Here is a 50,780-nt window from a genome sequence, read left to right as displayed (position 1 = left end):
TCATCCCGATCATTCCGCCAGTGCCCGACACCGATCTCAACGAGTACTTCGACCTGATCGAGCGCCGCTTTCTCAACCCGAAGATCGGCGACACCATTCCGCGTCTGGCGCAGGACGGCTCCAACCGCCAACCGAAGTTCATCCTACCCTCGACCGCCGACCGTCTGGCGCAAGGCCTCGACATCGTTGGTCTGTCGCTGGTTTCCGCTCTGTGGTGCCGCTACTTCTACGGAACCTCGGACAGCGGCAAGCAGATCGTCTTCAACGACGCCAGCGCCGAACGCCTGCAGGCGGCAGCGATAAAGGCCAAGGACGATCCGATGGCGTTTCTCGCACTCAGCGATATTTTCGGCGACGTCGCAAACTCAGACCTCTTCCGCACCCGCTTCGCCCATGCTCTAAACACATTATGGGAAAAGGGTACCGCAAAGACGCTCGAACTCTATCTGGACGATAAACTTATCGAAAGCTGACATCATGCCTACCGAAACCGGCCCCTTGGTGATTTTCGACTGCGATGGCGTGCTTGTCGACAGCGAGCCGGTTTCTGTCGCAGTGCTGATCGACATGCTGGCACATCTCGGTGTCCAGATGACCGAGGAAGAGGCCTATCAGCGATTTCTCGGTCGCAGCCTTGCCAATATGACGGCAACACTTTGGGAGGAGTACGGTATCGAGACCGATATCGATTTTCTCGAACACATGCGAAGCGCGCTCTTCGAACGCTTTCGCCTGGAATTGAAGGCGATTGACGGCATTGCCGAAACGTTGGACCGTCTCAACGTGCCGCGCTGCGTGGCCTCGTCCAGTCAGCCGGAACGCATCCGCTATTCTCTGGGCCTTACGGGTCTTATCGAGAAATTCGAGCCACATATTTTCAGCGCCACCATGGTGAAGAACGGCAAACCGGCGCCAGATCTCTTCCTGCACGCCGCGCAAGAGATGGGTGCGGAGCCGGCCAGTTGCATCGTTATCGAAGACAGCCCGGCGGGCATTGCCGCGGCAAAGGCGGCGGGTATGTGCGTTTTTGCTTTTACAGGGGGCTCTCACGCACGCTTCCCCGCGTTCCGTCAACAGATCGCAGCACTTGAGCCCGATCTCGTGTTTGACGCCATGCCGGATTTGGTTCACCTTGTGCGCGACCGAAAGGGCCGCCAGGGCTCAAGAGCAGAGGCTGGTTGACGTGCAGATAACGACACGGAACGGTTCTCTCCCGGTTTTCGGTAAAACAGGGATGGGAAACTAGCTTTATGCGCCAATATCTCGTTGCGGTCGATGTCGGAACAGGCAGCGCGCGCGCCGGGGTGTTCGATCGTCATGGCGCGATGCTGTCCCGTGCGACCCATCCCATCCTAATGCAGAGACCGAAGGAAAACCACGCCGAGCACGATTCCGAGGACATATGGAGGGCCGTGTGTCTTTCGGTGCGGTCTTCCATGGCTGAGGCAGCGATTGGCCCTGCAAGTGTGGCCGGCATTGGTTTTGATGCAACATGTTCGCTTGTTGCGCGCGGCAAATTCGGCGAGCAAGTGTCGGTCTCAACCACGAGCGAGGACCGCTTCGATACCGTGGTCTGGCTCGATCATCGCGCCATTGCCGAGGCGGATTTTCTGACAGCATCGGGTCACCCGGTTCTGGATTTCGTCGGAGGATCGATATCCCCCGAAATGCAGATGCCGAAACTGATGTGGCTGAAGAAACACCTGCCTGAAAGCTGGTCGAAAGCAGCCTATTTCTTCGATCTTGCCGACTTCCTTACTTGGAGGGCAAGCGGCAGTGCGGCGCGCTCCAACTGCACACTGACGGCAAAGTGGAATTTCCTAGCGCATGAGCAAGAAGGCTGGTGTCAGGATTATCTTGACTTTGCAGGTCTCGGGGATCTGAAAGAGCGGGCTTCGCTCCCTTCAAGCCCCGTCGCGCCTGGTCAAGCCGTTGGTGTTCTGTCGGCCAGGGCTGCCGATGAATTGGGGTTGGATACTGAGTGCCAGGTCGCAACCGGCATGATCGACGCCTATGCGGGCGCCCTGGGTGCGCTCGGCGGTAGTCTCGGCAACCATGTGGAAAACAATGTTGCGCTAATAGCCGGCACATCGAGCTGTCTCGTCGCTCTCACGCCCAATCGCAAACATGGTCGCAGTCTGTGGGGACCCTACTGGCAGGCCGTTCTGCCCGATCACTGGCTGGTCGAGGGCGGGCAGTCGGCAACGGGTGCTTTGCTCGACCATATCGTGCGCATGCATGCTGCGGGCGGCGAGCCGGATGCGGCGCTTCACCGTCGCATCGTCGACCGAGTCATGGCGTTACGGGCCATAGAGGGCGACGGGTTTGCCAACCGTCTGCATGTCCTGCCGGATTTTCATGGCAACAGATCGCCTTTCGCCGATCCACATGCTCGGGGCGTGATCAGTGGCCTCACTCTCGATACTTCTTTCGATAGCCTCTGCGCTCTTTACTGGCGTACCGCCGTGTCGATTGCGCTCGGGACGCGCCACGTTCTGGAGGCGCTGGAGAGTTTTGGATATCGCATCGCGACGCTTCACCTCGCGGGCGGGCATGTTCATAATCCACTGTTGATGGAGCTCTATGCTGACACGACGGGTAAGCACGTCGTGGTGCCGCAGACCAGCGATGCCGTGCTTCTGGGAACCGCCATGACCGCCGCGGTAGCGGGTGGCGTGTATACGAGTTTGTCTGAAGCTGGCGCTGCCATGTATCCCGGTTATGAGGAGCGCCACCCGGATGGGACGCGCGCATCCGGCTACGAGCGCGATTACAGAAAATTCCTCGCAATGCATCGGCATCGCGAGGAACTGGATCGTCTCTGAGCGGCGCTTCAGATCACGGGATAGAGCGACCAGAAAAACAGATCATGTTCCTGATCGCGATCACGCTGTTCAGCCTCGTCACGAACGGGGTGATCTTTTCTCGATCCGCTCTCGCTTTTGAGCTTTTCTTCCTGCGCCCGACGGCCGAGGCCGAAGAGATCGAAGGAAAGCATGTTGTAGCCTGCAACCATTTTCATTCCTCCAGTCATCGAACTTAACAATGTGTAAAGTTTCGCGTTTTGCCACGATTTCGTCAAGATTGCTGGAGGGATTCCTATATTAGAGCTGTGGACGGGAGAGAAAGATCCTTCCATTTGCAGCGTTACAGCTAGGGATTTTTTCTCGGGAGCATCAGCCGCCCCGCAGAGTCGGACCGCGTTATACGCCGATGAACGCGGCTTTTTGCTTGTCCATCGGGCCGCCCGGGCTCTATTGCTTGGCGGCAGAAGAGTAGGTCTCATCTACCACCTCGATTGCCTTATCCACTTTGTTTGAATGTCCGTGGTGGCGCAGTGCGTGGGCGAGGGCTTTGATATTGGCCAGCACGGGCTCTTTGTTGGCGCGCAGTCCCGTATGGTTGAGGCGGATCAGATAGTCTGTTCCGGGGCCGACAGCGGCTGAGATATCGGACCCATCGATTTTTGCCTGAGAGACGAGATCGGCGCGCTGGACAGCTACCGGGAGCTTGACTGCTGTGACGAGTGCAGAGGCTTCTTCGTCCGGCACCCAGAGCTCAACGCCGAGTGCGGTGAGAGCTCTTCGCGTTGCCGTTGCAGCCAGCCGATGTCGCTTCTGGCTGAAGTCTATGCTTTCCGCCTCCACACGATCCAATGCAGCTTCGAGCGCAAAAAATTCAAGCGGTGCGGGCGTACCAGGCAAAATCCCTCTGCCGGTATCGAGCCATTGTTCTTTTTGATCGAGAAGCGAGAGCATCGAACCGCGTGGCGCGTTGCCATGGTTCAGCATGGCCCAGGCGCGTTTGCTGACTGAAATTGCCGAAAGGCCTACCGGCCCAGCCAACGATTTTTGCGGACCGATCACGGCGATGTCGATGTGATCCTTGTCCACATCGAGACTATGCCCGCCAATCGATGCAACTGCGTCCACGACGGTGAGCACGCCTTTTTCCCTGGAGAGCCGGACAATCTCTTCCAATGGGTTGAGAATGCCGCTGGCGGATTCGGCGTGAACGAGAGACAGTACGGCAATATCGGGGTGTTGATTAAGCTCCCTCCTGACAGCGTCTACCGTGATGGGACGCCCAGCTTCGGCCACGAGATTGACGACCTCACAGCCGCCGCGCTTCAGCCAGTCGCCGAACCATGCGCCGTAGGGGCTGGTAATGATGTTGAGCGCTTTCAGTCGCGGCTGGGCCAGGCTGGTCGCCACCGCTTCCAGCGCGAGAACTGCTTCGGCCTGAATGAGGAGCACGTCGTTTTGCGTCTTCATCAATGCGGCCAGCCTGTCCGCGAGCTTTGCATAACGCTCTTGTGGGAAAGCTGGGACATCGAGCAGGTGGCTCCAATTGCGGTCAGACATGGTTCTTGTCCTGAAGTCGAAGTGTGGGAACGGCGGCAATCAATCGCTTGGCAGTGTCCGATTGCGGGCTGGAGATGATGCGGCCTGTCTGGCCATATTCGACAATCCGTCCGCTCTCCATGATCGCGACGCGATGGCATACGGCGCGAATGACGGCCAGATCGTGCGAAACGAAAAGGCAGGAGAGACCGGTCTCGGACTGGAGCGACACAAGTAGCTCCAGAATTTGAGCGCGAATGGAGATATCCAGCGCCGAAACCGCCTCGTCCATCACGAGCAAGGACGGGCGGCAGGCGATCGCACGCGCAATCGCAACACGTTGCCGCTGGCCCCCCGAAAGATGAAGTACGGGACGTTTGGCCACGTCCGGGCTGAGACCGACGCGTTCCAGCAGCCGGGTGATTTCGTAAGGTCTTTGACCGCTCGCCACAATGCGGTGGATGCGCAGCGGATCGCCAATTGCATCTTCCACCGTGGCGCGCGGATTGAAGGCGCCATGGGTATCTTGAAACACCATCTGCAGGCGGCGGCGAGCGGCTCTCAGTTCACGGCCTCTCAGGTTCAGCCAGTCCTGGTCCTCAAAGCGCACTTGGCCACTATCCGCCGGAGAGAGCCGCATGATGATCCGTGCGAGAGTAGATTTTCCGCAGCCTGATGGACCCGCAAGTCCAAGTGTTTCGCCCCGTTCCAGCGTGAAGGAAACATCGGCCAGCGCCTGCACTGCTCGGCCTTCCCATTCATATCGCTTCGAAAGATGGCTGACTGAGAAGAACGGGGTCATCAGCCTGCAGTCCCGATGAGCGGCGGAGTGGTGAGGTCAAGATGAGAAGACAATAGACGTCTGGTGTAGACGCTTCCCGGATTGGGAAGCACGTTATATACTTTGCCGGCTTCCACCAAGTGGCCCGATTTGAACACGGTGATATCATCTGCGAGGTTGGAGGCGAGCGCAATGTCATGCGTTATGAAGATCAGCGTCATACCGTTGGTTTGAACCAGTCTGTCCAGCAGACTTGCGATGGCCGCCTGGGTTATCGTGTCGAGCGCGCTTGTGGCTTCATCCGCAATCAGGATTTTGGGGTTAGCGGAAATGGCAGCGGCGATGGCAACTCGTTGCCGCTGACCTCCGGAAATCTGATGCGGGTAGGTCGAGAGCAGCTCTTCCGCACGGGTCAGTTGTACCTCTGCGAGCAGATCGCGTGCATGATTTAGCGCCTGTCTGCGTGTCAGGCCGAGATGGCGTATGGCCGCTTCACACACCTGCTCGCCAATCGTCAGGACAGGATTGAGGCTAGCGCCGGGATCCTGAAATACATAGGCGATATCGCGTCCAGGTGCCGGAAAAGACCCGTGTTTCGTCCTCACCTTCGCATCATTCCAGATCAATTCGCCGGTCGTTCTGGCGCCAGATGGCAGCAGCCCTGCAATGCAGCGTGCCAGCGTGCTTTTGCCCGAGCCGCTTTCGCCGATGATGGCGAGCCGGCGTTTTTCTTCAAGGGTAAGCGACACATCGCTCAAGGCGGGTCCGGACGCGCCACGATAGGTGACGCCCAAGCCCTTGATCGTAAGAAGTGGCAATGGGCTCATTGCACACCTTTTTGGAATGCGAGCGCCTTGTTGATGCCCTCGCCAAGCAGATAGACCCCGAGAACCGTGGCAAGCAGAGCGATACCCGGAATAATTGAGAGGTAAGCAGCAGAGCGAAGCACGTTTCTTCCTTCCGCGATCATTCCACCCCAGGTGACGATATTCGGATCGCCAAGACCAAGGAAGGAAAGCGCTGCTTCCGTCAGAATGGCTGCTGCAACGATGATCGCGGCAAGTGCCATGACGGGCGGCACTGCATTTGGCAGGATTTGTCGAAAGGCGATTTCCATTGGATGCATGCCGATGGTCCGAGCGGCTGCGATATAATCCCTCTCGCGAATTGAGAGAACCTGCGCGCGCGTCAACCGCGCGGGATCGGCCCAAGCGCCGAGTGCAATGGCCATCACGACAATCGGCAGGGACGGGCCCACGGTGCTGACAAAGGCAAGCGCGAGAAGAAAACTCGGAACGATCTGGAAGGCATCGGCGATCCGCATCAGTGCTTCGTCGACAATGCCTCCGGCAAAGCCCGCTATCGTGCCCATGAACGTGCCGATCAGAAGCGCCGCTGCTGCAGCGGAAAGACCGACGAGAAACGAACTGCGCACGGCATGGAAGAGACAGGCAAGAACATCGCGGCCGAGCGTATCGGTGCCGAGCGGCAGGGCACGGTCGGTAAAGGGCGGGATCAGTGGTGCCGCGACGATGGAAAGCGGATCGTTGGGGAAGACAAAAGGCGCCGAAATGCCAGCGAACGTCACTGTGAGAAGGATCACGAGGCCGGCCACACCTTCTGGACTGCGAGATACCCGGCGAAGAATGGTCACGCCGCTTTCTCCCCCGCACCGATACGCGGATCGAGAAATGCGTAAAGCAAATCGACGATCAGGTTGACGAGGATGACGAAAACGGCGCTGACAAGGATGATGCCCATCAACAATGGGGTGTCACGCCCTGCGACCGCCTCTTGCGCCAGTCTCCCGAAGCCAGGGATTGCAAAGACGCTCTCGATGACGACGGAACCACCGAGCACGGTAGCCGATTGGAGACCGAGCACGGTGAGAAGAGGAAGTGCGGCATTGCGCGCAACGTGGCGCAGCACCACCCGGCAACGTGACAGCCCTTTCGACTGAGCGAAGGCGACGAAATCCGTATGCCAGAGGTCCCCCATGGCGCTACGCATCACGCGCAGGAAGAGGGCTAGGTAGATAAGGCCAAGGCTTGCAACTGGAAGGACGAGATGGCGCATGATGTCGAGTGCCCGCGCAAAACCCTCTTTGCCAGAGGCTATGGTTTCCAGACCCGAGGTCGGGAGCCAGCGGAGCTTGACGGCGAAAACGAGCACGAGAACGAGGCCGAGCCAGAAGCCCGGAACGGCGTAAAGCGCCAGCGATACAGATGACAGCACCCGATCCAGGAGGCTTCCAGGCCTTGAGCCAGCGACAATCCCCAGTGACGTGCCGAGGATGAACGACAGGAGCGTCGCGCTACCCATCAACAGCAGAGTGTTCGGTAGACGCTCTAAGATCAGCGAAAGGACGGGCCGATCAAAGGCGACCGACCAGCCGAAGTCCAGCCGGACGATCGATGTGACGTAGAGCCACAGCCGCCAGAGGACCGATTGGTCCAACCCGTATTGTGTACGCAGAGCATCGCGAAGGCTTGCATCCCCGCCGCCGATGGAGACGAGATAGGCGTCAACGGCATCACCCGACGCATTCTCCAAAAGCAGAAACGTAAAGATCAGCACGATGACCAGCACTGGTACGGCGCTGATCATTCTGCGACGGAGAATGCGGCCTGCAACTGCCACTCTATTCCTCGATGGCGGTATCCGCCCAGTTCGAAACCGCCCATCTTGGGTTACTGGCAACGTTTTTCACCGTGTCGCGGGCAACGGTAATGAAGCCCCACTCTGCCACGTTAATCAACGGCAGATCCTGTTTCACCTTCTGCTGAAATTCCTTGTAGAGCGCAGTACGCTGCTTTTCGTCGACAGTTTCCGCCGCCTTGTCGATCAGAGCGTCCAATTCCTTGTTTTGATATCCGCCCTGATTGGAGAAGGGAACACCGGCAGGTGTTCCCGATTTCACCAGAATGGTTGTGGAAATGGCGGGATCGCCGCGAAAGACGGTCGGTGCTACGGCGAGGTCGAAGTCGTGGTCAGTGTAGACCGCCTTCTGATGAGCGGCAGCATCGTTGTTTACCTGTTGCGCATCGATACCGATGGCAGACAAAGCCTGGCGCAGATAGGCGCCGAACTGTTTGGTCTCATTGAAATAAGGCGCAGGCAGCAACTTCAGGGAGAAACGGTTCCCATCCCGACCGCGTGGATAGCCAGCCTCATCGAGAAGAGCGTTCGCCTTGTCGATGTTGAAGTCGTACAACGTGACGTCGGACGTGTAGAATTGCGACGCGTTCTTCGGCACAGGACCGGTGGAATTGGTCGCGTAGCCAAGAAACACCGTGTCGACCACGAGCTTCTTGTCGATTGCGTGAGCGATGGCTTGTCGCACCTTGAGGTCGGCAAGCTCTTTCCGGCGGTGATTGATTTCGACGACGAGTTGATAGGTCAAAGCCTCATAGCCATCGGCAATCACCTTGATGCCGGGTTCCTTGGAGATACGCGCAAGATCGGAAAGAGGAACGGCAGAAAAAGCGGCAAGCTGTATCTCCTCCGCTTCCAGCGCGGTTGCTGCGCCAGCGCGATCGGGAAGCACCCGATAGATGATTTCGCTGAGCTTTGGCCGATCCTTGCCCCAATATGTCTCGTTGCGCGTCAGGCGATAATATTCGCCGGGCTTGTACTCGGCAAAAACGAAAGGTCCGGTGCCGACCGGTTTGTTGTTCAGCGGGTTGGTGGCGATATCGGTGCCGTCGTACAGATGTTTCGGCAGAACGCTGGTGACTACCGGCAGGGCATTGCGAATGAGCTGGAAGGGTGTAGGCTTTGAGAAGCGGAAAATTGCGGTGTGCTCGTCGGGCGTGTCTACGCTCTCAAGGTTGGCAAAGACCAGCCGTCCGAGGTTCTGCAGCGGTTTCCAGACGGACAGAGCAGAGAAGGCCACATCCGCCGAAGTGAAGGGTTTGCCGTCGTGCCACGTCACGCCTTCACGCAACTTGAAGGTTGCACTCAGGCCATCCTGCGAGCCTTCCCAAGCGGTTGCAAGCCGAGGCTCAAGCCCATCTTTCCCGTTGTAGGACGCTTCCGCCAGCGGTTCGACAATCTTGCTGGAAATATAGAAGACGCCGTTGGAAGCGACGATTGCAGGGTTGAGATTTTTAGGCTCGGAGTCTGCCGCGACGACGAGGCGCTCGCCGCTCTCCTGCGCCCAGGCACGGTCGATCCGCATCAATGCTGTGGATGCGGTGAGCAGTGCCAGGGTCTTGAGGAGGGATCGGCGCGAAATCGGGGACGGCATGAAGGGCTCCGGATTGAGACGGTGGTTCTCGTTCGCATTTACGACCATGACCACTTCAGTGTCCATGGGAAGCCGCCACATGGACAGCAATGTTTTCATCCTGCTTGAAACGAGGAGGATATTTCTTTTCCTCGCCCGCGGTAACGAAGCGAAATCATTCGCATTCATGCGAATGTCTGTCTGTTTCTGAAATATCGAAGAAACTGATAGACCTATCGCGGTTCCGCGGTCTTTGACTTCAATGCCTTCAATACTGCGTCGGCTTCGTAGATGGCGCAGACGATATGATAGAAAGTGCTTGCAGGCGCTGGCTCCTCGATGATTGGTGCATCGTCGGGCCATTTGTCGAACCACAGGCCGCGGATCTGTGTGTCGAGGAAGGGTTGAATTGCCACGACTGCCCGCAAGGCGGAGGTCAGATATCGATGCCGCTCCTCTCCTTCCGTCGCACTCGCCAGTCGAATTGCCGCCTTGAGCCATTCCGTTTGCGGCCAGAAGCGGGCGAGCCGGTCATGCGGCGAGAAATCGTCGAGCAAGCTCATGACGGCGACTTTTCGCCGTGGGCAAATACCGTGACTTTCGGCGATCTCGAACAAGCGCTTGGCCGCTTTCACCGCATCGAAACTGTTGCGCAGAAGCCCCCAACGGGTGAGAAGCCACGCCCATTCGAATTGGTGGCCGGGCTCCATGATACGGCCGTCCTCACCAGAAGCCGGCATCCAGTCCTTATCGAAAAACTCTCGCAAGCCACCATTGCCCTGATCGATGAAGCGGCTCATGGCCAGATCGGCAATCTCATCGGCAACGGCTGTCCACGGGCCGGATGGGTCGACTTTTTCCCAAGCCAGCATCGCCTCGAAAAGGTGCATATGCGGGTTGGAGCATAGAGGATAACGGGGGGGATTATCTTCCTCGAACCCCTGAACCGGATGGGCGTACTGCGCTTTCAATATTGACAGGATCAAAAGCGCTCGCTCGCGCATCTCGCCCTTTCTTTCGGGCAGCACTTTCGCGGTCTGGGCCGCTGCGAAAAGGGCAAAGGCCTGATTGTACAGATCGAACGACGGATCGATGAGTTTCCCGGATGCGTTCGCCAGGTTGCCGTATAGCCCGCTTTCCAAACGGTAGACCCTGTCAAACCACGAGAGGCCATGATCTAGGGCGGGTTTCCAGTCGCCGCCCCAGTCGTTTTCGCCCGCCGCCGCATAACAATAGGCCTGGCGCGGTTGAACGCGGGCGCGGCGATCATCTCCAAGGATAGGCCTGCCGTCCTGACCGACCCGTTCATGAAATCCACCATCCGGCTTTGCCGCTCCGGCCTCCCACCACAGAGGCAGGGCAGCCTCCTCCAGCCATCTGCGCAGTGCGGTAATTTCCTCTGTCAGTCGTGCTGTCGTGCTTAACGGTTGGTCAGTCATCCTGCTACGCTATTTGATCATTCATTTCATCATGCCGCACGATAGGCCATCATGGCGACGTTCAACAATTCCAAATCCTTCTGCACCTGCAAAGTTCCCGCAGGCTGTCTTAAAGCGTAGACTACAACCGCAGGCATCAGTCTCAACCCCCCATATTTAGGATTGCTAAATCGTAGGGCTCACGTATTTCGAAACGATGAACTGGTCACACGTGATTCGTTATGCTCGAACCTCGTTAAGGGGATATGGTGCAGGGGCGGAAAAGGCCGCTGCCATTGCATCATTGTGTGGTATGGCGCTTGCGCTTTCGGGCTGCAATACTCCAGCGGGCGTGCAGCAATCAGGCGCACCGAAAATGGCATCCCCGGAAGAGGCGTTGATCTTTCCACCACCTGGTGGTCCAGAGATCCTTACGGTTATCAATCGCAATTATTCCAATGCGGTCCAGCAGGATGTGATCCTGCGCTCGGACGCAACGACGCCTGGCCAGAATTACTTGAAAGTCCAGATTTTCGGGCCGCAAAAAGCCGAGGATACGGGAAAAGATGGGCTTTCGGAAAGCAGTCTGCGCGCTTCCTCGATCTCGCGCGAAATTCGGAGCGCATTCCCCGGTGTGGCCATGTCGATGTCCGCGGAATATCTCCAGAACAATTACGGCGCCTTTTCCTACGCCTCAGGCAAAGGTTATGGCGGTGACGCCTGCATATACGGTTGGCAGCAGATCCGCTCTGCGGAAAGCATGCGCCAGGGCTTCAAAAATCTGGGCCGCATCAACGTCACGTTGCGCCTCTGCCAATCTGGCGTCACCACCCGCGATCTTCTGGCTGTAATGTACAATTACACCATTACCGGCAATTATCTGTCCAGCAATTGGAACCCCTACGGTACGGCGCAGGGTCCTGACAGTGGACTAGGCCGCGCCGGCAATCCTGTCTACCCCGTGTCGGGTAGCGCTCCGATGTCGCCTGGAACGCAAACGCCCGCGGCGGCGCCAGTCCGCGCGGTGGCAAGACCTGCCCCTATTTCGGTGCCTGCGTCCAATTCGCGCCCAAGCCCGCCTCAGCCTCAGCCAGCACCTGCCGTGGTGATTCCCTCTCCCGCACGACCCATGGCAACCAGTGGCCGACCGGCGGATGTGGCTCCGCCAGCGCGACGTATTGAAACGAAACGGATTGCCATCCCGTCGCCCGGCTGTGTTGCTGGTCAGACGAGCGGGCAAACCTGCAATTAACTGTTTTGGGTGTAACTGCTCCACAATGGTTTTTCGACATGCCGTCGGATGGCCGGTGGCATGAGGCCAAAGGAGCGACCTGCTTCTTATCGACTTGATGTAAAGGTTTGCGGATGAGCAAGGCCATCACTTTCATCCTTTGGCTGTTCGTGTCGGCCTGTGTGCTGCTGATCATCACTCTGCCCGTCAGCCTGCAGACACACCTCATCGCAACCGCAATCTCGCTCGGTCTTCTCGCGACGATCAAAACCCTGAACGGCAAGGGAGCATGGCGGCTGATCGGCCTGGGCTTCGGAACCGCCATCGTTCTGCGCTATGTCTATTGGCGCACGACAAGTACCCTGCCGCCCGTCAATCAACTCGAAAACTTCATTCCCGGCTTTCTGCTCTATCTCGCCGAGATGTACAGCGTGATGATGCTGGCGCTCAGCCTCGTCATTGTCTCCATGCCTTTGCCCTCGCGCAAGACACGCCCCGGTTCTGCCGGTTATGTGCCGACGGTGGATGTCTTCGTTCCGACTTATAATGAGGACGCCGAACTTCTCGCCAATACGCTGGCTGCGGCAAAAAACATGGATTACCCGGCGGACAGGTTCACGGTCTGGCTGCTGGATGATGGTGGGACGCTACAGAAACGCAATGCGCCGAACATTCTGGAAGCGCAGGCGGCCGCCAGACGGCATGCGGAATTGCAGAGGCTCTGCGCCGATCTCGGCGTCAACTACCTGACGCGTGAGCGTAACGTCCACGCCAAGGCCGGCAATCTGAACAACGGTCTTGAGCATTCTACCGGCGAACTGGTGACAGTTTTCGATGCAGACCATGCCCCGGCTCGTGACTTTCTCCTCGAAACTGTCGGCTATTTCGAAGAAGATCCGAAGCTCTTCCTCGTGCAGACGCCGCATTTCTTTCTCAATCCAGATCCCATCGAGCGCAATCTGCGCACCTTTGAAACGATGCCGAGCGAGAACGAAATGTTCTACGGCATCATTCAGCGCGGACTGGACAAGTGGAACGGTGCCTTCTTCTGCGGTTCGGCGGCGGTTCTGCGCCGGACGGCATTGAAGGAAACCGAGGGATTCAGCGGGGTCAGCATCACTGAAGACTGCGAGACCGCGCTTGCACTTCATTCGCGCGGCTGGAATAGCCTTTATGTCGACAAGCCACTGATTGCAGGTTTGCAGCCAGCAACTTTCACCAGCTTCATCGGCCAAAGAAGCCGTTGGGCGCAGGGCATGATGCAGATCCTGATCTTCCGTCAACCGCTGTTTCGCCGAGGACTCTCCTTCACCCAACGGCTTTGCTACATGTCGTCCACGCTGTTCTGGCTGTTTCCGTTCCCGCGTACCATCTTCCTCTTCGCGCCTCTGTTCTATCTCTTTTTCGATCTGCAGATCTTCGTGGCCTCGGGTGGCGAATTCCTGGCCTACACGGCCGCGTATATGCTGGTGAACCTCATGATGCAGAACTTCCTCTATGGAAGTTTCCGCTGGCCCTGGATTTCCGAACTCTACGAATATGTGCAGACGGTGCATCTTCTGCCGGCCGTGGTCTCGGTCCTGTTCAATCCCAGCAAGCCGACCTTCAAGGTCACCGCCAAGGACGAATCTATCAGCGAAGCCAGACTGTCGGAAATCAGCCGTCCGTTCTTCGTCATCTTTTTCGTGCTGGTCATCGCCATGGTCTTTGCGATCTATCGCATCTACGCGGAGCCCTATAAGGCGGATGTGACGCTGGTCGTGGGCGGATGGAACCTGCTCAATATCATCTTTGCCGGCTGCGCACTCGGCGTCGTGTCCGAACGCGGCGAAAGGTCTGCTTCACGGCGCATCACCGTCAAGCGTCGCTGCGAGTTGCAATTCCAGGAAGACGGCCCGTGGTTGCCGGCGACCGTTCAGAACGTTTCGGTTCACGGCATGCTGATCAATGTTTTCGAAGACGATCTCGATCGTATCGAGAAAGGCAGCTCGGCTCGCATCAAGGTAGAACCCTACAGCCCAGGGTCTCCGTCCACGATGACGATTGATATTGTTAGAACCGTCAAGCAACAGGGTTTCATGTCCATCGGCTGCACTTTCGCGCCTAAGGAAAATATCGAACGCCGACTGATCGTAGATTTGATTTTCGCCAATTCAGAGCAATGGACGGAATTCCAGCGCGCTCGCAGACGAAATCCCGGTTTGATCCGAGGAACAGCCTCTTTTCTGGCGATTGCGCTCTTCCAGACGCAGCGAGGCCTCTTTTACTTCATGCGGTCTTTCCAATCCAAGGCAAAGCAGAAGGTTCCCGCGGGAGTGGCAAAATGATGAAAAAGCCGCTTGCTGTTCTGGCCTTTTACGCTGCCTTCGCGGCGACAGCTTTTGCTCAGTCCGCACCTTTCGATATGTCACCGGAGCGGCCAGCCGGTTCGCCGCCAGCAACGACGGGTCCAGTGCCACCGTTCGCACCGTCAGCGCCCACGACAGCGTTACCACCGACCCCTCAAGTTCCTGTCAGGCCGCCACCTGCGGCTTCGCCCGCGGGTGCGCCACCAACGCAGCAAATCGCTCCATCGTCTGTTCCATCCGTCACGCCCAGCGCCTCGACGCCGCCAATGGCGGCACCGCGGTCGGCGCAGGCAGCCCCTAAGCCCATCACCACATCCGTCGATCAGCGCCGCCGCTACATCCTGCCGTTCACCGAACTCAGCCTGTCTGGCGAAATGGACCAGCGGCAATGGACGATCTACATGACGCCACAACAGGCTGATGCGGCCAAGGCTTTGACCGTCGCCTATCAGAACGCCGTGGTGGTTGCGCCGGAAAGCTCAAGCCTCGAGATCGCGATCAACAATGTCCCGCTGGAGCAAAGAAGCATTGCCTCTCCCGACGCGGAGGGCAATCTTTCCATCACCATTCCGCCCGGTCTACTTCAGGGTGGCGCCAATGTGGTGACACTTGGCGTCAAGCAACGGCACCGAACTGACTGCACGATCGAATCCACATACGATCTGTGGACCGACATCAATCCGTCCGGTACCTTCATCACTCTCAATGCCGATGTGGCAAGCCGTTTCGAGACAATCGAGGACATACAGGCTATCGGGGCCGGTTCCGACGGGCTGACCACCATCGACATCGTCGCGCCCGGCATGTCCAACCCTGTGATGGCTGCGTCTCTGCTGAAACTCTCGCAGGCATTGGCGTTGCGCACGCAAATGCCCAATCAGGAGATCGTCTTTCACGCAAACGTTCCGCAGGCAAGAAAGGCGGGTTCGCTTCTCGTGCTGGCTGGCACTTCGCGTGAGATTGCAGCGGTTACAAACGCAGTCCCCGCAGAAGTCCTTGCAGGCCCCTATGCTGGCTTCGAAAGCAATCTGATCAATGGTGCGTCGGCTCTGATTGTCGGAGGCCCGACATCGCAAGCCACGCAAGCGGCGATCGCCAGCCTGGTTGCGTCGGTCGAACCTCCCGACCAGTCGTCTCGTTCCTTTTTGTCGACCAGGAACTGGCACACGCCAGATGCGCCTCTTGTCCTTGGCGACCGCCGTCTCTCGCTGTCGTCGCTTGGTGTGACGAGCACCGAATTTTCAGGAAGGCGCTTTCGCACCGATTTCACTATCGGCGTCCCCGCAAATTTTTACGCCGCAGCCTATGGCGAAGCCACTCTTCTTCTGGATGCCGCCTATGCCGCAGAGGTGCTTCCCGGAAGTCATATCGACGTCTACGTGAACGGAAACATCGCATCCACCGTGCCGATTTCCAACCGGGGCGGAGGCATCTTCCGGCACCTGCCTATCAACGTCACGTTGAGGCACTTCGTGCCTGGCGCAAATACAGTGACAATAGAAGCTGTTTTGCAAACTCAGGCGGACGAGACCTGCCTGCCCGGCACCACGGCGAGCGCGACACCGCGTTTCGCTCTCTTCGATACGTCTGAGTTTCACATGCCGAACTTCGCCAGGATCGGGCGCGCACCGGACCTTGCCGCTACCAGTGGGGTTGCGCAGCCATATCGTTCCGCAAAACAGCCCGTGGCTATATTTCTGGAGCGGATCGATCCCGATCTCTTGTCGTCTGCCGCCACCCTTATGGGGCGTCTGGCCGTTGCGGCGGGGCAGCCCGTCGACGTGGATATGGTAGGATCTATCGCAGGCGTCGGAGACAGGGATGCGATCTTCATCGGCACACTTCCGCAGATCCAGCCGGCGCTTGCCGCCCAGTTCAACATAGCGTCCGCCAGTCAGACCGCTTGGGGCGAAGGAAGGCAGTCGGCTCCAGCCGCCGAGCAGACAGACCAACTCTTCGAAGACTGGCGTCAGCGTGTGGATGGTGGGCTCTGGCAGGGCCAGATATCCTCCTTCGAGGAGTGGATGCGGCGCAATTTCGATATCAGCGCCGACACGTTGCGGTTTCTGCCTGGAGCGGAGGAGATCTACGCACCGCCCGCAAATGTTAGTTTCATGCTGGCGCAAGGCCTCAGCCCAGGAGGAGAAGGCGTCTGGACCCTTGCGACCGCACCGGCGACAGACACCCTGCGCTCCGGCATGAAGGCGATGACGGAAATGAAGCGATGGTCTGGCCTTTCCGGGCGGATCGCGACCTACGATGCGGGCGCCGACAAGGTCGAGTCGATTGTCGCAAAGCAGCAGACGTTCTTTACCACCGGCCCCTTTACATTTTCGAACTGGCGACTGATCGCGGCCAACTGGCTGTCCAGCAACACCTTATCCTATTCGCTGTTTTTCATCGGCTTTCTGTCGCTTCTGGGGTTTGTGACTTTCCTGCTTCTGCGGGGGCTGGGTCGCAAACCATGACGAGATTTGTCCTAAAATTCCTCCAAACGATAGTGCTGCTGGGGATCGCGATGGTTCCGTTAAGCGGCAGGGCCGCATCTATCGATGCAGCGGATTGGCAGAGCTATCGCGCAGCCTTTCTGGATGCCTCGGGACGGATTGTCGATACCGGCAATAACGGCATCAGCCATAGCGAGGGACAAGGCTATGGCATGTGGCTTGCGGTTCTTGCGGACGATCCCGCCACGTTCGAGTTGATCTGGTCTTTCACAAGGACGGAACTTCTCATTCGGGATGATGGCCTCGCCGCCTGGAAATGGGATCCGCAATCCAAGCCGCATGTCTCCGATATCAACAACGCAACGGACGGCGATATTCTCATTGCACAGGCGCTTGCCCTTGCCGCTCGGCAATGGGGACGCCAGGATTTTGCAGAGGCCGGTCGCGTTATTGCAAAGGCGCTGCTTGACAAGGCGGTTATCGAGCGGGGCGGAAGGACGTTGCTGCTTCCGGCGGTGTCGGGCTTCGCAGACCGCGACAGACAGGACGGGCCGGTCACCAACCCATCCTACTATATCTTCGAGGCGTTTCCGCTGCTGAACGAACTTGCGCCTTCGCCCGTCTGGGACAGGCTTTCGGCAGACGGTTTGAGCGCTCTTAACGGTTTTGCATTTGGCCCGCGCAAATTGCCTGCCGACTGGGTGTCAGTCCGGACCAAACCCCGCCCTGCCGATGGGTTCCCGAGCGAGTTCGGTTACAATTCCGTTCGTATTCCACTTTATCTCGTGAGAGGCGGTGTCGGCTCGCCCGATCTTTACATCCGTATGGCAGCAGGCATGTCGCTGGAGGGTGGAGATATCGCGACCTTCGACCTGAAATCAGGAGCGGCCAAGGATGTGCTTTCGGATGCGGGCTACCGGATCATGCCTGCTCTTCTGGCCTGCAAGGCCGCGAAAAAGCCCATTCCGGCAGAACTTCTAAACTACACGTCAACACTTTATTATCCATCTACGTTGCATCTCTTGGCTTTGTCTTTCGTAGCGCAAGCGAATCAGGAATGCCTATGAACAAGAAGCCACTTCTGCTTTCCGCTGCCGTGCTGTCTCTGTGCGCCGTCGCACTGTATCAGTCGCGCGACGAGCTTCTTGGTCAGGTGAAGAGCGTTCATTCAACCTCGGAACATAAAACAGGGGCTTTCGCCGCCGAACTCGGCAATGGAAATGCGCAAAAGAGTACCGCCCCGCTGACCTCGGGTCAGAGGCCGGCGGAATCCTCCACCACTCTCTCCGCGCCGCCGGCGTCATCTGTAGATGTCTCACAGGCGCCACACAATGCGCCATCGCCGCCGCGCACCAGCCCAGGCACTGTCCAGTCCGGACAGCCTGTCGCTAGCGAAACCGTACCGGTGGTGGATGAAAGTGCGCTTCGTTACTTTGCCGCGCGCGGCGATACGGCACGTCTGCAAGCGGAAATTGCCCGCTTGAAAGCCCTTTATCCAAACTGGACGCCGCCCACCGATCCTGCGGCAGCCGCTCCGACCGGCGACCCGCAGTTGGAGGCGATGTGGCAGCTTTACGCCAGTGGCCGCTACTCCGAAGCGCGAAAGGCGATTGCCGATCGTCAGGCTGCCGAAGCCGGATGGCAGCCGCCGGATAATCTCAAGCAGATGCTGGACCTTGCCGAGGCCCGCCAGCGCCTCGTCAACGCATCGGATCTCAAGCAATATAATGCGGTGATCGGGGTCGCTGCTGAAAATCCCGGTCTGTTGACCTGCAGCGAGGTCGATGTGCTCTGGCGCGTGGCGGAGGCTTTTGTCCGCGTCGAAAAGCCGGAGCGTGCGCGTGACGCCTATAATTACGTGCTCAGCAACTGCCAAAATCCGGCTGAACGTCTCGCGACGGTCCAAAAGGCCTCGGAACTGCTGCCGATTTCAATGACCCAAGATCTTCTGTCTCGTGAGAAGCCTGGGCCTGACGGCCAGCTCGAATTCGAGCCGTTAAAGGACGACCTCGCACGCCAGTTCGTTGCGAAGGCTGGTGAAGATCCCAAGGTGACTGTGCCGCCTGCCTATCTGTCCCGTCTGGAAAGGTTGGCGGAAACCAACAAGCTTGCAAGCGATGCGCTTCTGCTTGGGTGGTACAATGTCGAGCGTGAGAAGATGGACGATGCGGAAAAGTGGTTCCGCCGTGCAAGAGAGGTTGACGATTCCGCTTCGGCTTCGGAAGGACTCGCGCTGGCATTGGTGGCGCGCGGAGAGCCGCGAGAGGCTGAGGAGATCATGTTTAAATGGCGCGACTCTTCGGATGGCGCGCGTGCGACCTATCTGGCGGCGGCTGCGAACCTTCTGGCGCTCGATCCACCAGTCGTTCTGGCGCCGGATGTGTTGCAGCGTATCGCTGCAGAAACGGTGGCGCAGAAAGACGCGGCAGTCGCACAGGAATTTGGCTGGTACTCTCGCGCCTTCCAGCAGCCGCAACTGGCGCAGCAGTGGTTTTCAACGGCGTTACAATGGAAGCCGGATGATGAGCCTTCGGCTTATGGTCTTGCGCTGACGTATCAAGAGCTCAATGATATCGCAGAGGTTCGCCGTCTTCAGCAGCAATGGGGGTCCAAATCCCAGCGCATCCTCGATGTCGGCCGCCCTGTGGCCCAGACGGGCGTTATTGCGTCCAACCCGGCGGTAACGGCGCCCGCACCTGTCCAGGCATCCTCACGGGCAGTCGCCGAAGGGTCGCGCCTCGTATCACCACCCACCGGTCCGGTCGCCTACGAACCGGCAATGCCGCGTCAGGCACAGAACGTTCGGACTGGGCGCAGGCCGGGACGATGTTCAACCCATCCCAATCCGGAAACATTGTCCGCGCAAGGCGCGCTGCAACAGGGCTGGTGTTTGATGGAGGTGAACAGACCAGCCGAAGCGGCACAGGCTTTCTCCGTCGCCATCAAACGTGGGGAGCCCACAACCCGCAGCGATGCCGCCTATGGCCAGAGCCTTGCCTATCTTCGCATGGGGCTGACCGACAATGCAGCGGTGTCGGCCACGAAATCATCGATGGACCGGCAAAAGGCAACGGAGCTGCAGGTCGCGATCCTCACCGACCGTGCGCTCGCAGCCTATCGTAACAAACATTACGAGGAAGCGCTCATCCTTCTCGATCAGCGGGCGAGGTACGCCAGCGAGCGCATCGATCTGATGGTCATTCGTGGTTATGCCTATCTCAATATGAACCGGTATGGCGAGGCAGTCCAGGTTTTCGAGGCAACTGCAGCAACCGGAAATCCCGATGCCATTCGAGGTCTGGCTGCAGCGCGCGACGCGCGTCCGAGCCGCGGCCCACAAGGCGGATAAGCCAGCGTCCACCTATTCGACTATTTTCATGGAATTCATTGAAAGTTCATGTCGGGAACAGTATGTGGTTTTTAAAGTCAGCTGGAAGAGCGTTGCGATCTTTCATCGTGTGAAACACACTTCGGATTTTCTGTTTCGGCGTGAATCTCGTGACCGCAGGCTGGCTGGACAGGGTTATTTCGTACGAACGTTCGAACGCGTTTTTGACCGTCAATGCGTGAATGACCAGTACGAGCGATGGGGTCAGCCGATTTGCAAGCAACAACTTTTGATGAAAGACCGCAATGCTGACAAAAAAGGGAAAATACGGCCTGAAAGCGATGATCGATCTTGCCGGTCTCGACAAGGGCCAGACCGCCTTTGTCAGCGATATTGCCTCCCGTAACAATATACCGAAGAAATTCCTTGATGCGATTTTGCTTGAGCTTCGCAACGAAGGCATGTTGCGGTCCAAGAAGGGGCCGGGCGGCGGCTATGCGCTGTCGAAGCCAGCCTCTGAAATCTACATAGGCCAGGTTATTCGTGCGCTTGATGGACCGCTTGCCCCCATCCGTTGCGCCAGCCGTACGGCCTTCGAAGCTTGCGAAGACTGTTCCGACCCGGAGATCTGTCAGGTCCGGCGCTCGATGACGGATGTCAGGGACGCCATGGCTTCGGTTCTCGACACCATGACGCTCGAGCAGTTCGTACTGAACACCGGCGACAAATCGGTGAACAAGACGGCTTGAGGCAATACGATCTCGACAGCATCGGCCCGAAAATCGAAGCCAATTTTTCTAAAGCACAGTGTGCCGATTAAAGGCGACTGAGCGTCCCATGTGCGTTTAGGAGGATACCGGCGCTCTGAGCGTTAGCACCTAACCGACAGGAAAATATTGACCCGCGCGGTAGACGAGCGCTTGTCCTTCGCTATGGGTGATGGACAGCACCCGACCGATGACGATGGCGTGGGTGTGGCGCTCCACCACATCTTCGACGGCGCAATCGATCACCGCAAGCGCGCCGCGCAAACCAGACGCTCCGCTTTCAAGCTCGAACCAGTCCGCCCCCTCATAGCGTTCAGCACCCTTAAAACCACCCAAGCCCGCAAAGCGCGACGCAATCGCTTCCTGATCGCTGCACAGGATATTGACGCAGAAGTGGTTGAAGCGGGCGATGACCGGCCATGTGGAAGAAGATCGGTTGATGTTGACGATCATCGTCGGCGGTTCCGTCGACAGCGCCGTTGCTGAGGTGACGGTTGCGCCCGTACGATAGCTGCCATGACCTGCCGTGATGATACTGACGCCCGACGCAACCTGGCGCATGGCGGTTTTCAGGTCTGCCGCTTCGCGAGCGATATTCTCTCGCTCCTCATGTATGTAAGTCACTGTCGCTGTCATCGTCTCCACCTTTCAGCGTCCGTCCTTGAACAGCTTAAAGCTAGCAACGTCGCTGCGCGGGCCACAGCCAAAGGATTTCTTTGTTGATCGATTTTGTAGAATGATCTGTGTGCGACTGGCTCCTACCGTAGCGCTTGCATATCGAAGCGTGCTCGGAATCCCATCCACCTGAGGACCAAGGTCGCACGTCAACTCACCTTGATGTCTCTCTACTTGAATCGAAAATTCACGCGCCCCGACTCGACAAGAAGGCTTGTTTCGAATAACGTGATTAAACGTTTAAGCAAGAGTTAGCAGGGGCGACGAGTGATGGCTTCGCAAAAGCCTGCCGCAAATCTGACCGGGATTGCCGCCGCCCTCGGCGTTTCGAGCGCCACTGTGTCCAACGCGCTCTCCGGCAAGGGCAGGGTATCATCGGAGCTGACGGACCGGATACGTCGCATGGCGGCTGAACTCGGCTACGTGCCAAGCCCGGCTGCGCGGGCGCTACGTACCGGACGAAGCGGCGTTCTGGGCCTCGTTCTTCCCGATATTGGCAATCCTCTCTTTCCTCAGATCGCTCAAGCTATCGAAAAGGCTGCGGCAAATGCCGGTTATGGCGTTCTGATTGCGGACTCCCACGGTGAGGTCGCCAAGCAGACAGAAGCGATCAACCGGCTGATTGAGCGCGGTGTCGAAGCCATGGTCGTCATTCCACGCCGCGGCACCAGGATTGCAAATGTCGATTGCCCGGTAGCGGTGATCGATTCTCCCTCCACGCCTGGCAACACCGTTGCCGCCGATCACTGGGACGGCGGCGTGCAAATCGGCCGCCACCTTGCCGGGTTCGGCCACCGGGATGTCGTGATCATTGCCCGAAATCCGGATTCCAACGTGCAGAACGATCGCGTTGGAGGAATTCGCGCCGGTCTTTCCGCATCGGCCCGTAGCGAAACGCTCTGGATCGCACCGCTCGAACACCAAAGGGGTGAGGGCTGTCGGCTCGGTGTTGCCGATAAGGTGCAGGAAGGTTTTACCGCTTTTGCCGCTGCGTCGGATTTGCATGCGCTGCGTGTCCTGACCGAACTTCAGGACGAAGGGATTGCGGTGCCGGAGCAGGCAAGCGTCACCGGTTTCGATGATCTTATCTTTGCGCCGGTCGTCACGCCGTCGCTCACGACTGTACGCATGGATATGACGCGCATTGCCGATGCTGCGATCGCAGCGCTCGTTCGCGCCATCGACACCGAAGACCCTACGCTCCGGCCCGAGACGGGGGGCGTGATCGCCGATATTTCCAAAGTGGCCATGGAGCTCGTCATTCGCCGTTCCTCCTCCGCCGCCAATAACAAGAAGCAGACTGAAGACAGACCCCTCACAGCTGGAGAACACACATGAAGAAGATCATTTTGACATCGGGAACGGCCCTGATGCTGTCCCTCGGTGTCGCTCAGGCGCAGGATAAGACATTGACGATTTCCGTCTATGCCTTCGCGCAGGACGAGTTCAAGGAACTGGTTTACACGCCCTTCGAAAAGAAGTGCGGCTGCAAACTCGTCGTCGAAACCGGCAACAGCGTCGAGCGCTTGGCCAAGATGGAGGCCAACAAGGCAAATCCGGTCGTCGATCTCGCCATCGTCTCGATGGCGGATGCATTGTCCGCTGCACGCAAGGATTTGATCCAAAAGATCGACACGGCCAAGGTGCCGAACATCGACAAGCTCTACGACATTGCCAAAGATCCGAATGGCGATGGCATGAGCGTCGGCGTCAATCTTTATGCGACCTCCATCGTCTACCGGACGGACAAGATGAAGATCGATAGCTGGGCCGATCTTCTCAAGGATGGTGTGGTCGATCACATCGCTTTCCCGAATGTCACCACCAATCAGGGTCCGCCGGCACTCTATATGCTTGGTAAGGCCCTGGATAAGGATATGCCGGATCTCGGCGGACCGATCGAGGCCGTCGGCGCCAAGAAGGATGATATCGTTACTTTCTACGTAAAGTCGTCGCAGTTGGTGCAGCTGATGCAGCAGGAAGAAATCTGGGCAGCACCCATCGGTCGTTTCTCCTGGGCGCCTTTCACAAAGCTCGATCTGCCGCTCGCCTGGGCGACGCCCAAGGAAGGCCAGACAGGCGGCATGAACGTGCTCGTCGTGCCGAAGGGTACGAAGAACGAGGATCTGGCGCTGCAATTCATGGATTTCTGGCTCTCGACCGAAACGCAGAAGGCGCTGGCAGACAAGTTGGTGGATAGCCCGACCAACAAGGAGGTCAAGGTTTCCGAAGAGGTGGCGAACAATCTGACCTATGGTGAGGAAACGGTCAAAAGTCTCCAGCTCATCCCATCAGCCACGGCGCTCGACTACCGTGATAAGTGGGTTGCCGAGTGGAACGCGAAGGTGGGGCAATAATCTGCAGTTGGGCGTCAACCTCGGATCCGATCCGGATTTCCAGGATGGCGTCTTTTTGCTGATGGACCCTTGAGGACACACAGCCATGTTTCAAAATCGGACCGAGGCTTTTGTACTTGCCTTGCCCGCCGCAATCTTTGCGGCGGCAGTTTTTCTCGTGCCCGTTTTCATTCTGCTGTCGGAAGGCTTTCGCTCTGCGGACGGATGGACGTTGCAAGCCTATACGAGCTTCTTTTCCGATCCCTTGAACCAAGCGGTGTTTCTGCGCACTTTAAAGCTCGGAGCGCTGGTGACGGCCGTTTCGGCCGTTATCGGTTACGCTGCGGCCTTTGCCATCGTCAGCCTGCCGCCAGGATCCAAGGGACATATGATCAATCTGGTCATTCTGCCCTTGATGATTTCGCCGGTGGCACGCACCTATGCCTGGATCGTCATTCTCGGTCGCACCGGTATCGTCAACGAGGCGCTGAAATTCCTCGGTCTGACCGACAGTCCCATCCGTATCCTCTTTAGCGAAACGGCGGTGTTCATCGGACTTTTGCAACTCTTCCTGCCCTTGATGATCATTTCGCTGATCAGCGCGCTGGAAAACATGCCGCGCGATGTAGTGGCCGCCTCGCGGGTTCTGGGTGCAAACTGGTTTCAGGTGTTCTGGAAGGTTATCATTCCGCTGACCAAAGAGGGCCTCGTCGTTGGCGGCACGCTGGTCTTCACCGGCTCGCTCACTGCCTACATCACACCCGCCATCCTCGGCGGATCCAAGGTCCTGATGCTGGAAACGTTGCTCTATCAGCAGGTGACGGTGTCCAACAATTTCGTCGCTGCAAGCGTCATTGCCTTCATTCTGATCGTCATGAGTTTTGCGGCCAATATCCTGCTCAAGCGCATTGCAACGGCAAGGAACAGGAAATGACCCGCCATCTCTTCATTCCCCTGACCCTTGTCCTGGTCATCGGCTTTCTGATCGGGCCTTTCCTGATCATCGTTGCCGCCTCGTTTTCGGCCGGCGATACGCTGGCCTTCCCGCCGCAGGGCTTCTCGCTGAAATGGATCGCCAAGGTCTTCACGGTGGAAAGCTTCCGCGACAGCTTCGCCATGTCGATGTTCCTCGCCATTGGCGGTACATTCGCAGCACTCCTGCTTGGCATCCCGGCGGCTTATGCCATGTCTCGCTACAAACTTCCCTTTTCGGAAACGATCCGCACCGTCGTCTCCGCTCCGATCATCGTTCCGGGAATCATCGTCGGTCTGGCATTGCTTCGCTATTTCGTTGTGCCTTTCGGCATCGGCATTACGCTTGCCCTTTTCCTCGCACACACCGCGCTGATCCTTCCCTATGCCGTGCGAGTGGTGTCCGCCAGCCTGACGAATTTGCGCTCGGATATCGAAGAGGCTGCGGTGCTGCTCGGCTCGTCGCGGCTTGGTGCTTTCTTCCGTGTCGTGCTGCCGAACATCCGGGGCGGCATTCTGTCGGCCTTCATTCTTGGTTTCGTCACCAGCTTCAATCAGGTGCCGGTCTCGCTCTTCCTGTCGGGGCCGGGCGTTCGCACGCTGCCGATCGACATGCTGGGCTATATGGAAATCGTCTTCGATCCGTCGGTTGCCGCTCTTTCCTCGCTCCTCGCTTTCCTGTCCATCGGCATCGTTTTCATGGCCGAACGTTTTCTGGGATTCTCCCGCTATGTCTGACGCACAATACCTCTCGCTGCAGAACCTTTCGCTGGCTTATGGCTCCACAATGGCCGTCGAAAAGCTCAATCTCGATATCCGCAAGGGCGAGCTTCTGGCTCTGCTCGGCCCCTCCGGCTGCGGCAAGACCACCACGATGCGTGCGATTGCCGGGCTGATGCCGGTTGCAGGCGGTCGTATCGATCTGGATGGCGCGGACATTACGCGCGTTTCCGCCAACAAGCGCGCCGTTGGTCTCGTCTTCCAATCCTATGCGCTCTTTCCGCATCTCAGCGTCTATGAGAACGTCGCCTTTGGTCTGCGGCTGAAGGGCATGAAAGGCAGTGATCTTGATACGAAGGTGGCATCGGGCCTTAAATCTGTCGGTCTCTCAAGCTTTGCCTCGCGCAAGCCGGCAGAACTTTCCGGCGGTCAGCAGCAGCGCGTGGCGCTTGCCCGTTCCATGGTCATGGACCCGAAAGTCCTGCTACTCGACGAGCCACTCTCCAACCTCGATGCGCGACTTCGTCTGGAAATGCGCACCGAGTTGCAGCGTGTGCAGAAGGCAACGGGCGTGACAATGATCTTCGTCACGCATGATCAGGTGGAGGCCCTGGCACTGGCTGATCGCATAGTTGTGATGAAGAACGGCGCGATTGAGCAGATCGGAACGCCGGAAGAAATATATAATGCTCCTGTTTCGGCCTTCGTTGCCGATTTTGTCGGCTTTGAAAATATTTTCCGTCTGGAAGGCACGGCGCTAAAGACAGACGCTGGACGCATTACGCTTTCTGGCCAGGTTCCGAGTACGGCGGGACTGGCATGGAGGCCGCGCATGGTAACCCTCGGTTCAGGTCCTTTTGAGGGAACCGTGCGCGGCACGTCTTTTGCGGGCAGCAGCCGCGAATATCTGCTGGACAGCGCGCTCGGGACCATTAAGGCCGAGGTCGATGCAGCCCTGCCAGCTCATGAAATCGGCGCACGTCTGGCCTTCGATCTGCCCATTGAAAAGGCGGCCAGCCTGAAGGTGTTCAGCTAAGATGGGCCTCTGGATCGATACCGATATGGGCTTCGACGATATCGCTGCCATTCTGGTGGTGGCTGCATCGGACCTGCCGATCGACGGTGTGTCGCTGGTCTTCGGCAACGCGCCGCTCCATCAGGTGCGCAGGAACGCTGCCGGCGCGGCGTCCGCCTTTTCCTGGCGCTTTCCAATTCATGCCGGGCGTGAAAAGCCCGTGCTGGGTGAAATCGAAACTGCACAGCGCATTCTCGGCGAAACCGGTATTCCGACCGTCGGCACCACGCTTCCCTTAGTGGATGATCTGTTCGCGTCCGATGGCTTCGAAGCTCTTTGCCAGTGGCTGGCCGATGGGGAAGGGGAGAAGCGCATCCTGGCGCTTGGCCCTCTCACCAACATCGCAGCGGCCTGTCTTGCCAAGCCAGAGCTTGCTGCCCGCATCACCGAACTGACCTGGATGGGCGGTGGCGTTACGCTTGGCAATCATACCGCGTCTGCCGAATTCAACGCCTTTGCCGATCCGGAAGCCGCAGCGATTGTTATCTCACACGAACTTCCGTTGCGCATGGTCGATCTCGATTTCTGCCGCAAGGTAACGGCCTCCCTTTCGGATGTAACCCCTATCCGTGAAGCGGGCGGCAAAAACGCAAAGCTGTTGGCCGACATGCTGGAAGGCTTCATCAATATCGCCATCAGCCGGGGACGCGACGCCATGGCGCTTTACGATCCTTGCGCTGCCGTTGCCATCGTCGCTCCACAGAGAGTTACCTGGAAACAGGCCCGTATCGATATTGAATTGCACGGTGTTCTTACCCGAGGGCGAACGGTTGTGGAGGCGCGGCCTGCCCATGCCGAGCGCTTCAATGCCCATTATGCGCAAAGCGTCGATGCTGAATTTGCGCGAGAGGCCATTCTTGGCGCGCTTCTGCAAGAGGCAAGCCGATGAGCGAAACGTCGATCGTTGTCGATCGCGATGGCATGAATGACGCGGATCTGCGCATTCGTGCCGTCGCAGCAGCGCGGGGTGATGCGCCTTTCGATATCCTGATTTCCGGCGGCACTCTGGTGGATGTCGTGACCGGCGAATTGCGGCCAGCTGACATCGGCCTCGTCGGCCCGCTGATTGCGAGTGTCCATTCTTCCGGCTCTCGGCAGGATGCGGCGCACGTGCTGGACGCCAGCGGCGGTTACATCGCGCCGGGATTGATCGATACGCATATGCATATCGAAAGTTCAATGGTCACACCGGCGGCTTATGCTGCGGCGGTGGTGGCCAAGGGTGTCACGACAATCGTCTGGGACCCGCATGAATTTGCCAATGTGCATGGCCTGGATGGCATGTGTTGGGCGTCAACGGCCAGCCGCAGCTTGCCGCTGCGCACAATCCTGCTTGCGCCCTCATGCGTGCCGTCGGCGCCCGGATTGGAGCAGGCGGGTGCCGACTTCGATGCGACTGCGCTCGCCGAAATTCTCTTCTGGGCGGAAGTCGGTGGTGTTGCTGAAGTCATGAATATGCGTGGCGTCATTGATCGCGATCCGCGCATGAGCGCTATTCTGCAGGAAGGACTGCATGCCGACAAGCTGATCTGCGGACATGCGCGTGGCTTGGCGGGTGCCGATCTCAACGCCTTCATGGCCGCCGGCGTCAGCTCGGATCACGAACTGACCTCGGCAGAGGACTTGATGGCGAAGCTGCGTGCCGGTCTGACGATCGAGCTGCGCGGCTCGCACGATCATCTGCTGCCGGAATTTGTCGAAGCCCTGAATAAGCTCGGTCATCTGCCGCCTACGCTAACACTCTGCACCGATGACGTCTTCCCGGACGATCTATTAAAGGGTGGCGGGTTGGACGATGTGGTAAGGCGGCTGGTGCGCTACGGTCTTCGTCCGCAATGGGCTTTGCAGGCCGCGACACTCAATGCCGCCGCGCGCCTTCAGCGCAACGATCTCGGTCTTGTAGCTGCGGGCCGCCGGGCCGACATCGTGGTTTTCGACGATCTGACGCAATTTGCCGCCCGCCATGTCCTGGTCAGCGGCACGCCGGTTGTCGAACAGGGGCGGATGATCATTGATGTCCCCACGGTTGATGCGGCGCCCTTGAAACATTCCATGAAGCTGTCGCTGCGCTCGCCTCAGGATTTCCGGGTGAAGAGCGAGGGAAAGCGCGTGCGTCTTGCCACCATCGATAAACCCCGCTTCACCCAATCGGGAGAGATCGAAGCCGATGTGATCGATGGCTTCGTTGTGCCGCCAGAGGCAACAACGATGATTTCCGTCACGCACCGGCATGGTAAGGCTGAGCCTGTGACGCGTATAGGTTTTCTGACAGGATGGGGAACTTGGAATGGCGCGTTCGCGACCACCGTCTCGCATGACAGTCATAACCTGACGGTCTTCGGCGATAACGAGACGGATATGGCACTCGCTGCCAACGCGATTATCACGGCGGGCGGCGGTATGGCTGTGGCCTCCGGCGGAAAGGTGACGGCTCTGCTGCCTCTACCTCTCTCCGGTCTTGTGTCCGATGCGCCACTGACCGAGGTCGCCGCAGGTTTCGAAGCGGTGCGAGAGGCTGTCGGCAAGGTGGTCGAGTGGCAGCCGCCTTATCTCGTCTTCAAGGCCTGCTTTGGCGCGACGCTCGCGTGCAATATCGGCCCGCACCAGACCGATATGGGCATTGCCGATGTGCTGACGGGAAAGCTACTGGAAACGCCGATACTCGAGGTTCTGGCGTAAACGCGGCTATTGCGCCGCCAATTCCTGCTCCACCAGCGTTTTCCAGAAGGCAACGCCGGATGCGATCGCATCATCGTTGAAATCGTAGGAGGTGTTGTGGTGCAGTGCGCCGTCCACGGCAGGTCCGTTGCCCAGCCACACGTAGCAGCCCGGTGCTTCGCTGGCAAAGAAAGCGAAGTCGTCACCGGCAGTGGACGGCGGAAAGGCCGTGCGCACCTTGGCTCCGAACACGCTTCGCGCCGCCTTCAATGCGCGCTCGGTCGCGCTCGCCTCATTGACCACAGGCGGGATGCGGCGGATGAATTCGTAATTGGCCTCAATGCCAAACATCGATGCAGTGCCGTGCGCCAGACGGCCGATTTCTTCCTCCAACTGATCGCGCACATGAGCCGCATAGGCCCGGGCCGTGCCGCCAATATGGACGAGATCGGGAATCACGTTCAGCGCATTCGGATCCCCCGCCTGAAGCGAGCAGGCGCTGACGACTGCGGGTTGCAGCGGATCGACCACACGTCCGACAATGCTCTGCAGCGAAGCGAGAAAGCTTGCTGCGGCCGTGATCGGATCGCGCCCGAGATGCGGTTTTGCGCCATGGGTACCGACGCCCTTGAAAACCACGCGCCAGCTGTCGGAAGACGCAAGCTGCGGCCCCTCCACCACCGCCATCTCATCAGTATCGAGGCCGGGCATATTGTGCAGACCATAGACCGCATCGCAGGGGAAAAGCTCGAAGAGCCCGTCTTCGACCATTTTCCTGGCACCGCCGCGACCCTCTTCCGCAGGCTGAAAAATGAAGTGTACGGTGCCGGAGAAGTTTCTGGTCTGCGCAAGTACGCGGGCAGCACCGAGAAGCATGATGGTGTGTCCGTCATGACCGCAGGCATGCATCTTGCCCGGTCTGGTCGATTTATACGGTCGCTCCGCGAGTTCAGGCATGGCAAGGGCGTCCATGTCTGCGCGCAGCCCGATCCGGCGCGTGCCGTTTCCCACCTGAAGCGTGCCGACCACACCTGTGATCCCCAGACTGCGATGGACGGAGATTCCCGCCTTCTCCAGCAGCGAGGCGACGATCTGGCTCGTCCGCTCCTCTTCGAAGCCAAGCTCTGGATGGGCATGCAGATCGCGACGCAGCGCCGTCAGATAGGAAAGCTCTTCGGCGGTCATGATCGACGCAGTCATCAGTGAAGTCCTTGGGATTTGTGTGTGGAAGCCGAGCAGTGTTGCCCGGATATCAGAGGTATTTGTAGTGCAAAAGTACGTTGAATTTAATAGGAAATTTAACAGGAATGCAGACGATGTTGAGGAAACAAATGATGGGGAAAGACGCATGATGGAGCCTCACGAGTTCTGGCAGGAGCTACATGAGCCAGGCAGCTTTCCCACCGAAGGAACGAAGGTCGGCTTCTACCCGGTGACGTTGGACGATGGGCGGCAACTGCGTTTGCCGATCCGTCCGCTTGCCGATGGAGCGCATGCGCTGGCCTCCCTGATTATCAATCAGGCCTCCTTCGAGGTGCTGGGGGTGCTGGCGGATGATCTTGCTGCCAAGCTGAAGGCCTTCGAACCGGATGTGGTCGTGGGATTGCCCACCCTTGGCCTGACGCTCGCAAGCGAAGTGGCGCGTCGCCTCGGCCATTCACGCTATGTACCGCTCGGTACGTCGCGGAAATTCTGGTATCTCGATGCGCTCTCGGTGCCGATGTCGTCCATTACGACGCAGCAGGAAAAGCGCCTCTATGTCGATCCCCGCATGCTGCCGCTTCTGCAAGGGAGGCGCGTGGCGCTCATTGACGATGTTATTTCCTCCGGTACCTCCATTGTCGCGGGCCTCTCCCTGTTGGGTGCATCCGGTATCGAGCCGGTCGTCGTTGGTGCTGCCATGCTGCAATCCGAGCGCTGGCGAGAGGCGTTGGAAAAGCTCGACCAAAAGTGGCCACTGCGCGTCCGTACTGCCTTCTCCACGCCTTTGTTGCAGAAAGAAGGAGAGGGCTGGATCTGATAGTCGGGGAACTTCATCTCCGCTCCGGGGATTAGAAGAGGCTGTTGGAAGAAATCGTCGCCTCCGAGGAGTTTCCATGCCGAGACAGACATTCTGGAAAGGTCACCTGAGACTGTCGCTTGTCACGGCAAAGGTGTCACTCACGCCCGCAGTCTCTGAAAGCGGCAAGATCCGTTTCCACGTCATCAACCGCGAAACCGGAAATCGCGTGGAAAGCCGCTACGTGGATAGTGTCACGCACCGGCCCGTAGCGGAAAAAAATCAGGTGAAGGGTTTCCCGAAGGAGGACGGTGACTTCGTGCTTCTCGAGGATGACGAGATCGATGCGGTCGCCCTGGAAAGCACCAGAACCATCGATATCCAGACCTTCGTGCCCGCAGGCTCCATCGATTGGATCTGGTACGATCGACCGCACTTTCTCAAACCGGAAGACAAGATCGGGGCAGAAGCCTTCAGCGTCATTCGTGAAGCGATGAAGGCCAACAAGGTGGTGGGCATCGCCCGCCTGGTGCTTTACCGCCGCGAGCACGCGGTGCTGCTGGAGCCGTCGGGCAAGGGCATCATCCTCTGGACGCTGCATTATGGCGACGAGGTTCGCGAGGCCGTCGATACGATCGACAAAAAGATAAAGATCGACAAAGAGCTGCAAGAGGCGCTGGATAAGCAGATCGACAAGCAACTGACGAATTGGAAGCCGTCTCTGGTACAAGATACCGTGCAGAAAAAGGTACAGAAGCTGCTGAAGACAAAAGCGAAGAGCGGGCCGAAGTCGAAGACAAAGACCTCGCCAGGGCCGGTGAAAAAGGGCGGCAATGTCATCAATATCATGGACGCGCTGAAGAAGAGCTTACAGTCCTAGAAATCCACGTTCATCTTAACCAGGAAGCGGCTTGGCGGATGCCCAGAATTCGGCCCATGGGTCTGTCTTCCTCTCCTTGACGTGCTTCGGCGTGTTCTTCACGTTGAACTCCGCCGGTCCTTTGACAGTGGAAAGCTCGGGCCATTCGAGCGGCATCGACACAGTCGCGCCAGCCCTCGCACGAGTGGAATAGGGTGCGACCGCCGTGCTTCCGCGCCCATTACGCAGATAATCGATGAAGATGCGACCATTGCGTTTGGCCTTCGTTGCGACAGCCAGATATTTATCCGGCTCATCTCTGCCCATGTCAGTCGCAAGCTTTTTCGCAAAACTCTTTACCTTGGCCCAGCCCGCCTTCGGCTCAAGGGGTACGACGACATGCAGGCCCTTGCCGCCGGAAGTCTTTACGAATGCTGCCAACCCCGCCGCTTCCAGCCGGGATTTGAGATCAAGCGCGGCTTCGACCACCGCGCTCCATACCACGTCCTTCCCCGGATCGAGATCCATGGTGATCAAGTCCGGCTTTTCCCAAGCCTTGGTGCTCGAACCCCAAGGGTGAATTTCAAGCACTGCGGATTGAACGAGCGCCATCATGCCATCGAAATCGCTGATGACCACAAGCGGTTCGCCCGCGCGGTCTTTCGGGTCCTTAATCGAACCGATCGCTTTATTCATGCCGCGCCAGGGGTGCTTTTGGAAGAATGTTTGGCCGTCGATCCCTTCCGGGCAGCGGAGCAGGGAAAGTGCGCGATTTGTGACGTAGGGTGCAATATACTCCCACACCGTGGCATAATAGTCGGCCAGGTCTGCCTTGGTAGTCTTCTGATCCGGCCAATAGACCCGCTCGGGATGGGTGAATTTGATCTTCGTCTGTGGTGTCTGTGTTGCGCCACCTGTCTTAGACTTTGTTACGTCTTCTATCTCCCGGCTGACCTCCTTGGGTGCCTTGTCTTCGCGCAATCCTTTGAAGGAGGCGTGGCGAAGATTGCCATCGCCGGACCAGCCACGAAACTCGACTTCCGTGACAAGCTGCGGTTTGACGTAGTGAAGATCGCGCCGGGCAAGTGCTGTAAGCTTCTGCGAGAAGGGACTTTCTGTCTGCGTCAGAGGTTTGAGCCTGTTAAAGATCATCTCTGCGGTCGCGCCGGTGAAGCCGGTTCCCACCCGGCCGACATGCCGAAGCTTGCCATTCTCGTAAACGCCAAGCGCCAGAGAGCCGATAGCCTCGTCCGATGAGGAAGACAGCGTATAGCCTCCGATGACAAATTCCTGACCGCTGCTGCACTTGGACTTAATCCACTGTCCCTTGCGCCCGGAGACGTAGGGAGACTCGGCGACCTTAGAGATGACACCTTCCAGTCCAAGCGAGCAGGCATTCTGGAGAACCTTTTCTCCGTCCTCTTGAAAATGCGCGCTGTAGCGCAGCACAGGGTCGTCGGAGGGTAACAGTTTTTCCAGCAACGCCTTGCGATCCACAAGTGGCGCTTCCTGCAGGTCCCGGCCATCCAGATAGAGCAGGTCGAAGAGGTAGTAGCGAAAACGATCATGCCGACCCTCGCTAAGATCGGACTGAAGTGCGGAGAAGTCGGAAACGCCACTTTGCTTTTCGACAACCAGTTCGCCGTCGATGATGGCAGTTTCCACCGGCAGTGCGGCGAGCGATTGGCGGATGGCCTCTCCGAATTTCTCCGTCCAGTCCAGCCCGCTACGGGTGAGGAGCACGACTTCACCCTTCTCGATCCTGGCCTGCAGACGATACCCGTCGAACTTGATTTCGTGCAGCCAGCGAGATCCTTCCGGCGCCCAGTTCTTCAAGGTCGCCAAGGCGGGCTTTATGAAGGAGGGCATTGCAGCCTTGCGGCTGCCCTTTGGGAAATCATGCACCTGTTTGCTGACGGTCCTCGCGCTTTTGGCCTTTGAAGACACCGGCTTGGAATTCCAAGTGTCCTCGGGTTTTTTCGCCACCTGCTCGATGCTGCGACCGGTATTGACGGAATCGGCAGCCTTGTCGAGCAGATCGATTGTGTCGCTGGCCTCTTCGTCATGCGCCTTGATCAGCAGCCAGTTTTCCCTTTTCTCGTCTGGTTTTCCCTTCATCCGTACCAGATGCCAGCGGCCCTTCAGCTTCTCGCCGTCGAGTTCGAATTCCATGTGGCCTTTGCGATAGGCCTTCTTCGCATCGCCGATTGAAGACCAGGTGCCGCGATCCCAGACGATAACGGTGCCGCCGCCATACTGTCCCTTCGGAATGGTGCCTTCGAAGTCCGCATAACTTAGCGGATGATCCTCGACATGAACGGCAAGCCGCTTTTCATTCGGATCGAGACTCGGGCCTTTGGTCACCGCCCAACTCTTCAGCACGCCGTCCATTTCCAGGCGGAAATCGTAGTGCAGCCGCCGGGCATCGTGTTTCTGTACCACGAAACTGTTGCCGGCGGTGGCAGCCGCTTCGCCTTTCGGCTCCGGCGTCTTGTCGAATTTGCGCTTCTGATTATAGGTTTGAAGGCCCATGGATCAACTTGCCTTCTTGCTTTTAGCGGTGCCGGATGACTTGGGCTTGGTAGCCTTTTTGTCAGAGGCACCGGCGCTCTGGCGCAGCGCTTCTTTCAGATCAATGACGTTATCGCGCTTCTCGGGCTCGCGCTTCTTGATCGTCTTGCCTTCGATTTTCGCCTGCACGAGTTCTGTCAGAGCATCATTATAGCGGTCGCTGTAATGCGACGGATCGAATTTGCCTGCCCGCTTCTTGATGATGTGACCTGCAAGTTCCAGCATCTCATCATCGAATTCGATATCGGGAATGGACTTGAATGCGGCGGCTTGCGAGCGCACCTCGTAATCATAGTTCAATGTCGTGGCGATCAGCGCATCGCCATCGAGCCGGATCAATAGCATTCGGTTTCGGCGAAAGAGTATCGCTTCCGCAAGTGCCGCGACTTGGCGGTCTTTCAGCGTTTGCGCCAGAAGCGATAGGGCTTCACGATCCTGGTCGGTAGATGGCGAGAGGTAATAAGGCTTGTCGAAATAGAGTTTATCGATTTCGGTACAATCGAGGAAATTCTTGATCCGGATTGTCTTGTTGGCATCTGGCAACAGCTCGGCAAGCTCATCGCCCTCTATGACGATATGATCGCCATTCTCAAGTTCGTAACCTTTAACCTGTTGGTCCCGCTCGACCTTATCGCCAGTTTCACTATCCAGGTACTGTCGCTCGACACGATTACCCGTTTTGCGATTAATGATGTTGAATGAGATTTTCTCCGACGATGAGATGGCTGTGTAGAGTCCAACATCGCACTGAAAATCAGCGAATTTGATACTACCTCTCCACACGGCTCTCGGGGACATTTGTCAGCTTTCTTTCACTTTGGATCGGTCGGAACGATCCCGCTCGATGATGCGCTCTACTGCGACCAGATCGTCCTGCGAGAACGCCGGGACGGGGTCAGAAGTCATAGCCTCCATCACCTCCGGCGATAGTCCGCCGTGGCGAGCGACCCATTCCATCGCTTCACGCGTGTCTCGCTCCGCCTTTAATTGCGCATAGAGCGCCACGATCAACCGGTCGCGAATGTCGGGTTGATGGTTCTGCGCCTGTGCGGGTCTAGCGGTATTTGCCATGTCTCTTAAATTCGGCATGGGATCGAAAGTTCCCTGAACACGAGCTTCGCCAGGTAGAGGGGGTTTCCGGTGCTCCTAGCCCCGGAAATCGCCCTCGTTCATTTCACGCTCGTCGTAATTTACGTCCCAGTCCTTTTCAGGCTTTTTTTCACCTGGCGGGATTTTGTTGGCTGTCGCGTCGTCGGAGCCAGTAATGACAGTGGGTTTGGCGCTTGCAACGCCGTTATTGTCCGAGGTCTTTTTGCCCGGCGCAAATTGCGGTCTTGCATCCGCATGGATCTTGTCGACGTTTTTTTCCGAACTCATGGGAACCTCCGTTGGTTGATGGGCCTAACCTTGGAGTGTGAGATGTGTTCCTTCAGGAGAACGTGACAAAGGCGCGATGTTGACTGTAGGCGCACAGAGTGTTGGGGAAAGGGCGGAGTTTGCGCCTTTCCCCCAAGCGCGATCAATCGATCGACATTAGCGCGGCGCCGGCCTGGAGATAATCGCCTTCCTTGACCAGCAGGCGGATCTTGCCGCTTTTCGTGGCAATGATTTGCGTTTCCATCTTCATGGCTTCCATCACCGCCAAGAGGTCTCCCTCGGAGACGCTTTGCCCATCTTCAACCTTGAAGGATTGCAACGTGCCTGAAACGGGAGCGGCGATCTCGCCATCCTTTTGAACGGCTGCGCTATCTGCACCAATCGGAGATACGGTGCCGACTTTGCCGAGGGCGGAGAGGAGAACGGTGGGTAGACCCACGGAAACGCGCTTGCCATCGATTTCGAGGTAGGTGCGTTGGATGGATGGATCTTCTGCTTGGACAGGGCGCTCCATCGCATGCGGCATTGCGGCGAAGTCGGTTTCGATCCAGCGGGTGTGGACGTTGAAACGATCCTTGCCTGCAAAGTCGTCCGACTCCAGCGCCGCACGGTGGAAAGGCAAAACGGTCGCCACACCTTCGATCTTGAACTCTTTCAGGGCACGGCGCGCGCGTTGCAACACTTGCTGGCGATTTTCACCGGTGACGATCAGCTTCGCCATCAGAGAATCGAACACGCCAGGCACGCTTGAGCCAGTCACGACGCCGCTATCGAGACGAACGCCAGGGCCGGCGGGCGGATCGAAGAGTGTGATGGCGCCGGGTGTGGGCAGGAATCCACGGCCCGGATCCTCGGCGTTGATGCGGAACTCCATCGAGTGGCCGCGAGGTTCCGGCGTCTCCAGAACACGCAGCGACTTGCCTTCGGCGATGCGGAACTGTTCGATGACCAGATCGATACCGGTCGTTTCCTCGGTAACGGGGTGCTCAACCTGAAGGCGGGTATTGACCTCCAGGAACGAAATCGTGCCATCGACGCCGAGCAGAAACTCCACCGTGCCGGCACCGCTATAGCCCGCGGCGGCACAGATCGCCTTGGCGGACGAGTGGATTTTTTGCCGTTGCTCGTCCGAGAGGAAGGGGGCAGGGGCTTCTTCGATCAACTTCTGATTACGGCGCTGCAGCGAGCAGTCGCGGGTGCCGAGCACCAGCACGTTGCCATGCTTGTCGGCCAGAACCTGCGCCTCGATATGGCGCGGCCGGTCGAGAAAGCGTTCGAGGAAACATTCGCCGCGACCGAAAGCGGCGGTCGCTTCTCTGACGGCGGATTCGTAGAGATCGGCGATCTCTTCCATCTTCCAGGCAACCTTCAAGCCGCGTCCACCGCCGCCATGGGCGGCCTTGATGGCGACCGGCAGGCCGTGTTCTTCGGCAAAGGCGATGACTTCGGCTGCGGTGTCCACCGGGCCGTCGCTGCCAGCAACGAGCGGCGCGCCGACGCTCGTCGCGATGCGTCGCGCCTCGACCTTGTCGCCCAATGCGTCGATCACCTTCGGGTCGGGGCCGATCCAGATCAGGCCTGCATCAAGCACGGCTTGCGCAAATTCGGCGCGTTCGGACAGAAAGCCGTAGCCGGGATGGATGGAGTCCGCACCCGAACGCTTCGCGATGGCAATCAGCTTGGGGATATCGAGGTAGGTTTCCGAAGGGCGCACACCCTCCAGCGCATAGGCCTCATCCGCCATGCGCACGAACACCGCATCCTGATCCGGGTCGGCATAGACGGCGACAGACTGGAGACCGTAATCCGCGCATGCGCGAATGATCCGGACAGCGATTTCGCCGCGATTGGCAATCAGAACTTTCTTCATCGCTATTCTCCTCGGATTCAAATGTTCTTGGCTGTAATGTCGGCGAAAGGCCCGATCGGGCGGAACTGGATTTTGGCATTGACGGGGATCTGCCCCGCGAGATCGAGATGATACTCCGCCACGGCTCCGATCACCGGATAACCGCCAGTCAGCGGATGATCGGCAAGGAAGAGCACGGGCTGGCCGCTATGGGGAATCTGGATTGCGCCTGTGGCAGTGCCCTCACTCGGCAGTTCTGCGCTATCGAGGCGTTCCACCGGAACCTCACCTGCCAGGCGAATGCCCACGCGGTTGGATTGCGGCGTCACCTGCCAGAGTTGGTTTGTCAGCGTCTCGATACCCCTCTGCGAGAACCAGTCGGTGCGCGGACCGAGAACGACGTCGAGCGTGACAACATCGTCTACGGACGGCGGTTCGAAGCTCGCAACTTCATCGATGGCAACGCTAGACAGCGTCTTGGCTTCGCTTTTGAGCGGCAGGATCGCGCCAGCGACCACCGGCTTAGGCCCGACGATGGCCAGCGTATCGGTAGCGAAACTGCCCAGCACCGGCTCGACGTCGAAGCCGCTGCGGACGGAGAGATAACAGCGCATGCCCTTGGAAGGTTGGCCAAGCGTGACCACGTCGCCGGACTCAAGCGAGATCGGCGTGTATATATCGGCTGTGAAGCGCCCGTGTGCCGTCTCGATGGTAATGGGGCAGGGGGCTCCGGCAAGAGCGATCACGGCCCGGCTCGAGGCGCGGAAGGAAAAGCCGCCGAGCGTCAGTTCCAGACAGGGCGTGTTATGTGGATTGCCGGTGATGCGGTTTGCCGCATTGAAGGCGCCGCGATCAAGCGCACCGGAGGCGGAAACGCCTTGTCCGGTCTGTCCGAAGCGGCCGAGGTCCTGAAAAAGCGCGGGCATGGGTGCTGTAAGCACTTCGAAATGTGGTTTTTCTCTCGACGGTTCGGTAGCCTGCTTCGCAGGAGCGGACGCCGGTAGGCTGATCTTTCCCGTCACCTTGTCCATGTCGACAAAACGGACCCGGTAGCCTGGCTGGAACAGCGCGCCGGGATCTCGGTCGATGTCCCACATTTTCACCGGCGTTGTGCCGATGATCTGCCAGCCGCCTGGACTGTTTTGCGGATAAACTCCGCTGAAGGCACCCGCCAACGCGACGGAGCCCGCCGGAATGCGCGTGCGCGGGCTTTGCCGCCGCGGCACATGCAGTGCCGGGTCGCCACCAACGAGATAGCCGAAGCCCGGTGCAAAGCCACAAAAGGCGACAGTGAACTCGCTCTCCGTATGGCGGCGAACAACTTCATCAACACTCAGTCCCGTCAGACCTGCGACATCGGCAAGGTCTTCGCCATCGTAACGAACCGGGATTTCAACCAGTTGATCCGAAGGCGGGATCTTCGCCGTCAGGTCGCGACGGGAAAGTTCCGCGGCTAGCGCTTCGCGATCGATCTTTTCCGGACGGAAGCGGATCATCAGGGTGCGGGCCGCTGGAACGGTCTCCTCGACGCCGTCGACCGGATCGTTTTCGAGAGAGGCGAAAAGCGCAAGCGTCTCATCAAGATCGGCAAGTTCGACCAGGATCGTCGTGAGACTGACGGGAAGAAAACGCATCATATCCTCACGCGTGATAGGCGGAATCGGGAATGTCTGTGATGAACATATGGCCCGGCGCATGGGTGATGGCAAAGGGCACGCCAGACGCCATGACCGCCGCCTGCGGGGTCACGCCGCAAGCCCAGAACACCGGCACTTCGCCGGGCTCGATGCGCACAGGATCGCCAAAATCCGGCTTCGCGAGATCGGTGATGCCCAGTTCCTCTGGCATGCCGATATGCACTGGTGCGCCATGAACAGCCGGGAAGCGACCGGAAATCGTCGCCGCATCCGCAACCCGCGATGCCGGGATCGGCCGCATTGAGACCACCATATTGCCCTTCAGGCGTCCCGCAGGACGACAGGCGCGGTTCGTCAAATACATGGGAACATTGCTCTTGTCCGTCATGTGGCGGATTTCGATACCCGCTTCCACCATCGGCGTTTCAAAGGTGAAGCTGCAGCCGATCAGGAAGGCCACCATATCGTCGCGCTCGGCCCAGGCCGACGTGGCATCATGGGTTTCCTCAGCGAGCTTGCCATCACGCCAGATTCGGTAGAGCGGCAGATCGGTCCGTAGATCAGCACCGGGCGCCAGAAGCGTGGTGGGTGAGCCGGGATCGGAGACGTCCAGTACAGGGCAAGGCTTTGGATTGCGCTGCGCATAAAGCAGAAAGTCGAAGGCCCAGTCGCGCGGCAGCACGATCATGTTGGCTTGCGTGAAGCCCGGCGCGATACCGGAGGTCGGCTGCACGAGACCGGCGCGGTAGCTGGCGCGTGCTTTTTGTGCAAGCTCGACATTCTTGGCGGTGTGCGATGTAGGGATGGTCATTGGCCGCTCCTATCGTTCAAGAGGTGAAAGAGCGAACGGCAATACCGTCCGTTTCAAACCGGCGGCGAATTTCGCGTGCAATATCGACCGCGCCTGGGCTATCGCCATGAACGCAGATGGACTGCGCCTCGATCTTGATCACGCTGCCGTCGATGGCTTCCAGCGTTCCCTGGCGGGCCAGTTGCACCATGCGGTCGGCAATTTGATCGGCATCGTGGAGGACCGCACCCTTCTCGCGACGGGACACGAGTTGCCCATCCGGCGTATAGGCACGGTCGGCAAAAGCTTCTGCCACAACGGAAAGTCCCGCCTTGCGTGCCAGATCGAGAATTGGCGCGTTGGCGAGGCCCATCAGCACCAGCGATGGATCGACGGCTTTGATGCCGTCAATGACGGCCTGTCCCGGCTTGGAATCGTGGGCGATGCGATTGTAAAGCGCACCGTGTGGCTTGACGTAGCGAACCGTAGTTCCAGCGGCAGCGGCAATGCCTTTCAGCGCGCCGATCTGGTATATCACGTCAGCGATCAGATCCTCCGGCGTTACGTCCATATCTCTACGGCCGAAGCCGACGCGGTCAGGATAGGACACATGCGCGCCGATCACCACGCCATTGGCAGCTGCCGCCTTCACGGTCTTGAAAATGCCGGTCGGATCGCCCGCGTGAAAACCGCAGGCAATATTGGCGCTGGAGACGATGGAGAGCATCGCTTCGTCGTCGCCCATGCTCCATGCGCCGTAGCTTTCGCCAAGATCGCTGTTGAGGTCGATATGCGCCATGGTGATGTTCTCCTGAACCGTTTTGGTAAGCGTGGCCACCCGGGGCGGCCACGTGTTTTTGTCGCAGTCTTATCAAAGACCGAGCAGGCCGAAGATCGTGCCAGCAGACTTGTAGCCCATGTACCATGTCAATGCGCAGGTCAGGACGCCGAGGCCGAGCAGGACGCGGGAGTAGCGATGACCGCCCATCAGGTCTTCACGCTTCCATGCGGCGAAAAGGAAGATGCTAAGGCCAATCGGCAGGATCAGGCCGTTCAGACCGCCGACGAAGACCAGCATGGCCGCAGGCGGCGTGGTGATGAGCATGTAGGCGACGAGCGACACGGCAATAAAGATGACCGTCGCGATGTTGCGGGCGCGCTCGCTCATGTCCTGCTTGAAGACTGGGAGGAATGAAACGGAGGTATAGGCCGCCCCAATGACGCTCGTGATCGCGGCTGCCCAGAAGATGATGCCGAACAGACGGAAGCCGAGATCGCCCGCAGCCGAGCGGAATGCCTGACCGGCCGGGTTGGCCGCCTGGCTGGAGGTATCGATGATGACACCGCTGGCGACGACGCCGAGAATGGCAAGAAACAGCACGTAGCGCATGATGCCGGTGACGGCGATACCCGTCAGTGCTGCGCGGTTGACGGCAGGTAGATTTTCGATGCCGACCATGCCGCGGTCCAGCAGACGATGAGCGCCGGAATAGGTGATGTAGCCGCCAACGGTGCCGCCGACGATGGTGGTGATCGTTGCGAAATTGATCGTGTCCGGCAGGAACGTCTGGCGGAACGCATCACCGACGGGCGGTGCCGAAACAAACGCGACATAGAGCGTCAGCACGATCATCACGATCCCAGCGAATATGATGAAGCGGTCAACCGCCAGGCCAGCGCGCTTGGAAAGGAAGATGGCGATAGCGAAGACCGCGCTGATAGCGCCGCCGATCTTGGGGTCGAGGCCAAACATGGCGTTGAGCCCAAGGCCGGTGCCGCCGATGTTGCCAATGTTGAAGAACAGACCGCCGATAATGACCAGGATGGCGAGAAGATAGCCTGATCCCGGAATGGCTGCATTGGCAATGTCCGAGGCGCGCATACGCGTCAGTGTGACGATGCGCCAGATGTTGAGCTGGACGACGAAGTCGATGAGGATGGAGGCAAGAATGCCGAAGGCGAAGGCGGCGCCCAACTGCGTCGTGAATGTCGCCGTCTGTGTGATGAAGCCTGGGCCGATGGCCGATGTCGCCATCAGGAAGATGGCGGATAGCAGTGCAAAGCGTCTGGAGTTTGTTTTGGACGCAGCCGCGCTGGTGCGGCCGGGCATTTGCTCGGTCTGCTGCATGAGAGTTTTCCTGTTCTTATCGTCACCCGCCCCTCGCGGATGCTTATCAGGTCATCATGGATGGTTTGTTTGTGATGTCAATATTGTTCAACAATTTTTTTATTTTGTTCATTCATATGCCGTTTCTCAGATCAACAGTGACGTCTTGAACGCCACTTCCTCCTCCTTGCGGCGCAGCCGTTAAAGCCGTTGAAACTATTGCTTGATTCCTCCAGTCTTTTGTTATCTGAAGACCGCGCAAGAAGAAGCGAGGAAGCCTGTGACAGACACACGTGAAAGCATGCCGCTGTCCGACTGGATCGCCAAGCGCATCCGCCTCATGCTGATATCGGGCGAACTCAGACCAGGTCAGCGCATATCGGAAGCAGCCTTCAGCGAGCATCTGGAAGTATCGCGCAATTCTCTGCGTGAGGCCTTTCGCATCATGACGAAAGAGGGTCTTCTGCGGCACGAGACCAATCGCGGCGTTTTCGTGCAGACGCCGACCATGGCTTCGATAATGGATATTTACCGCGTGCGGCGCATGCTCGAGTGCGGGGCGCTCCGCAAGGCGTGGCGCCTGCATGAATCGGTCAAGGCCATGCGCCAGGCTGTCGAGGAGGCCAAGCAGAAGCGCGAGCAGGAGCTTTGGCTCGAGGTCGGTAGCGCCAATATGGCCTTTCACTCAGCCGTTGTAGCGCTTGCCGATAGTGAGCGGTTGAGCGAGCTTTATGAAAGGGTATCGGCCGAGCTTCGTCTGGGCTTTGCTCTCATCGAGGATCCGCGTCTGCTGCACTCACCCTTCGTCGACATGAACGAGGAGATCGTCACTCTGTGCGAAGAGGACAGGTTTGCAGAGGCAAGCGAGAAGATGGAAGACTATCTGGTGATCTCCGAGAACGGTCTTCTAAAAGCCTTTGGGAAACTTTCCAGCAAATCGAGATAAAGTGCGCGGCGCTTTGGGTTCGCTCTCGCACTAGCGCTATTCGACTTTCAAACCACTCGCCTCAACAAAAAAGGGACCGCGCACGGCGCGATCCCTTTTCATTTGGAGCGACCGTTGTTCGATCAGAACTGACGACGGAAGCCGGCGGTGATGGCGTGGCTCTTGAAGTCTGTGCTGGAAACCGTGCCGTCTGTAGCGGTGAAGTCGAAGTTGTCCGCACCCGTGTAACGATAGCCGATATCGAAGGTGGTGTTGGCAAACAGCGCGCTGTCACGCAGGAAGGAGATGGTGTTCAACTCAATGCCCACGCCTGCATCCAGATGGTATGCAAATGCCGTGTCGCTGTCGTTCATGATCACGCCAGGACCAGCTGTACCCTGATCACGAAGCTTGAGGTTCATCGCGCCAATACCGCCACCGAAGTAAGGGGTGAAGGCCGTGCCGGTCGGAACGTCGATGTAGCCGTTGACGTAGCCCTGGAAGTTGCGGGCGGAGCCGAAGGAGCCAGCAGCACCCACGCCGTTTACCGTATGCGTATCGACATCCGAGCGGCCGTAACCGACTTCAAGTTCCACGCGTGGGGAAACGAAGTCGTAAGAGCCGAAGCTGTAACCGGCGCGAAATGCGCTGTAGTAACCGACATCGTAATCGGTGTTGACGCCAGCGCCAACGATCGAGAAGTTTGTGTCGTCCATAAATGTCAGGCTGTTCAGGCTACCGATGTAGAAGCCGCCTGGATCGGCAACGACTGCCGGTTCGGTCTGAACGGCAAGGTCAGCCGCATAAGCGGTGGTAGAAGCAAGCGCTGCCATGAGTGCAGCAAGCTTGATGACGTTTCTCATTTGAAAACCTTTCTGAATCAGCCCCCGCCGAATGCCGTGACACTGCGCGTGAGTTCCTCCTGTGTCCACGACGTCGCATTCAATTAGCAGATGATTGCAAGCTGAAATCCTCGATCCGTTGCAAGGCGGCAACGAATGGAGGAGTTGACGTAAGGGTAGCCGAATGACCAAGCCTGCTCGACATAATGTTGTTGTTTTTTCAACGGATGGCCGTGCTCGCCAATTTGTTGGCACCAGAAGGTGCCACTCTCAGGAGACGTAAATGGACGAGATCAGAACGAAACGTTTGGCTCTTAGAAACTTCAAGGCGGAAGACGCGCAGGACCTGCTTGCCTATTTGCGCGATCCGCGGCCGAACTGCTTTCTCTCGCAACGGCTTCAAAACCTCGAAGAGGCCGAGGCAGAAGCAATCAAGCGTGGCGGCTCCGATGACTATATTGCAGTCTATTCCACCGAGCATGACAGGGTGATCGGCGATCTCTTTGCCATTGCCGATGAAGAGGGTGATACGCTGTCCGTTGGGTGGAATTTTAATGGCGACTATGCCGGCTGTGGCTACGCGCAGGAAGCGGCTCGCGCACTGTTTCGCTGGCTTTTCGTCGAGAGGCAGATACGTCGCCTCTACGCCTACGTCGAAGATAATAACTTTGCCTCTCAGAAGCTATGCGAGAGGCTCGGGATGCGCCGCGAAGGGCTGTTCCTGGACTTCATTTCCTTCACCAAGAACGAGGCTGGACACCCGCTTTACGAGAATACGATGCAATATGCACTTTTGCGCCGGGAGTGGCAGGCGCAGACATAAGGCTCCGTTGACAAAGAAGCTTGAATAGGACCAAAGTCGCGCCGATCATTGTGTTTTCGGGGAGAGACCGATGTCCTTTCGCGTCGTTACGCACGCCTTTGCTCTTGTTCTTGCCGCTTTGACCGCATCTCCGCTCCTGGCACAGGATGCGACGCGCAAGGTGGTGACGACCGCAAATGGCGACTATTTCGGTTTCGATCTGCGCACCGAGCAGAATGTCTCGCTTGACCAGTGCAAGACCATTTGCATCGATGACAAGGGCTGCAAGGCCTTCACCTATAACCCCAAGGTGAAGTGGTGTTTTCTGAAGTCGGATTACAACCAGCTTAACGCCTTTCCAGGCGCTGTTGCCGGCAAGATCGTCGAAGCAGCCAGCGAGCCAGACCTTGGCGCACCGCAGCGTCTCTCCTTCGTCGAGGACAGTCTCTACCAGCAGGCGCGAAAGCTGAAGGCCAACCTGCCGCAGGCCGATGACACGCAAGGGCTTGATGCTCTGCTATCGCAGGCCCGCCAGCAAGCGGTGTTCGACATCCCGCAGGCTGTGGAAGTCTATAAGTCCGCGCTTTCACTCAACCCAGAAAATGGTGATCTGTGGGCTGAACTTTCCTCCGTCGAAGCGAAGGTCGAAAACAATTATGAAATTCTCGGCGAGGCGCCAGCGGCAGCGCTCAACGCCTACCAGTTCAGCCGAACGCAGAGCGCTCGGTTGACGGCGCTGAACCGGCTGGCTCAGGCTTTCGAGAAGGGTCAGAACTATCGCGCGGCGCTGAATTCTTACAAGGCAAGCCTTGCGCTTTCGGATGTCGCCAAGACACGCGCGGCCTATAACGATCTTCGCACCCGCCAGGGCTTCCGCGTCGTCAACAACACGGTTGACAACGATAGCGTGACGCCGCGTGCCTGCATTCAGTTCTCAGAGCCCCTGGTCAAGAATGCCGATTATTCGCCATTCGTAACATTCGATGGCGCTGCGCCAAAAGCGCTCGAAGCCAAGGGCAGCGAGATTTGCGTCGAAGGTCTGACCCACGGGCAGAAATACAAGATAGCCCTTCGCGCCGGCCTGCCGTCCTCCGTGGAAGAGCCGCTGGAGAAGCAGGTTGATCTCGACATTTACGTGCGCGACCGCGCCGGCTCGGTGCGCTTCACTGGCGATAACTTCGTGCTTCCCGGCACGGCGCGTCGCGGCATTCCGCTCGTCTCGGTCAATATCGATCATGCGGATTTGAAGCTTTATCGTGTAGGCGATCGCAACATCACCTCGCTTCTGGCCAATTCACAGTTCCTTACCCAGATGGATGGCTATGGCGCCGAAAAAATCGAGAACGAGTTGGGGGAACTCGTCTGGCAGGGCGGGATCGATATCCAGACCGAACTGAACAAGGACGTGGTCACAAGTTTCCCGGTGGACGAGGCTCTGCCGGATCGCAAGCCCGGTATTTATGTCATGACTGCTGTTCCGCCGGGCACGGCTCCGGAAAACTGGGACGCGCGCGCCACTCAGTGGTTTCTGATTTCCGATACTGGCATCACCACCTATGCCGGAACCGATGGTCTCAATGTTTTTGTGCGGGCTCTGAGTACGGCCGAACCATTGAAAGGCGTCTCGCTTCAGCTTCTGGCCAAGAACAACGAAGTGCTCGGTTCCGCCACCACGGATGGCGAAGGCCGTGCAACATTTTCCGCAGGCTTGATGCGAGGCTCTGCAGGACAGGCGCCTGCCATCATAACAGCGCGCAATGGCGAAAAGGACTATGTCTTCCTCGACATGACACGCGCTGGCTTCGATCTTTCCGACCGGGGCGTGACCGGTCGCGCCGCACCCGGTGCCATCGATGTGTTCAGCTGGACGGAGCGCGGTATTTACCGCGCTGGTGAAACGGTGCATGCATCCGCACTTTCGCGCGATGTCGAAGGCAATGCGATCGAAAACCTGCCATTGACATTTATCTTCTCGCGCCCTGACGGCGTCGAGGATCGGCGCTTCGTCAGTGATGGCAAGGCGCTCGGCGGTCACGCGGTAGATCTGCCACTTCAGGAATCTGCCATGCGTGGGACCTGGACGATGCGGATTTACACTGATCCAAAGGCCAGCGCGATCAGCGAAAAATCCTTTCTGGTCGATGATTTCGTTCCTGATCGCACCGAATTCGAGTTGACCAGCGCATCGAAGGAGATCGATCCGGCGGGTGAGACCGAGATCGACGTCGATGGCCGCTATCTCTATGGCGCACCGGCGGCAGGACTTGAGCTGGAAGGCGAAGTGGCGCTGAAGCCGACGCGCACCAACCCGGCCTTCGAAGGCTACTTCTTCGGCCTGGCGGATGAGGAGACGGAAGAGGAAAGCCGCACGACGCTTGATAAACTTCCTGCCCTGGATGAAAACGGCAAGGCAAGCTTCCCGGTGGAGCTTGGTGATCTTCCCTCAACTACGCAGTTCCTGTCGGCCAACATCACGGTCCGCATGCGCGAGGCGGGTGGCCGTGCGGTGGAGCGTTCGCTGACATTGCCGGTGAAGTCCGACGCCAACATGATCGGCATAAAGCCGCAATTCTCGGGGGATCTGGCGGAAAACTCCATCGGCCGTTTCCATGTGATCGGCCTTGCGCCAGATGGCAGTAGGCAGGCCATGAAGGACCTCACCTGGAAGCTGATCAAGGTCGAGCGCAATTATCAATGGTATCGTCAGGGCAATTCCTGGCGCTATGAGCCGGTGGTTCATACCAAGCAGGTAGAGACCGGTACGCTTTCCGTAACAACGGATGGCGCGGAGATTTCCGTTCCCGTCAACTGGGGCCGTTACCGGCTGGAGGTTGAAGCCCCGCAAAATGATGGCGCAGTCTCCAGCGTGGAGTTCGATGCTGGCTGGTTCGTTACCGCAAGCTCGACCGAGACGCCGGATGCGCTGGAAATCGCGCTCGACAAGCAGAGCTATAAGGTCGGCGAGACCGCCAAGCTTCAGGTCACCTCCCGTTACGCCGGACAGTTGATGGTGGTCGCAGGTTCCGAAAAGCTGATCTCGGTGCAGAATGTCGAGATCGGTGACAAGGGCGGCGAAGTCGAAATCCCGGTGACCGAAGATTGGGGCGCTGGCTCCTATGTGACGGCAACCCTGTTCCGCCCCGGCGATGCGCAGGAAAGCCGCATGCCGATGCGCGCCATTGGCGTGAAGTGGCTTGCGGTCGATCCGGGCGAGCGCAAGCTCGGCATCGCGCTCGATCTTCCCAAGCAGACATTGCCAAGACAGGCGCTGCAGATTCCGGTGCATGTTTCCGGTGCGGGCGCTGGCGACAAGGCCTATGTGACGATTGCAGCCGTGGATGTCGGCATTTTGAACCTCACCCGCTACGAGCCGCCGAAACCGGATGAATGGTATTTCGGCCAGCGTAGGCTTGGGCTTGAAATCCGCGATCTATATGGCCGCCTGATCGATGGTTCGCTCGGAGCCACTGGGCGTCTCAGAACCGGTGGCGATGGCGGGCAGGTTGCGCTGCAGGGCAGCCCGCCGAAAGAGAAGCTCGTCGCATTTTTTGCCGGTCCGGTTGAATTGGATAGTGAGGGCAAGGCGACGGTCAGTTTCGATATTCCGCAATTCAACGGCACGGCGCGGGTCATGGCGGTTGCCTGGACCAAGACCGGAGTCGGCCATGCGGTTTCGGATGTCGTCATTCGCGATCCGGTGGTTGTGACTTCCAGCGCACCAAAGTTCCTCAGCCCAAGCGACGTGTCGCAGTTGCGGCTCGACATTGTCAACACCGATGGCGAGGCAGGTGATTACAAGATCGATGTCACCAGCAACATGGCTGTGACCGTGGATCAGGGCGAATTTTCTGAGGTAAAGAGGCTGGAGAAGGGTGGGAAGACGTCGCTGACCGTGCCTTTGACGGGCGAATTTCCCGGTGAAGGGGAGATCGCGATCAGGGTCAGCAACGCCAGCGGTATTTCGCTGGAGCAGGCGCTGACCATTCCCGTGCGTCCATCGGTTCTTCCGGTCACGACACGCCGCAACATCAAGATTGCGCCGAACAGCAGTCTGACGGTGGACGGCAACCTCCTGGCCGATAGCTTGCTGGTTGGCTCGTCGGTGTCGGTCAACGTCACCCGCTCTCCGGCCTTCGATGTTCCGGCACTGATGATGATGCTGGACAAGTATCCCTATGGCTGCGCCGAACAGACGACGAGCCGGGCGCTGCCGCTGCTTTACGCGGCCGAATTAATGAAGGACAGCGGTGGCAAGGACGATCCGGAACTGCGCAAGCGTGTGCAGGATGCGATCTACCGGGTGCTCTCTTTCCAATCGAGCGCAGGTAGCTTCGGTCTCTGGTCGCCGGGCGAAGGGGATCTATGGCTGGACGCCTACATCACCGATTTCCTGACGCGGGCACGTGAGCAGTCCTACGATGTGCCGGAAGCGGCCATGGTGCAGGCACTGAACAATCTGCAAAATGGGCTCGCCTATGACAGCAATGTCAAGGATCGCGGCAACGAGATCGCCTATTCGCTCTACGTTCTGGCGCGCAACCGCAAGGCTGCGATCAACGATCTGCGCTATTATTCTGATACGGCCTTGAACGAGTTCCCGACGCCGCTTGCCAAGGCACAGGTTGCGGCAGCGCTCTCTCTCTATGGCGATGCGGCACGCGCCAAATCCGCCTTCGGAGCCTCGTTGACCATGGCCTCTTCCAGCGCGAACGTGCCGCTGGCGCGCGCCGATTACGGTTCAGCGTTGCGAGATGGCGCCGCCTCTCTGGCGCTGGCGGCAGAAAGCCGTCCGGTTCCGGCGGTCGTGTCTCAGCTTGCGGGCGTCGTTGCCAAGGATTTCGAGTCAAGGAGCTATACCAGTACGCAGGAGCAAGCCTGGATGGTTCTGGCCGCCCGTGCCTTGAAGGGCGAGGACAAAGATATTCGCCTCGATGTGAACGGCACGTTGAAACGGGGCGGCTTCAGCCAGCGTATGAGCGGCGATGAATTGCTTCGGGCGCCGCTCAACGTCACCAACGCCTCGGCGAACCCTGTCACGGCGGTCGTCACCACCGTGGCGCCGCCGTCCAAGCCCCTGCCGGCGGGCGGCGACGGCTTTACCATCGAGAAGACCTATTACTCAATGGATGGCGAGGAGGTGAATGTCAGCGAGGTCGAGCAGAACCAACGATACGTTGTGGTGCTGACCGCCATTCCGCAAAATGACTGGCAGGCACGCATTCTCGTCACCGATCTTCTGCCAGCCGGTTTCGAGATCGATAATCCGAGCCTCGTCAACAGTGCAGCGCTTGCCAACTTCGACTGGTTGCCGGAAACGCAAGCGGCGCATACGGAATTCCGTTACGACCGCTTCGTCGCGGCTTTCGACAGAAGTGCGGGCGATGGTTCGGAAATCACGCTGGCCTATGTGGTACGTGCCGTAACGCCCGGCACCTATGACAACCCGGCCGCGAGCGTGGAGGACATGTATCGTCCGCAGTTTTCCGCCCGTACCGCGACGGGCCGCATGGAGGTTCGCGCAGCGCAGCAATGAGGGGTTGGCACAGCTTGTTCGTTGGCTTTGCTCTGGCGGCGTGCGTATCTGGCGCCGCCATGTATGGGCTTGACCGTCTGGATCGTGCCTATCCGCCCCCGTTGGAAAATGCCCGCCTTGTTTCGCAGGAACTGGTGGATGCCGATGGCAAGCTTCTGCGCG

The 50,780-nt window shown here is 58.5% G+C and carries 41 protein-coding genes and 1 pseudogene (1 of these 42 only partly in view); 22 read left to right on the top strand and 20 right to left on the bottom strand.

Features of this window, described 5'->3' with window-relative positions:
* The 3 genes and pseudogenes from QZ862_RS17095 to QZ862_RS17085 all read left to right on the top strand — a co-directional run.
* A pseudogene (locus QZ862_RS17095) lies at positions 1–473 on the top strand (mannitol dehydrogenase family protein); the annotation flags it as partial.
* A 4-nt stretch (positions 474–477) separates the two neighbouring features.
* A complete protein-coding gene (locus QZ862_RS17090) occupies positions 478–1,182 on the top strand; it encodes an HAD family hydrolase (protein ID WP_296021042.1) in 705 nt (234 codons plus the stop codon).
* Between the two features lie 68 nt (positions 1,183–1,250).
* Entirely contained in the window at positions 1,251–2,825 is a 1,575-nt protein-coding gene (locus QZ862_RS17085) for an FGGY-family carbohydrate kinase (RefSeq protein ID WP_296101110.1), read from the top strand.
* Between the two features lie 8 nt (positions 2,826–2,833).
* Here the strand turns inward: QZ862_RS17085 and QZ862_RS17080 are convergent, their stop codons facing one another.
* The 8 genes from QZ862_RS17080 to QZ862_RS17045 all read right to left on the bottom strand — a co-directional run bounded on the left by QZ862_RS17080 (position 2,834) and on the right by QZ862_RS17045 (position 10,791).
* The gene (locus tag QZ862_RS17080) at positions 2,834–3,022 is read right to left on the bottom strand and encodes a hypothetical protein (RefSeq protein ID WP_296021047.1); all 189 of its coding nucleotides are present in this window, start codon (positions 3,020–3,022) and stop codon (positions 2,834–2,836) included.
* 232 nt (positions 3,023–3,254) lie between these two features.
* Positions 3,255–4,364, bottom strand: coding sequence for an aminotransferase class V-fold PLP-dependent enzyme (locus tag QZ862_RS17075; protein WP_296101109.1), 1,110 nt, complete (start codon positions 4,362–4,364; stop codon positions 3,255–3,257).
* Positions 4,357–5,145, bottom strand: a complete 789-nt coding sequence (locus tag QZ862_RS17070; protein WP_296085842.1) for an ATP-binding cassette domain-containing protein — start codon at positions 5,143–5,145, stop codon at positions 4,357–4,359. Before QZ862_RS17070 ends, QZ862_RS17075 begins: the two co-directional genes overlap by 8 nt.
* The gene (locus tag QZ862_RS17065) at positions 5,145–5,951 is read right to left on the bottom strand and encodes an ABC transporter ATP-binding protein (RefSeq protein ID WP_296101108.1); all 807 of its coding nucleotides are present in this window, start codon (positions 5,949–5,951) and stop codon (positions 5,145–5,147) included. Before QZ862_RS17065 ends, QZ862_RS17070 begins: the two co-directional genes overlap by 1 nt.
* Positions 5,948–6,778: an ABC transporter permease gene (locus QZ862_RS17060; protein ID WP_296101107.1), complete on the bottom strand. Its 831-nt coding sequence runs from the start codon at positions 6,776–6,778 to the stop codon at positions 5,948–5,950. Before QZ862_RS17060 ends, QZ862_RS17065 begins: the two co-directional genes overlap by 4 nt.
* Positions 6,775–7,731 carry an ABC transporter permease gene (locus QZ862_RS17055; protein WP_296101117.1) on the bottom strand — a complete coding sequence of 319 codons (957 nt, stop codon included), beginning with the start codon at positions 7,729–7,731 and terminating at the stop codon, positions 6,775–6,777. Before QZ862_RS17055 ends, QZ862_RS17060 begins: the two co-directional genes overlap by 4 nt.
* Positions 7,732–7,765: 34 nt before the next feature.
* Positions 7,766–9,373: an ABC transporter substrate-binding protein gene (locus tag QZ862_RS17050; protein ID WP_296101116.1), complete on the bottom strand. Its 1,608-nt coding sequence runs from the start codon at positions 9,371–9,373 to the stop codon at positions 7,766–7,768.
* Between the two features lie 212 nt (positions 9,374–9,585).
* Positions 9,586–10,791, bottom strand: coding sequence for an AGE family epimerase/isomerase (locus QZ862_RS17045; RefSeq protein ID WP_296101106.1), 1,206 nt, complete (start codon positions 10,789–10,791; stop codon positions 9,586–9,588).
* A 355-nt stretch (positions 10,792–11,146) separates the two neighbouring features.
* On the opposite strand from QZ862_RS17045, the gene bcsN reads away from it, so the two are divergent.
* The 6 genes from bcsN (at position 11,147) to QZ862_RS17015 (ending at position 20,873) form a co-directional block, all read left to right on the top strand.
* Positions 11,147–12,022 (top strand): cellulose biosynthesis protein BcsN, encoded by an 876-nt coding sequence (bcsN, locus tag QZ862_RS17040; RefSeq protein ID WP_296101104.1) that lies wholly within the window; start codon positions 11,147–11,149, stop codon positions 12,020–12,022.
* 113 nt (positions 12,023–12,135) lie between these two features.
* Complete coding sequence (gene bcsA / locus QZ862_RS17035; RefSeq protein WP_296101103.1) at positions 12,136–14,328, top strand: UDP-forming cellulose synthase catalytic subunit; 2,193 nt, start codon at positions 12,136–12,138, stop codon at positions 14,326–14,328.
* Positions 14,325–16,817 carry a cellulose biosynthesis cyclic di-GMP-binding regulatory protein BcsB gene (locus QZ862_RS17030; protein WP_296101102.1) on the top strand — a complete coding sequence of 831 codons (2,493 nt, stop codon included), beginning with the start codon at positions 14,325–14,327 and terminating at the stop codon, positions 16,815–16,817. Before bcsA ends, QZ862_RS17030 begins: the two co-directional genes overlap by 4 nt.
* 50 nt (positions 16,818–16,867) lie before the next feature.
* The gene (locus tag QZ862_RS17025; protein ID WP_296101115.1) at positions 16,868–17,863 is read left to right on the top strand and encodes a glycosyl hydrolase family 8; all 996 of its coding nucleotides are present in this window, start codon (positions 16,868–16,870) and stop codon (positions 17,861–17,863) included.
* A complete protein-coding gene (locus tag QZ862_RS17020) occupies positions 17,854–20,145 on the top strand; it encodes a cellulose synthase (RefSeq protein ID WP_296101101.1) in 2,292 nt (763 codons plus the stop codon). Before QZ862_RS17025 ends, QZ862_RS17020 begins: the two co-directional genes overlap by 10 nt.
* A 284-nt stretch (positions 20,146–20,429) precedes the next feature.
* Complete coding sequence (locus QZ862_RS17015; RefSeq protein ID WP_296101100.1) at positions 20,430–20,873, top strand: Rrf2 family transcriptional regulator; 444 nt, start codon at positions 20,430–20,432, stop codon at positions 20,871–20,873.
* Between the two features lie 129 nt (positions 20,874–21,002).
* Here QZ862_RS17015 and QZ862_RS17010 read toward each other — a convergent pair whose 3' ends face one another.
* Entirely contained in the window at positions 21,003–21,527 is a 525-nt protein-coding gene (locus QZ862_RS17010) for a flavin reductase family protein (protein ID WP_296101099.1), read from the bottom strand.
* A 309-nt stretch (positions 21,528–21,836) separates the two neighbouring features.
* Between QZ862_RS17010 and QZ862_RS17005 the strand changes: the two genes are divergently transcribed.
* The 7 genes from QZ862_RS17005 to QZ862_RS16975 all read left to right on the top strand — a co-directional run bounded on the left by QZ862_RS17005 (position 21,837) and on the right by QZ862_RS16975 (position 29,348).
* On the top strand, positions 21,837–22,904 hold the full coding sequence (locus tag QZ862_RS17005; RefSeq protein ID WP_296101098.1) for a LacI family DNA-binding transcriptional regulator: 1,068 nt from the start codon (positions 21,837–21,839) through the stop codon (positions 22,902–22,904).
* Positions 22,901–23,923 (top strand): ABC transporter substrate-binding protein, encoded by a 1,023-nt coding sequence (locus tag QZ862_RS17000; RefSeq protein ID WP_296101096.1) that lies wholly within the window; start codon positions 22,901–22,903, stop codon positions 23,921–23,923. The genes QZ862_RS17005 and QZ862_RS17000 overlap by 4 nt, the downstream gene beginning before the upstream one ends.
* Before the next feature lie 85 nt (positions 23,924–24,008).
* Positions 24,009–24,836 carry an ABC transporter permease gene (locus QZ862_RS16995; protein WP_296021083.1) on the top strand — a complete coding sequence of 276 codons (828 nt, stop codon included), beginning with the start codon at positions 24,009–24,011 and terminating at the stop codon, positions 24,834–24,836.
* Positions 24,833–25,612 carry an ABC transporter permease gene (locus tag QZ862_RS16990; protein ID WP_296021087.1) on the top strand — a complete coding sequence of 260 codons (780 nt, stop codon included), beginning with the start codon at positions 24,833–24,835 and terminating at the stop codon, positions 25,610–25,612. The genes QZ862_RS16995 and QZ862_RS16990 overlap by 4 nt, the downstream gene beginning before the upstream one ends.
* Positions 25,605–26,630, top strand: a complete 1,026-nt coding sequence (locus QZ862_RS16985) for an ABC transporter ATP-binding protein (protein ID WP_296101095.1) — start codon at positions 25,605–25,607, stop codon at positions 26,628–26,630. The genes QZ862_RS16990 and QZ862_RS16985 overlap by 8 nt, the downstream gene beginning before the upstream one ends.
* Position 26,631: 1 nt before the next feature.
* Positions 26,632–27,558, top strand: coding sequence for a nucleoside hydrolase (locus QZ862_RS16980; RefSeq protein WP_296101094.1), 927 nt, complete (start codon positions 26,632–26,634; stop codon positions 27,556–27,558).
* Entirely contained in the window at positions 27,555–29,348 is a 1,794-nt protein-coding gene (locus QZ862_RS16975) for an adenine deaminase (RefSeq protein ID WP_296101093.1), read from the top strand. The genes QZ862_RS16980 and QZ862_RS16975 overlap by 4 nt, the downstream gene beginning before the upstream one ends.
* A gap of 6 nt (positions 29,349–29,354) precedes the next feature.
* Here the strand turns inward: QZ862_RS16975 and QZ862_RS16970 are convergent, their stop codons facing one another.
* Positions 29,355–30,527, bottom strand: a complete 1,173-nt coding sequence (locus QZ862_RS16970; RefSeq protein ID WP_296101092.1) for a M20 aminoacylase family protein — start codon at positions 30,525–30,527, stop codon at positions 29,355–29,357.
* 148 nt (positions 30,528–30,675) lie between these two features.
* On the opposite strand from QZ862_RS16970, the gene QZ862_RS16965 reads away from it, so the two are divergent.
* Positions 30,676–31,347, top strand: coding sequence for a phosphoribosyltransferase (locus tag QZ862_RS16965; RefSeq protein WP_296101090.1), 672 nt, complete (start codon positions 30,676–30,678; stop codon positions 31,345–31,347).
* Positions 31,348–31,423: 76 nt separating this feature from the next.
* Positions 31,424–32,206, top strand: a complete 783-nt coding sequence (locus tag QZ862_RS16960) for a Ku protein (protein ID WP_296101089.1) — start codon at positions 31,424–31,426, stop codon at positions 32,204–32,206.
* 15 nt (positions 32,207–32,221) lie between these two features.
* Here QZ862_RS16960 and ligD read toward each other — a convergent pair whose 3' ends face one another.
* The 9 genes from ligD to QZ862_RS16915 form a co-directional block, all read right to left on the bottom strand.
* Positions 32,222–34,717: a DNA ligase D gene (gene ligD, locus QZ862_RS16955; protein WP_296101088.1), complete on the bottom strand. Its 2,496-nt coding sequence runs from the start codon at positions 34,715–34,717 to the stop codon at positions 32,222–32,224.
* A gap of 3 nt (positions 34,718–34,720) precedes the next feature.
* Positions 34,721–35,554 carry a Ku protein gene (locus QZ862_RS16950; RefSeq protein WP_296101087.1) on the bottom strand — a complete coding sequence of 278 codons (834 nt, stop codon included), beginning with the start codon at positions 35,552–35,554 and terminating at the stop codon, positions 34,721–34,723.
* A 3-nt stretch (positions 35,555–35,557) separates the two neighbouring features.
* Complete coding sequence (locus tag QZ862_RS16945; protein WP_296101114.1) at positions 35,558–35,827, bottom strand: hypothetical protein; 270 nt, start codon at positions 35,825–35,827, stop codon at positions 35,558–35,560.
* Between the two features lie 75 nt (positions 35,828–35,902).
* Complete coding sequence (locus QZ862_RS16940) at positions 35,903–36,133, bottom strand: hypothetical protein (protein WP_296101086.1); 231 nt, start codon at positions 36,131–36,133, stop codon at positions 35,903–35,905.
* A 142-nt stretch (positions 36,134–36,275) separates the two neighbouring features.
* Positions 36,276–38,003: a biotin carboxylase N-terminal domain-containing protein gene (locus QZ862_RS16935; protein WP_296034764.1), complete on the bottom strand. Its 1,728-nt coding sequence runs from the start codon at positions 38,001–38,003 to the stop codon at positions 36,276–36,278.
* A 17-nt stretch (positions 38,004–38,020) separates the two neighbouring features.
* A complete protein-coding gene (locus QZ862_RS16930; protein ID WP_296101085.1) occupies positions 38,021–39,616 on the bottom strand; it encodes a 5-oxoprolinase/urea amidolyase family protein in 1,596 nt (531 codons plus the stop codon).
* A 7-nt stretch (positions 39,617–39,623) separates the two neighbouring features.
* Positions 39,624–40,430, bottom strand: coding sequence for a putative hydro-lyase (locus QZ862_RS16925; RefSeq protein ID WP_296101084.1), 807 nt, complete (start codon positions 40,428–40,430; stop codon positions 39,624–39,626).
* A 16-nt stretch (positions 40,431–40,446) separates the two neighbouring features.
* Complete coding sequence (locus QZ862_RS16920) at positions 40,447–41,208, bottom strand: 5-oxoprolinase subunit PxpA (RefSeq protein ID WP_296101083.1); 762 nt, start codon at positions 41,206–41,208, stop codon at positions 40,447–40,449.
* A 72-nt stretch (positions 41,209–41,280) separates the two neighbouring features.
* Positions 41,281–42,537, bottom strand: a complete 1,257-nt coding sequence (locus QZ862_RS16915) for an NRAMP family divalent metal transporter (protein WP_296101082.1) — start codon at positions 42,535–42,537, stop codon at positions 41,281–41,283.
* A 259-nt stretch (positions 42,538–42,796) separates the two neighbouring features.
* Here QZ862_RS16915 and QZ862_RS16910 point away from each other — a divergent pair, with 259 nt between their 5' ends.
* On the top strand, positions 42,797–43,462 hold the full coding sequence (locus tag QZ862_RS16910) for a GntR family transcriptional regulator (protein ID WP_296101081.1): 666 nt from the start codon (positions 42,797–42,799) through the stop codon (positions 43,460–43,462).
* Positions 43,463–43,584: 122 nt separating this feature from the next.
* On the opposite strand, the gene QZ862_RS16905 is transcribed toward QZ862_RS16910, so the two are convergent.
* On the bottom strand, positions 43,585–44,304 hold the full coding sequence (locus QZ862_RS16905; RefSeq protein ID WP_296101080.1) for an outer membrane beta-barrel protein: 720 nt from the start codon (positions 44,302–44,304) through the stop codon (positions 43,585–43,587).
* A 262-nt stretch (positions 44,305–44,566) separates the two neighbouring features.
* Here QZ862_RS16905 and QZ862_RS16900 point away from each other — a divergent pair, with 262 nt between their 5' ends.
* The 3 genes from QZ862_RS16900 to pbpC form a co-directional block, all read left to right on the top strand.
* Positions 44,567–45,106 carry a GNAT family protein gene (locus QZ862_RS16900; RefSeq protein ID WP_296101079.1) on the top strand — a complete coding sequence of 180 codons (540 nt, stop codon included), beginning with the start codon at positions 44,567–44,569 and terminating at the stop codon, positions 45,104–45,106.
* Positions 45,107–45,176: 70 nt separating this feature from the next.
* Entirely contained in the window at positions 45,177–50,618 is a 5,442-nt protein-coding gene (locus QZ862_RS16895; RefSeq protein WP_296101078.1) for an alpha-2-macroglobulin family protein, read from the top strand.
* Positions 50,615–50,780, top strand: the 5' portion of a protein-coding gene (gene pbpC / locus QZ862_RS16890; RefSeq protein ID WP_296101076.1) for a penicillin-binding protein 1C. 1,916 nt of this gene lie beyond the right edge of the window; only the first 166 of its 2,082 coding nucleotides appear in the window; its start codon is at positions 50,615–50,617; its stop codon lies beyond the right edge, outside the window. Before QZ862_RS16895 ends, pbpC begins: the two co-directional genes overlap by 4 nt.

It is taken from the genome of uncultured Agrobacterium sp. (genome assembly GCA_913777615.1).
Taxonomy (GTDB): Bacteria; Pseudomonadota; Alphaproteobacteria; order Rhizobiales; family Rhizobiaceae; genus Agrobacterium.
This window is presented reverse-complemented; position numbering and strand designations above follow the sequence as displayed.

What these genes read in the sequence shown, in the direction of transcription:
- QZ862_RS16950 (WP_296101087.1), bottom strand. Translation starts at nt 35,554, where the DNA reads ATGTCCCCGAGAGCCGTGTGGAGAGGTAGTATCAAATTCGCTGATTTT.
- QZ862_RS17030 (WP_296101102.1), top strand. Translation starts at nt 14,325, where the DNA reads ATGATGAAAAAGCCGCTTGCTGTTCTGGCCTTTTACGCTGCCTTCGCG.
- QZ862_RS16920 (WP_296101083.1), bottom strand. Translation starts at nt 41,208, where the DNA reads ATGGCGCATATCGACCTCAACAGCGATCTTGGCGAAAGCTACGGCGCA.
- QZ862_RS16900 (WP_296101079.1), top strand. Translation starts at nt 44,567, where the DNA reads ATGGACGAGATCAGAACGAAACGTTTGGCTCTTAGAAACTTCAAGGCG.
- QZ862_RS16975 (WP_296101093.1), top strand. Translation starts at nt 27,555, where the DNA reads ATGAGCGAAACGTCGATCGTTGTCGATCGCGATGGCATGAATGACGCG.
- QZ862_RS17000 (WP_296101096.1), top strand. Translation starts at nt 22,901, where the DNA reads ATGAAGAAGATCATTTTGACATCGGGAACGGCCCTGATGCTGTCCCTC.
- QZ862_RS16930 (WP_296101085.1), bottom strand. Translation starts at nt 39,616, where the DNA reads ATGCGTTTTCTTCCCGTCAGTCTCACGACGATCCTGGTCGAACTTGCC.
- QZ862_RS17055 (WP_296101117.1), bottom strand. Translation starts at nt 7,731, where the DNA reads ATGATCAGCGCCGTACCAGTGCTGGTCATCGTGCTGATCTTTACGTTT.
- QZ862_RS16965 (WP_296101090.1), top strand. Translation starts at nt 30,676, where the DNA reads ATGATGGAGCCTCACGAGTTCTGGCAGGAGCTACATGAGCCAGGCAGC.
- QZ862_RS17090 (WP_296021042.1), top strand. Translation starts at nt 478, where the DNA reads ATGCCTACCGAAACCGGCCCCTTGGTGATTTTCGACTGCGATGGCGTG.
- QZ862_RS17020 (WP_296101101.1), top strand. Translation starts at nt 17,854, where the DNA reads ATGCCTATGAACAAGAAGCCACTTCTGCTTTCCGCTGCCGTGCTGTCT.
- QZ862_RS16970 (WP_296101092.1), bottom strand. Translation starts at nt 30,527, where the DNA reads ATGACTGCGTCGATCATGACCGCCGAAGAGCTTTCCTATCTGACGGCG.
- QZ862_RS17070 (WP_296085842.1), bottom strand. Translation starts at nt 5,145, where the DNA reads ATGACCCCGTTCTTCTCAGTCAGCCATCTTTCGAAGCGATATGAATGG.
- QZ862_RS16925 (WP_296101084.1), bottom strand. Translation starts at nt 40,430, where the DNA reads ATGACCATCCCTACATCGCACACCGCCAAGAATGTCGAGCTTGCACAA.
- ligD (WP_296101088.1), bottom strand. Translation starts at nt 34,717, where the DNA reads ATGGGCCTTCAAACCTATAATCAGAAGCGCAAATTCGACAAGACGCCG.
- QZ862_RS17025 (WP_296101115.1), top strand. Translation starts at nt 16,868, where the DNA reads ATGGTTCCGTTAAGCGGCAGGGCCGCATCTATCGATGCAGCGGATTGG.
- QZ862_RS17015 (WP_296101100.1), top strand. Translation starts at nt 20,430, where the DNA reads ATGCTGACAAAAAAGGGAAAATACGGCCTGAAAGCGATGATCGATCTT.
- QZ862_RS16935 (WP_296034764.1), bottom strand. Translation starts at nt 38,003, where the DNA reads ATGAAGAAAGTTCTGATTGCCAATCGCGGCGAAATCGCTGTCCGGATC.
- QZ862_RS16905 (WP_296101080.1), bottom strand. Translation starts at nt 44,304, where the DNA reads ATGAGAAACGTCATCAAGCTTGCTGCACTCATGGCAGCGCTTGCTTCT.
- QZ862_RS17050 (WP_296101116.1), bottom strand. Translation starts at nt 9,373, where the DNA reads ATGCCGTCCCCGATTTCGCGCCGATCCCTCCTCAAGACCCTGGCACTG.
- QZ862_RS16945 (WP_296101114.1), bottom strand. Translation starts at nt 35,827, where the DNA reads ATGGCAAATACCGCTAGACCCGCACAGGCGCAGAACCATCAACCCGAC.
- QZ862_RS16995 (WP_296021083.1), top strand. Translation starts at nt 24,009, where the DNA reads ATGTTTCAAAATCGGACCGAGGCTTTTGTACTTGCCTTGCCCGCCGCA.
- QZ862_RS16960 (WP_296101089.1), top strand. Translation starts at nt 31,424, where the DNA reads ATGCCGAGACAGACATTCTGGAAAGGTCACCTGAGACTGTCGCTTGTC.
- bcsA (WP_296101103.1), top strand. Translation starts at nt 12,136, where the DNA reads ATGAGCAAGGCCATCACTTTCATCCTTTGGCTGTTCGTGTCGGCCTGT.
- QZ862_RS17010 (WP_296101099.1), bottom strand. Translation starts at nt 21,527, where the DNA reads ATGACAGCGACAGTGACTTACATACATGAGGAGCGAGAGAATATCGCT.
- QZ862_RS16985 (WP_296101095.1), top strand. Translation starts at nt 25,605, where the DNA reads ATGTCTGACGCACAATACCTCTCGCTGCAGAACCTTTCGCTGGCTTAT.
- QZ862_RS17085 (WP_296101110.1), top strand. Translation starts at nt 1,251, where the DNA reads ATGCGCCAATATCTCGTTGCGGTCGATGTCGGAACAGGCAGCGCGCGC.
- QZ862_RS17080 (WP_296021047.1), bottom strand. Translation starts at nt 3,022, where the DNA reads ATGAAAATGGTTGCAGGCTACAACATGCTTTCCTTCGATCTCTTCGGC.
- QZ862_RS16915 (WP_296101082.1), bottom strand. Translation starts at nt 42,537, where the DNA reads ATGCAGCAGACCGAGCAAATGCCCGGCCGCACCAGCGCGGCTGCGTCC.
- bcsN (WP_296101104.1), top strand. Translation starts at nt 11,147, where the DNA reads ATGGCATCCCCGGAAGAGGCGTTGATCTTTCCACCACCTGGTGGTCCA.
- QZ862_RS16940 (WP_296101086.1), bottom strand. Translation starts at nt 36,133, where the DNA reads ATGAGTTCGGAAAAAAACGTCGACAAGATCCATGCGGATGCAAGACCG.
- QZ862_RS16980 (WP_296101094.1), top strand. Translation starts at nt 26,632, where the DNA reads ATGGGCCTCTGGATCGATACCGATATGGGCTTCGACGATATCGCTGCC.
- QZ862_RS16990 (WP_296021087.1), top strand. Translation starts at nt 24,833, where the DNA reads ATGACCCGCCATCTCTTCATTCCCCTGACCCTTGTCCTGGTCATCGGC.
- QZ862_RS17005 (WP_296101098.1), top strand. Translation starts at nt 21,837, where the DNA reads ATGGCTTCGCAAAAGCCTGCCGCAAATCTGACCGGGATTGCCGCCGCC.
- QZ862_RS17065 (WP_296101108.1), bottom strand. Translation starts at nt 5,951, where the DNA reads ATGAGCCCATTGCCACTTCTTACGATCAAGGGCTTGGGCGTCACCTAT.
- QZ862_RS17075 (WP_296101109.1), bottom strand. Translation starts at nt 4,364, where the DNA reads ATGTCTGACCGCAATTGGAGCCACCTGCTCGATGTCCCAGCTTTCCCA.
- QZ862_RS17045 (WP_296101106.1), bottom strand. Translation starts at nt 10,791, where the DNA reads ATGACTGACCAACCGTTAAGCACGACAGCACGACTGACAGAGGAAATT.
- QZ862_RS16895 (WP_296101078.1), top strand. Translation starts at nt 45,177, where the DNA reads ATGTCCTTTCGCGTCGTTACGCACGCCTTTGCTCTTGTTCTTGCCGCT.